This window comes from Lederbergia sp. NSJ-179, assembly GCF_022867885.1.
In the GTDB taxonomy this organism is placed as follows: Bacteria; Bacillota; Bacilli; order Bacillales; family Bacillaceae_C; genus Lederbergia.
In genome coordinates this window covers 1-44834 of record NZ_JALIFP010000035.1, presented here as the reverse complement: position 1 = coordinate 44834, position 44834 = coordinate 1, and the positions used below count along the sequence as shown (strand labels likewise).

The window sequence follows — 44834 nt, the reverse complement described above, 5'->3', positions numbered from 1 at the left end:
TTCTGGTTTTTTCTTTGTCCTCCTGCCCTAGGGCAGGAGGACAAAGAATCTAACCATCCAAGTTTAAAAGTGTAAAATATTATTTATCGGAAACTGTTAAATCTAGTTTATCAGTCACACTTGAATACTTTGGTTCCCTTTATGAGATAAATAAGGTTTTTATGAGACATGAGATACCTCAGGAAATTATTGACACTCTAAAATTAGAAGCGACAGATAGAGGTGTTGATGGAGTTTATATTAGAAATGATGGTAGATTAGTCGCTTATCAAGTAAAATTTCGAACAAACAGAGAGCAACCTACCTATCGTGAACTAGCCACTTTTTGGACTGAGTCAGAATATGCCGATTATAGATTGATTATCAGTAATGCAAATTCCTTACCAGTTGAAAATGAAAGACGAAAAAAGCAAATGGCTGTGTTAGGAAATGACTTAGATAATCTTGATAGCAGTTTCTTTGAGGCCTTGTGTAACAATTTTAAGGGGCTACAAGTCTCTAGGAAACCAGTTCCTAAACCATTTCCTTACCAAAGAAAAATTATCGATGATGTTATATCTAGTTTTAAAGAAAATGACAGAGGTAAGGTTATAGCAGCATGTGGAATTGGTAAAACACTAGTATCAAAGTGGATTCATGATGAAATGGATTCAAATTATACCCTTTTTACAGCTCCATCCCTTTCTTTAATTAAGCAAACAATTGAAGAATGGACCACAAAAACGGAACAGCCTATCACATTTTTGGCAGTTTGTAGTGATGAATCTGTAGTATCAAACTTACATGAGGATACAAACGAATTAGGAATAAATGAGGTTAACTTCCCTGTAACAACAGAACCAGAAGTTATTAAGGACTTTTTAACAAAAGAGTCTCAATATCCAAAAGTTATCTTTAGTACCTATCATTCAGTTGATGCTATAATGAATGCCCTAATTAAGCTTGAACATGAATTTTCATTTGACTTGGCTTTGTATGATGAAGCTCATAGAACCGCTGGAACTAAGGATTCACGAATGTTTGTATATGCTTTGGAAGATAAATACATTCCAGTGAAAAAGAGATTATTCTTAACAGCTACAGAAAGAAATATCACTCAAAGGGTCAAAAATTTCGCTCAAGAATCTGGTATTGAAATTTTCTCTATGGATGATAAGTTGAAGTATGGTCCAACATTTTCAGAATTAAATTTTGGAACAGCAATTGATAATAAGATTATTGCCGACTATAAAGTAGTAGTATGTGCAATGGATGAAGATGAATTATTAGAGTTAGCAAAAGAAAACTCCTATGTACAAGTAGATGTAGGTGATGATACCACTTCAACCACAATGGATAATTTATTAAAGCAAGTAATTCTTGCTAAAGCAGTAGAAGAATTAGGTATAAAAAAAATTGTAAGTTACCACAGTAGAGTGGATATTGCATCAAAATTTGTAAGTGGTTCTAAGAACCAACTATCATTAAGAGATGTATTTTCACAAGTAGCACCATCGATAAAAGACTCTTCTTTATATCTAAGTCATGTTAATGGGGGCATGTCCGCCGGAAAAAGAAAACATATTCTATCTGACTTTGAGAAAAGTGACTTCGGTGTAATCTCAAATGCTAAGTGTTTAACTGAAGGAATCGATATCCCAGCAATAGATGCTGTATACTTTGCAGATTCTAAAGACTCAACTGTTGATATTATTCAAGCAGTTGGAAGGGCTTTGCGTAAAAAGAAAGACGAGGAAAAAACCTCTTATATACTCTTACCTGTTATTCTACCTTCAAAAGAACAGTCATTTAGTGGACTAAAGTCGGATACCTTTGATACTTTACACAGTGTAATTCAAGCACTTCGTGACCAAGACCATACACTGGCCCAAATTATTGATGAAGTAAATTATAATATGGCTGCATCAGGATACAGTCCTAAAAAGGGTAGATTAAATAAAAACTTGCAACAAAAGTTAATGATATTTGCACCAAGTAAAATTCAAATTGAGAACTTTGAAACATCATTACAGTTTAGAATTGGCGAAATCAATAAGAAAGATTCGAACGACACAGCAAAGGTAGTTTTTACAGGTGCTAAAGGAGAAAGAAAAGGGAGTATTAAACGTGTATTTACTTCCATGGGAGACTACAACATGGATGCATACAAAAACAGCCTAGTTATCCCTACACTAAATAAATTCTCTTCTGTGGAGGAGCAGCTTTCTAGTAGTGATATTAAAATCAATAACAATAATGTTTCACACACCTATCGCTTAGGAGCTATCGAAAAAAATGCTAAAGTTTTTTCAATGACCGATATTGGTGAAGCAATAAAAAAGGATAACAACACTTTCGAATCAATCTTTAAAGGACAACTATTGAGATACCATATTTTTAACAAAGAAAACAATGATTTCCTATTTCCATACAGAGCATGGTTTAAAGTAATAAAAGAAACAAATCGGATTAGAAAACTTGATTTTATCTATGGACTTTATCCATTAAAATCGACGGAAAGCTCTGTAATCGACAATGCCATCGACCAAATTATTTCCCTTCAAAACACATACTCTGCTGTAGAAATACTCAGTGATGATAACAAAGAAAAAGTTCTAGAAATCCTAAATGAAAAATTTGACATAGACATAGATTACAAGGATGTCTGGACTTCAAGGGGTACTTCATATAATCAGTTTAATTACTTTGTAAAACATCTCCTTTCATTTGAAAACATCTTTCAAATGAATCCATCAGAGAAACATGTTATTGAGGTAAAACCAGGGGCAAAAACGAATATTGAAACCTTGTTAGAGGAATCATGTGAATTGGAAGAATTAGCATTCAAAACTAAAGACGTTGACCTCTTAAGAAAAAAATATACTACACTTTGAATTCGTTATCCGAATAATCATAAAAAGGAACCTTTGCTTCAGAGCAGAGGTTCCTTTTATATATTTTTTATTGTTTTACTTTTTCTCTAATACCACTATACTTTCTCTTAAAGATTCTGCCAAATACGGATATTTTTGAAGTTGTTGTCCTGAAGTTTTTGCTTTTCTACAAATTATAACCTCTTTAACCTTAAATCCCACTTGTTCACCTAGATAGGCTAAAAATAAGTCAGTTGGGACAATTTTTCCAAGATATGAACTTTGGTCAACTACTATGCAACATTTATGGCCGGATTCTAATACTTTACTGCACTTTTCGAGCACCTTTCCCATATCGTGAAAGTATCCTCTTATCATTTGAGGTACCTTTCTAGTCCTACCGTCTTTTTTCCCTGTATAAGCTTCCTTTAAAGGGATTGCTTCTTCAATTTCAATTGCCATTAAATCAATAATCTCATCAACCTCAATTGGTTCCTTAGCCGCAGAAACAAAAGACCTGATTGCTAGTCTTCGTAATTCACTTAAACCTTTTACACCTAATCTTGGAATAAAGTCTCCCATACGAAGTTCCATCTTGTAAGATTCAAAGTAATCAAATGAATTAGCATAGGGAGGCGAAAATACAATTAATCCTGGCTTTTTATTTATTTCTTTTGAAAACTCCCTAACGTATTTATCTAGTTGTGTTGCAGACCCAAAGTAACCTCTTCCTATATTAGCCAATGAATACTCGCCGATATCACCCCAAAGTAACTTCATTTTTTCATAGTAATAATGAATAACTGAAGTTACTTTGGAAAGTGATTTTTTCAAACCATTTCCATCCCTTTTTCGGTCCGAACTGTCCTCAACTATCGATAAAAAACCAGAGAAGAAAAGTTCTTTCACACTAGGATTAGATATATTATTAACAAATTCTTTTATTGCTAGAAGGGCTCTAAAGTTATCTTCTCTAAAGTATTGCTGTATATCCTCGTAATCAGTAAGTTCTCCCTCAATTAATTTAATAGATGGTATTTCTTCAATTAATAATTTAATCTCTTCAATATCTGCCTTTGAATAGCTATTCGTCTTTGCATTTGTTACCGCAACGGACATTGGGTTAACATCAACCCCCATACTATCAAAATTATTAACTGCAGCCTCCACTAAGGTCGTACCAGCGCCACAGAAAGGGTCAACTATAAATTCTTTTTCTGTATCAACTGTGAATCTATTTATCATCTCTCTTACTAATGTGTGCGAATAGCCCTCTCTATACTTAAACCAACCATGCAGAGGAATAAAATTATTTTGAGAAAAGTTAACTAATTGATTAAAAAATATGACTTCATCTTTTATAATATATTTCTCTTCGAGATATTTTATAAAGTTACTTAACTTCTCATTGTTATAAATTGCGTTCTCATTTAAAACTTTTGCTAATGATGTCATTATTCCTTTTCCTCTCTTAAACGCCACTTATTATCTTCAAATATCAGTTCCGCTTTAAGAATTCTATCTATAAAATCATTAGACTGCTCTTCAATTTGAGCAAACCAACTATCATCAGCATTAATATCAATTACAATTAAATCTGATAGAACACTAATTAAGTCATAAAACAGTTCTTGGTAGAGTTCCGTTGTCGTAAAACTATATTTTCCCCTAAATAATTCTTTAACTTTAGCGTTTATTGTTGTTTTTATATATTCCATTGGCTCACTATTTCTTAAAGATTCATTAATTTCATGCTCACCTTTTACAAATGAGTAAATAAAGTCACCATGAACATTACCTGAATATTTCAGATGAGAAGTGTTCTTATAAGACTGAACAAAGTCTTGGAATATAACTCCATTCCTTGCTATAACAAAACCTGCACGTATAGTTGCCTTTAGCAATGCTACCCACACTTTTAAGTTTTTATTATTGAAGGTAAATACTAAATATCCATCGTCTTTTAAAACCCTGTTACATTCATTAAAAACTTGATAAAGAATCTCTTCATAATGATGAACATCTTTAAAATCATTTAAAGCTTTTTTTCGATTCATAATAGCTTCTTCTTTATTAAAGATAAAGTTATCTAACTGCTTATAAGATTTAAGCCAAACATTCCAATACGAACTCAATTCTCCATATTGAACATTGCTACCATATGGAGGGTCCGTTATTACTGCAGATATACTTTTATCGGGAATAGGCAATTTAGAAGAACTTTGATTTAGAACCATATATGAACTGCTATCCTCTACTAGTTCCTTAAAGTTTTGAGCTAAAATTGGCTTATCATTCATTTTATCTACAGTGAACTCTAAACCTTTCACTACAGCATTCATTCTACTTTCTAAAGCCTTAATAACATTTGCTTCAATGTACTGGTTAGGTAACCAATAAGCATGCTTGTCCATTGAAGTAGGATTACCATTTTCCCAATTGTCTGTAACTCTTGACATATTGTTTGTATATCTCAAAGAAGAACTAAAAGCGAAATATAGACAGTCTAATAAATCCTTAGATACTTCGCTTTTTAATGAAAGAATCTCATTATATATAAGAACATTTATTATATAATTTCTTTCAGTAAATAAGTCACTAAATTTACTAACTCCCTTTTCAAACAGTTTATCTTCATGAGTTCTATCCCAATCTTCAGGTATATTCCCATCTGGCTTAACTAACTGAGAGGTTAAATAATGGGAATAGTCCTTTTTTCTTATATTTTCAATTTCTCTATTAGTAAGTACATGTACAAAACTATTTGAGTTTTTCTTATTACTAATTTTTAATCTAATTGGAGTACTTGAAAGTGGTTTACAATCTGTTCTCTTAACTCCAAGCTTAGTACCTGTATTAGTAGAGCAATCTTTGTTTGAACAGTTATAAAAACCATTCTTATACTTTCCATCTTCCTTCATAACTTTATTTTCTTCTCTTAAAACAATTGAACTTTCACAAACTGGACATGAAACAATATATGCCCATTCAACCCATTCAATATCATATTTCGAATCGTCAAATTCAAATTCATAAAAATGGTTATATTTCTCTTTAGCTTTAACGAGAAATTGCTCAAAAAGTTGTTTTAAATCGTCTATGGGAACATGTTTAACTTGCATTTCTGTAATAAATGCTGCTAATGGGTTAAGGTCAACTCCAATAACCTTTCTATTTAAAGCCAAGCTTTCAAATACAGTTACTCCTCCACCACAGAATACATCAAGTACAATATCACCTTCTGATGTATAATGCTGAATTAAGTTTTGAAAAACATTATATGGTCTTCTAGCAAAATACTTATGCATTTTATATGGTGCTGTATGTGACCTTGCTTTTACTGACATTGATATTGGTTCAATCAAAAATAACACCTCATTCAAAATATAGAAACGTATGTTCCGACTTTAGATAATTATAACATACACTTTACTAATCTTGCGATATAGTCTATAGTAATTCTTGAGAAACTTCTTCCATAAAGAAAACCAAGTAGATTCATTAACAAAGTCCCACCTGGTTCTTCAAGAGATTTATTATTTTTTTACCCTCTGTTTTACTTCTTCCATTTTATCATAAAAATCCTTTTCTATATCACGTTCAAAAAAGTTTGCTAATTTACACAAATAAGCAATACAATCAGAGATTTCCTTACCTAAATCATCAGAAATTTCCCTCTTTGCATACCTAAATGCCTCAACTTCATCAAAACCTTTAATCTTTTTCTCATTTGTTATAGTGAAAAGCTCCCTTAAAAGCTCAGCAATTTCGGCCACTTCAGTAGAAAGCAACATATGATTCATTAGAATTGATTCTTTACTTCTTTCGTAGCTATCTTCCTTTATATGATAATTAAGTTCCTTTTGATATTTTTTAGTGAATTCCTGTAATTCTCTCAATTTCCTACTCCCTCCAACTTTAACTGCTAAATTTGATTTTTAATAGATTAACTAACCCATGAGTAATGTAATTTTACAAATACAAAACAAATATATTCATATATTTTATTCGAAAGGATGATTTACATATGGCTAATTATTATTGTGCAGATGTTATCGTAAACGAATGTTATATTACTATTCACTTTTATATCCTTGATGGTAAGCAGTTTAGGTATGTAAACAGCAGCAAATGTAATAATTTTAATGAAGTATTCGATTTCCTTTTTACAAAGGGTATATCTGGGTATTTCAAGGAACTTATTATATATCTTGAAGAGCCTTTAAAAGAAATTGAGACAAACCAATTCTTAAAAAGGGCTGTTAAGGGATTAAACTGGTTATTAATAAACTCAGAGGTAAACGCTGGTATATTAAAAAAGAAGTTTAAAAAACCAGCATTTATAAAAACGGATTACTAAGTTTCCTATTTATTATGCATCATTAAGGAGCATAGATTTATGTATGCAACCTATGCTCCACAATTATTATTGTACCTCTTTAAGTTCCCTTTTTATAATATCATAAGATACATCCTCTAATTGAAAAACCTCATTTACTTATGATACGGCTCCCCCCTCATAATCCGAAACCCCCGATACACCTGCTCCAGCAACACCAATCTCATCAATTGATGGGGAAAGGTCATTTTGGAAAACGACAAAGCGAAATTACTTCGTTTCTGAACTTCTTGACTCAAACCAAGAGAACCCCCAATAATAAAGGCGATTTTGCTTTTGCCGTAGGTGGCGAGTTCGTCCATTTTTTGGGCGAGTTGTTCGGAGGTAAGCATAGCGCCGTTTATTTCTAAGGTAATGACGTGGGTGTCTTGGGATATGTGAGTGAGGATACGCTCTCCTTCTTTGCGTTTGACCATTTCCATGTCAGCTTCACTTAAGTTTTCAGGTGCTTTTTCATCGGCGACTTCGATGATGTCTACTTTGGCGTAGGTACTTAAGCGCTTTAGATATTCTTGGATGCCTTGTTTCAAGTATTTTTCTTTTAGTTTTCCGACGGTGATGATCGTGATTTTCATTTTGTTCGTTCCTTTGCTTTTCGATAAGGGCTTATTGTTTTATCCGCCTTCTCTTCCCACAAGTGTAGCAAAAAAGGGACTTGCTTCCTACTGCCTTTGTTAGCTAGCATGGCCTATCCCTTTATTCTATACTTTCGCTATCGTTGCAAAAGCAGATTATTTTTGGCAGGAAGGGGCTATCGATACCATGTCGAGGAGTCACTATGGATTGCGATCCCTATGCTCCCCCAAGCATCAGAAAGATTGTCTTTTGCCGCTGCCATTACAGCTTTACTATTAATTCCTCGAATCGTGTCTACAATATCGTCTTTTTCAGGTTCAACACCAATTTCCCCTACCACATCTGCATTAAAAATAGTCCCCGCCGATCCTGTGTCTAATAAGACTTTATCAAGTTCTCTCTTTTTCCCACGAAACTCTACCTTAAGATGAACAAATGGAAGACCATACTGAATATCGATTTTCATCTTAAACCTCTAATCCCTACATATCTCTCACGTGCAACTAAGTTAGGGCGCGATGTATGAAAAAAGCAATATTCTCGATAAGGTTTTTCTTTTCGTAATTCATCGTAACGGCGCATAGCCTCACTAGACTTTTCAAATCGATCAATAACAACTATTTCTTCAATATATCTTTTCCCTTCTTTTGAGTGCGCTTTAATGACTTCTAATACAACCCATTCATTTGGAAATCGTTTCTGTACTTCTCGCCAACGCATCTCATCCCTCCGTCCAAGTGTGTTTGTCTACATTATACCACAGAAATTGAAAGCACTTTTTATAAAAGGACCAGGGAGTGGAACAATGTGCCTACCAACCAGGGAAAGAGCTGCTTGGGAACACAGTACATAGCGAAGTGGAAAAAGGAGGAGAGACTGTCAATACCTTGTCGAGGAATAACTATGGTGGTATATAGCATGGCCAGAGAGCGTTAGCCCCGCTGTCTTTTTATATCAGCGGGTTATTGTGGCAGTCTCTGAGGAGTTATTTTGAATGGTATCAGAATTTTGCATCGATTCTTTAATTCGGCTCCATATGAACATGAACATCGTAAACACCGTACTTTTCGATCATGACATTTTCTACACGGCTCGCTATATCGTGGGCCTCATGAATAGTTAAATTTTCATTCACCAGAATTGCAACATCGATGACTTCATTATTTCCATAATTTCTTCCCTTGATTTCCTGTATTCCCTTCACTCCATCAACCATAGCGATTACGTCATGATAAAGTTGGATTTTTTCTTCATCAAATCCATCGGAAAGCTCATGAGACGCTCCTTTAAAGATATCCCAAGCTGTTTTACATATTAATAGTCCCACAATGATGGCTGTTACTGTATCAAGCCACGGCATATTGAATTGAGAACCGAAGATGCCAATCGAGATCCCTATACTCACCCAAGCATCGGAAAGATTATCCTTGGCTGCTGCCATAACCGCTTTGCTATTAATTTTATTCGCTAATTTTTTGTTGTAACGATAAATAAAATACATAGCTAGTGCTGAAAAAACACCTACAAATCCTGCCAACATATCTGGAGCGACTTTTTCCTCCTGAAACATGGAAGTGATCGCATCCCGCAATACTTGTATACCAACGGCTAACATGATAAAAGAAGCAATCATGGAGGATATGGATTCACTTTTCCAATGGCCATATCGATGATCTTGATCAGGTGGCCTTCGCGATAATTTAAGTCCAATGAGAACGGCAATAGAGGCAATAATATCAGTTGTATTGTTTAGACCATCTGCTTTTAAAGCAGTGGAGCCACTCATATAGCCAAAAATCATTTTTAAGATGGAAAGACAGATATAAGCCATAATGCTAATCATGGCGCCTCGTTCTCCTAATTTAAGATTTTTGTACTTTTGCTCATCCATCTTCGTCCCTCCCTCCTCACCAATCGCTTGTATCCATCATACTGAATGAAATAGGAGTGGGTCTATAGAAATCTTTTTATCTGGCTCTATGTTAGTGAGTGATAGGCAAGTAAGTTGCATCATGGAAAAATCCCTACTCACAATCAAGCCGCCAAAAAGACTGAATCACACTCAGTTCCTTTGTCGACAATTCAAGTAGCTCCCATTCAATGCCCCTTTTTCATCTATCCACAACCTGAATAAGGTTACCCACAGGACAACGATCCATCTATTACACACAGCTTACGAACAACTTACTCACAACAGTTATCCACATATTCACAGTTTCTATCCACATTTTGTATGAAGAATATTAGTTTCCTACAAGATATATGGATCGGTTTTGGCAATATTCACAGGGTGTTGATAAGTTCTCTTCCTTTTTTATCTTCTCTAAAGTCGGTGCGATTTCACACTCATCAACTACTATATCCAAGGCTAGATCCACATGCTCTTCACAACAATAAATCATCACAAATCCTCACCCCCATTGACTTTATAGATAATGACTCCTACTCTTTTCTTGTTTAAAATCTTGTACTTTGATCGGTTATTTTTCCGCCTATATCTTCTGTTTTTTGCTAATGCCATCCCTAAAGTTATCCACAACCAATGGTAACATAACTAAGAAAAGCGCAAGCGCCCGTTTAGCGACGTACAAACTTCAGTTGAAAGATGAACAGCTAAAAGCGCGCCGTCCTGGCGCAACGCTGTTCTGACCAACATCCTGTTGGCCTGAGATAAAGGAAACACGATGAACCCGAAGGGTGAATCGATGTTGACTTACGCAAGCAGGCACCGAAAGTTTGCTAGTCGCTGGGCGCTGGAGCTAGATCCAACATTAGCCAAAATTTATACTTTCCTATCCTGTAAGAAAAGCGCAAGCGCCTTGTTCAGCCCCGACAAGCAAATGTTCCTGAACCTAAGAAGGGCGATCTTTCCCTTCATAGGTTCAGGGTTATTTGACCTCGAGGGGCTAGGCGCTGGAGCTAGATCCAAACATTAGCCAATTTTTATACTTACCTTTTAAAAAAACAGGGAAACGCCATTCCGCCTCCCTGCTTTCAGTTATCCACATTTACATTCTTGATTCATCTGTTAGTTTGAGGGTCGCTTCGTTCAGCTTACCGCCTCGATAATACTTCACCTTCATGGAATCGCCAACACTTTTTTCAGTATATAAGTGTTTTCTTAATTGAAGAATATCGTCCACTTTTTCTCCATCTAATTCAACAATCACATCTAGCTCCTTTAAACCTGCTTTTTGTGCTGGAGAATTTGGAACAACTGATTCAATTATGACTCCTTCTTGGACATCTTTTGGTAATTTTAATGTTTGCTCTTGATGATAAGCAGGTATCTCAGTGACATTTCGTAATGTCACTCCCATAGAAGGACGTCTCACTTCTCCAAATTTCTCTAAATCTTCAATGACTGGAACAACATAATTAATGGGAATGGAGAAGCCAATCCCTTCTACCGCTTGTGTGGCGATTTTCATTGAATTAATTCCAATCACCTGGCCACCAATATTCACGAGTGCCCCACCGCTATTCCCGGGGTTAATCGCAGCATCTGTTTGAATCACCTCTGCTTGCCAATCGGGTTTTCCATCATTATTAATATCAACCGGCACTGTTCGGTTCACACCTGAGATGATCCCCTGTGTAACAGATCCGGAAAATTGTAAGCCTAATGGATTTCCGATGGCGATCACCGGCTCACCAATTTTTAAAGCATCGGAATCCCCAAATTCAGAGATCATGTCATCGGAAATGTCTTTCGCATCAATTTCTACCACAGCAAGGTCTGTCCATACATCGCTTCCCCTTAATTCAGCCGGTACCTTTGTTCCGTCTGATAAGGTAACTTCTAGTTGGGACGCTCCTTGTACAACGTGGTGATTCGTCACAATATTGACGATGTCCCCAGCTTTTTTATACATCACTCCAGACCCTACCCCTGCTTCTTGACTTTCAGCATCGGACCAAAAACTTGATGTCTGGATATTCGTAATGCCCACCACAGCTTTAGCTGTTTTATCAACGGCGGCCGTGACATCTGTTGTCACATCAAGCGAAACATTTTTCGATGGTGGTTGATTCTTGATACCTTGATTCGTTTCCACCTGACTATGATCAGTATAGTTACTTACATTAGGATAGATCAAGACAACAAGGAGGGCACCAATGATCCCACCGATTAAACCAATCAAAAAACTTGATCCTTTCCCCCTTTTTTTATTACGGTTTGTGCTGTGATCATCGTAATAACCCACAAACACCATTCCTTTCCATCATCTCTTTACTATAGTTTGGCTTTCCTTCTTTATATTATAATCCAGAAATAAAATTTCCGAAAAAGAATCGCTTCGCCATCAGATTTTAGGATGGAATTACTGATCTTTCGGCCTGATTTGCTGAACTTGAATGGAATTACTGATCTTTCGGCCTGATTTGCTGAACTTGAATGGAATTGCTGGTCTTCCGGCTTGATTTGCTGAACTTCTGGATGGAATTGCTGATCTTCCGACTTGGTTTGCTGAACTTTCCACCGAATTGCTGAACTTCCCGACCTAATTGCTGTCACCCATATTCGGAATACAACAAGTCAATAAGGATATGGATGAAACAACACAGAATAGAGAATACTAATGGCACAATCATACCATATGTACATTTCACTATTACTCCATATTCAATGCCTACATCCTTAAACCGCCGTTAAAATCGTCGGTGTATAAGGATCTGTATCAAATAATTGAAATTGGCTGCCTACAGGCAATCCTTTTGTTTCTAATGTTTGTTGGACACTCATTCGCGCTAAATCTTTCATATTATTATCTAAGCTTAAATGGGCTAGAAAGATCCCTTTCGTTTTATCCCCGATACAATCACACATCGCAAGAGCGGCATCTTCATTGGAGACATGTCCAATATCGCTCAAAATTCGTCGTTTAATATTCCATGGGTATTTGCCCATTCTTAACATCTGTATATCATGATTGCTTTCGAATATATACATATCCGCATTGGCGATGGTCCCTTTCATGCGATCACTGACATAGCCTGTATCCGTAATTAATACTAGTTTTTTATCCCCTAAATGAAAACTATAAAACATCGGCTCCACCGCATCATGTGACACCCCGAAAGATTCTACCTGTAAGGAGCCGAAGCACTTCACCGTTTCCATTTCAAAAGTAAACTTTTGCTCTGTGGAGATCTTTCCTAATTGTCGTTCCATTGCTTGCCATGTCCGCTCATTCGCATAAATAGGCAATTGATATTTACGGGCCATGATCCCTACACCTTTGATATGGTCTACATGCTCATGTGTGACAAGAATCGCGTCTAACTTTGCAGGGTCTCGCCCAATTTGCTGAAATAATTTATCCATTTGTTTGCCACTTAATCCTGCATCCACAAGAATAGAATGGTCTTCTGTTTCAACATAAGTGGCATTCCCCGTACTCCCACTGGCGAGTACACTAAACTGCATTGACATTCCCTTCACTCCAATATCGTTTTCTCCTTATCCGGTTTCCCTTGAATAACCGTTCCCTCATAAGCGTTCACAAGCATATCCATCCGAACGCCGTCTTTTTTTACGAGGATATGCCAGGTTGGCGTTAATACCTGTGTAGCTTCCATATTAACGAGTGTATAATAGCCGAAATTAACGTCTTTAATTGTACAATTGGATAAAGCCCCTTTATGATAAAGAGCCTCTATCGCTTGAATCGGAGGAAGAACCTTTTCTTCTTCACCAGTCGACTTAATGGGATCTAACATCGTTTGATCATAAGATGCAATTTCCCCTTCTGAATTGAGATGAAAAACTAAATGAGCACTTTGGTTCATGAACAAGAATTTCTTATCCACCTGCTGATAATACGTGATTATCCCCTCCTCTTCATTATAATCCCAAAATGCGTATTGATCTCCATGTAAAATATTGTTTTCCACAAACTTGTCTAAGTCAGAATGATCATCGGATTTTTCAACTAAAAATGGCTCTTTTAATTGACTATGAATGATCTTTCCACCCTCAAGCTGGATATGTTGATCTTTTAAGTCTAATAGATCCTCTTTCGTAAAAGTCATCGTGTTTGCGCTTAAGTAATGATCTTTCACTGGTTCCTTGGGTAGTTCCCCATATTTAATCCCATCTGCCTTTAAGTTTTCTTCTATACTTGTATTCCCATTTGTGAATTCATATTGCTCTTTTTTGACCTGTAATTGAGTAAGAAGGAAGATATCTAGAATGAGAAAAGCGATAATAAAGATAGTTTTAATTTTACCCCAATCCATCTATATTCCCTCCCAACTCTTCCATATCAAAACGCATCCATGTCCCAGCATATAAATAGTACCAAGAGGGTTCTAATGTAACCACGCTTTCCGTGGTAGAATCTTTTGAAAGGCGATAACCGAGTACCAAATCCTGTAGAAGCTTTGGATTCATATTTTTATCTAAAAGCAAATGTCTCAGCACTGTATCCCCAGGCGGAAGCTCTTCCTTTGTTTGAGATGATACTGAGATCGCTAGGCTGAAATAAGGTCTTTTATATTCAGAAATTTCCTCTGTTCCCCAATTTTGTTTCACTTCTGTCATACCATTTTCATTGAACACGGGGTAATTATGAACAAACAAACGAAAAACCAGTTTTTTTTCATATACGGACATTTCGGTATAGCGATAATCATCTGTCCACCCATCATGTTCGTTGACAAAATCAATACCGCGCTTTAAAATGTCCGACTGACTTTGTTCCACATGAACCTCAGAATCTTGCCTAGGATTGACATATTTTAACACATTTGTGAGATAATCCACATTCATCATGCTTCTATCATCTGTATACTGCTCCCCATTTCCATTTGGGAAAAAGTCACGTTCGACTTTATCTGGGTCCCGGAAAAGAGCATTTTTAAATTTTCTAGGATCAGTGGTTTCTGTATAAAATTTATACTTCGTCATTTCTTTCTTATTTTCAGGTATGTAGAGTTCCCGTTGATCGGGCAATTCCAGTGCCTGATAGACCTCATACTGATCTAAATTCCGTTTGGTTGATACAAACAAGCCCTCAAGTCTGTCTGGGTTAATATGGCTCTCGTACACTCTATTGTTTTCTGTTGAAATAAAATAGACAGAGGATCCGTCCTTCGAAACTTCAGGTGACAGAATCACAATCTGGTCAAAGGATGCATTAGGGGAAGGGTCCTCCACTTGAACAATCCCTTTATATATTTCAAAAGGCACTTTATCTGGGTAATCAATGACAATCCGATTATCGGAATGCTGCAACTCCTGAACTTTTTCAGGTTGTAAAGTCTGACCGATTCCAATATCATAAAAATCCCATGTGCTGATTTCTGTTAAGATGGATTGAATGATTTCTTTCTCTTGGCTACCATAATGAACACCATCCGCATGATACAAAATACGATTGGGCTTAATCAGTTCGGTTACATCCTTTCGAACTGCAATCGAAATATCATGGACATTTTTCTGATTCATGGGTTCATATTTAGGCTGATAGGTCCAAAAGCTCCATGTCAGTATGATACTTAAACCGACAAGTAGAAACAGTACTATTGATTTTAAGGTTTCATATTTCACAACCAATCATCCTCTTGTCCAGGGTTATATGGCAATGTAAAGATAATGGTCGTCCCTTTTCCTTCTTGGCTTTTCGCCCATATATCCCCGCCATGAACACCGATAATTTCCTTGGCAATCGCAAGACCAAGCCCTGTACCACCGAGCTGCCTTGTCCGCGCACGATCAACCCGATAAAAACGTTCAAAGACCTTCTCTATATTTTCCTTTGGAATTCCAATGCCTTGGTCACTAATGCTCACTTCAATATGATCATCAAGCAATTTTACCCGAAAGGTCACTGTTCCTCCTTCAGGTGAATATTTCAGCGCATTGGAAATGATATTGTCAATGACCTGTGTGAGCTTATCTTCATCAAGCTCAACAAACACGGCTTCTTTCGGTAGGAGACGTCTGAAGTGAACATTTCTCTCTTTTGTCATTTCAAAACGATCAATGATTTGATTAAGAAAAGGGACAAAATTGACCCAGCCCGGTGTGATCGTATAATTCCGGCTATCCATTTTTGATAAATCCAAAAGATCATTTACAAGTCGAATCATCCGTTCCGTCTCATTTTGCGCCACCCCCAGAAAGCGTGGACCTAATTGCTCATCCTTAATCGCACCCTCAGATAAGGCCTCTAAATAACTTCTCATCGTTGTTAGAGGTGTTCGTAACTCATGAGAAACATTCGAAACAAATTCCCTTCGCTCACGGTCCAATTTCTCCTGTTCTGTCACATCATGCAGGACAACAATCAATCCATTTATAAACCCAGTCTCTCGCTGAATCACAGACGTATTTGCTCGTAAAATAAGATGAGATTCCTTCGTACTGTAATCTAAAATAATCGATTCTTGCTCAGCAAGCAAATCTTCAAAACTATAATCCTCCTGAAGTTCTAAAATGTTAGTAATCGGTTGAGAGAGAACTGTTTCACGTGAAACATTCAACATTTCCGCTGCCCGCTCATTAATTAAAATCGTTCTTCCCTTTCGATCTGTCGCAATCACTCCATCTGTCATAAAAGAGAGGACAGAAGAAAGCTTTCTTCGCTCTCCCTCTGTTGTGACATGGGCTTCCTGCAATCTTTTTGTTAAATGATTAAAGGATTGGGCAAGCTGTCCAATCTCATCTTTCCCATAGACACGAACTTTCCGCGAAAAATTTCCTTTTGCCATAGCCGAAGCTTGTTTTTTCATATCTGAGATAGGTCTTGTAATCATTCTTGCCAATAAGATCCCAAGAAGAGCTGTAACAAGCATGGCGATTAAGGTACCCGTAATAAAAATATTGTTAATTTCATCTAATTGTTCAAAAACGGTCTCAATTTTGGCCACCAAAAAGATCGCCCCAACCACTTCGCCATTGTTAGTAATGGGGGAAGTTAAGACCCAAAACCGTCCTTCTGACTTTTTATCAAATTGAATTTTATCCAGATCTTCCCCATTCTCAATCGTTCTTTTCACCATAATATCAGGCGTTTTTTGTCCGACAATACCTTGGTTATCAGGCTCTGATGTCCCCATAACTACACTGCGATTATTGATAATCCGTACTTCAGAAATATCGGGCGCTGTAAAATCGAAAAGCAATCTTCTAATTTCTTCTTCAAGAGGGGGGACATCCTCTCCTGTACGATCCTTATTAAGTTCTTCTTTAATATTATATTCTAATAAGGGAATGCGCCCTTTAATTCCATTTTGGAAATTTTCTATCCATTGCTCCTCTAATTTTCCCACGAAATAAACACCGATAACTTGAATAGCGATTAAAATTAATAGCACATAAATAAGGACAAATTTCATCTGAATCGAACGAAAAAAGCCTACTTTCCGCATGAAAATTACTCCTGTTCAGGAGTGCGCAAATAATAACCGACTCCTCTTCTTGTTACAATCCACATCGGATGGCTTGGATTGTCTTCTACCTTTTCACGCAATCTCCTCACCGTTACATCCACTGTACGAACATCTCCAAAGTAATCATAACCCCAGACCGTTTGCAGAAGATGCTCTCGAGTCATGACTTGCCCAATATGTTTAGCTAAATAATGAATTAATTCAAATTCACGATGGGTCAGCTCAATCGTCTCCCCATTTTTTGTGACAACATAGGCATCTGGATGAATCGTCAAAGCTCCTACCGTAATTTCATTACTGGCTTCATCCTCAGCATTCTGGGCAATTTGTGTATGGCGACGTAAATTCGCTTTAACGCGTGCAATTAATTCTCTTGTACTGAAAGGCTTTGTGACATAATCGTCCGCCCCTAACTCAAGTCCTAATACTTTATCAATTTCTGAGTCTTTCGCTGTTAACATAATGATCGGCATATCATATTTCTTGCGCACTTCTCTACACACTTCCATCCCGTCACGATTCGGAAGCATGATATCCAGAAGAATCATATCTGGCTTCATTTCTTCGACAAGCTGTAATGCTTCCTCCCCATCATAGGCACATTGAACGGTAAATCCTTCTTTTTTTAAATTAAACTGCAGAATGTCTGCAATTGGCTTTTCATCATCAACAACAAGAATCTTTTTATCCATAGCCGCTAATCTCCCTTTCATAATCTCAGTAATGAAATACAGACCCAAAAGAAAATCATCTGTTTCTGGGGGCAAAGTTTATTCTAATTAAGACAACGTCCTATCTCATAACAATATATAGACATTATATAAGTCAAAGTTGCTTTAGCACTATCTATACTCTATAGAAAATAGTTCCATACTTTTGTGTTGTATTCTAGATATCTCATTTATTTTACCATACGAAAAGAGACAGGTCCAAAGGAGTTCGTCACTCTTAAGGCTCTGTCCCATTGTACTTTATGGTAAAAGTTCCGCTGCTTACCAAATTACAATCTATAAATAACCATTTTTCCTTCTTGCTTCATCTCCGTCTCGCCTTTTGGCATTGTATCATTTTCAATCGTTCTCGCTCTATCACAATATGAAGCAAAGGCTTGGTCAATAGGGTATTTAGTTTTTGAAACATAAAAAAAGCATTGCGAGAGGCTACGTCGTCGCAATACTCCTTGAGGAAAAATGTAATGAATGTTCATTATATTAACATGAACTTTTGAGCTTGGCAACAGCTTTCGACAAAATAACAGTAAAATGAACATTATTACAGTTCTTTAGACTTAGATTTATCTATATCTATTGATGGAGTACGATTCTTTTTCACACATATTGACGAGGCACAAAGGACGAACATGTTCCTAACGAAAATAAATGTAACTCATGCATGGCTCTTGTACAGGCGGTGTAAAATAAATTTCTTTCCGTTTCTCTTCCATATTGCTGTTCGGAGGCATTATAAAGAATGACCGCATCAAATTCGATTCCCTTTGCAAGATAGGAGGGCAAAATAACCGTCCCTTTTTCGTAGGAATTCGCATCTTTTTTTATCATCCGTACTTCCATTTTATCCTTTAACAACTCATAAGCCTTCTCACTTTCCGCGGCGGTCTTACAAATAATCGCTATCGTTTCATGCCCTTTTCCTTTCAGTTTTTCAACACAATCCATGATGCCACTTTGCAAAGATTCAAGATCTTCTACCACCGTCACACTCGGCCTTTCTCCATCTCGATGAAAGGGTTCTATGAATTCACCACCAGAAATCATTTCCCTTGTGAATTCCACAATCGGTTTTGTAGATCGATAACTTTTCGTGAGAGTTATTTTTTCTTCCCCTTCGAGATCAGCATTTAATAAGGTTGGTGCATGGATGGAATGCGCATAAATTGCTTGATTCATGTCTCCCAATATCGTCATTTTGCTATTCGGAAATTGCTGTTGCAAAAATTCAAATTGAAAGGGGGAGTAATCCTGTGCCTCGTCAATGAATAAATGGCGAATCATCGTATTCGCCTTTCTCCCCTCTAATTGATCCTGTAAATATATATAAGGGGTTGCATCTTCGTAAGGAATCGTTCGTTTCTCTAACTGATGCATGGTATCTTGGCAAATGAGCCGCCAATCTTCCGGCCAAGCAAATTCTTCTGACTCAAGAAGCTCCCGGTATAATGCTTCGACATTTAAAAATTTCAACTGTTTGAGTATTCGCCGAATCGGTTTTAGGTGTTTGCTCACGATCCTTTTCGCCAAAAACCGCTCTTCTTGTTCCACACCATCAAAAGATTCTTCATCCTGCGTCTCTTTCTTTTGCACTTGGCGAAATGCTTCCAAATAATCCTCCTTATCCATTAGCTCGGCTTCTTCTAACACCCAATCCTTCTCTCGTTCTTCTCGAGCGAAAGTGGAAAGATCTTTTATTAAATGCTCCGCTGTTAACTTTAAGCGATTCGGAATCGAAATGTTCGTGTCAAAAGAATAGAATAAATCATGAATGCTTTGCGCTGAAAAAAGAACTTCTCCTCGAAAATAAATCGGCTTACATATAAGGCCCTGAATCGATAAGTTTGCAACGAATTGATCGATGATTTTTTTATAGGCTACACTGGATTTAAACCGTATGCCTTTCATTCGTCTCTCATATTCCGGTTCATTCATGGCTGTTAATGTATATTCCATTTGCGAATAAGGATCCTCCACTGTAAACTTTTTCCCGAATCGTGAAAAGAGGTATTGCTGATAGGTTGTTTGCACCATATTCTCTTCTCCTAATTCGGGAAGCACCGTTGCCACGTAACTATTAAATAATGGGTTGGGAGAAAAAAGCATTATATTTTCAGATGTTAAACTATTTCGGTAGCGATATAGTAAATAGGCCACTCGCTGTAATGCGGCAGAAGTTTTTCCACTTCCTGCTACTCCTTGTACAACTAAATATTTGCTTTTTTCATTACGGATAATATGATTTTGTTCACGTTGAATTGTCGCCACAATACTCTTCATCTGTGTATTGGCTGTTCCACCTAACACTTCTTGCAACAATTGATCGCCAATGGTGACACCTGTATCGAACATCCCCTTTAGCTTACTTCCCTTAATGATATACTGTCTTTTTAACTCCATCTTCCCTTCTATTTTACCGGATGGCGTGAGATAGGATGCTTCACCAGGAGAATGATCATAATAGAGACTCGAAATGGGGGCACGCCAATCATAAATCAAAAACTCCTCATCCTGTTGATCCATTAAAGAGGCAATCCCAATATAAATACGTTCCGTCTCTTGCTCACCCGTCTCCCTGAAATCAATCCGACCAAAATATGGCGATTGATTTAAACGAATCAATTGCTGTACTTTTTTATAGAATTGCCCATGGTTTCTCTCCTGTTCGGCTAAAAGCTCTGCCTGCTGTTTAATACTCATAAACGTCTCCAAAACGTCATCGGGATGATCTAAATTAATGGTGACATCCTTCCAAAAGTCACGACGTTGTTCGATAATTCCTTCCTTTAAGCCCCCCATACTTACTTTGAGATTTTCAATTTTTTCCTTAATCACCTGCTGAATCCATTCAATTCGTGATTGTTCCTTCTTCCATTCCTCATTCATTCGTCCCCACCACTCCTTTTAAAAAAATATGCTTGACACCAAAGTTTATTTGTAGTACAATATATATTGGGTATATATATGAAAATAGATATATTTTGACACATTCTTTAATATAACATATTTTCCGCGACATCTCAACGGTAAAATAGGTTTTTTTCATTTATTCTTTTTTATCTGGGATGGTTAGTGGTTCAGGTTTGGGACAATGGCTATTTTTTTAAAAAAGATCAAAGTTTCATTTGGCACTCTCGACAATAATAAAAAGGGATGACCCAGTTTCTGCGATCTGGGTCATCCCTTTTAAATTGGTAGTGAACCATCTATGGACCATCCTCCATACCTACTCTGCCCCTATTAAAAATGCCTCTTACTCTTTTATTCAACATTAACCTTTAACCGCTCCGGCAGTCATACCCGCAACAATCTTCTTATTAAAGAAGATAAATAGAATGAGCGGAGGTATGGAGATTAATAATACGTCGGCAAAAAGTAAATGATAGGAAGTTCCATAAATGCCCGTAAAATTATAAAGCGTTAACTGAACAGTCGCATTTTCTGCACCAGGAAAAAAATACAACATATTTTCGAAATCATTATAGATTTGTATCGATGATAAAACGATTACTGTTGAAGTTACCGGTTTTAATAAAGGAAATATAACCCGAAAAAATAAATTGATTGGACCACATCCATCGATGAAGGCAGCTTCATCAAGTTCGCGTGGTATAGTTGCTGCAAATGCCATATATAATAAGCAGGCAAAGGAGAAATGCAAAGCTGATTCTAGCAATACGATCCCATGTAAGGTTTTAAAAATACCTAGGGATTGGAGAACAAAAATCGTCGGTACAATAGCTGGCGGAATCATGAGTCCTATCAGGATAACGTAGTTTAATTTTTTCGAAAGCCCTTTCCTTCGTTGCAAAATAAAACCAGTCATAGAGCATACAAATATCAAAATGATGATGGATGATATTGTAATAAAGGTGCTGTTAAAAAATGCCCGTAAGACAATTCCATCATTCATTGTGAGTACCTCTTTATAGTTTTCAATAATATGAAAAGTATCGGGTATGGATAAGCTCAAAGTTGCTGCTCCTTCACTACTTTTAAATGAATTTATGATGACAAAGTAAAAAGGAACACCAAAAAAGATGGCGGCAAACAAAACGGCCAAAATTTCTGTCGACAATAAACCTATTTTTTCCTTCCTAAATATTGACTTTTTGGAAATCGCTGCTTCTGTACCCTCAGTTACCGTAAGATCGTTAGTTCTCTTATAATTCTCGCTCATAGGTCCACCTCTTTACGATTGAGAAATTTAAAAATCGGAAATGCAATGAACCCAACAAAAAGGAATAAAAGTACATTTCCAGCAGTTGCCAGGCCGAAAAAGCCGCTGGCGTATTGCTTATAAACAATGGAAGCAAGTAAGTCCGTACTAAATCCTGGGCCTCCCCCTGTCATTGCCCAGATTAAATCAAAATTACGAAGCCCCCCAATCAGAGCTAAAATGATAACTGTATTCATAGCGGGGCGAGACAATGGCATAGTAAGATAAAAAAGGGATTGGAATGAATTGCCTCCATCGATTTCTAAGGCTTCATAATAATGTTTAGGGATGGCCGTAATACCTGCAATAAAGATTACTGTTGCGATTCCTACCCCTTTCCATATATCTGTAAAGGCAACAGAAAAAAGGGCAATATTTGGATCGCCTAGCCAATTAGGGCCTGAAATGCCGATCTTCTCAAAGGCAGCATTGATGATTCCAACAGTTGGGTGCATCATTGATTTAAATGTTACACCAACTGCAATTGTACTAAGAAGGGCTGGAAAGAATACAATGGATCGAAGGAAATCTTTGTTTCTTATTTTCGAACAAAGAAAGACAGCTAGTAAGAAACCAATAATCGTCTTCCCTACCATCGTAGTAAATGCAAACACAAGTGTATTCCGAAAACCAATCCGTAGGGAGGGTTCTTGAAAAAATTGAATAAAGTTATCTAATCCAATAAACTCCCAATCTTCTAAAGTCCACCAAGTCAAACTATAAAACAAGGACATCGCCGTTGGCCATAGAAATAGCACTCCATAGATCATTCCCGCTGGTATAAGAAAGTAATAAGGATAAAGTTTTTTTGTTATTCCATCCATTTAGTACCCTCTCCTAAAAAATTAGTATGAACGCCATCTCTTACCATTCGAGACCAAGCTGTTTAGCTTGCTTTTCAACATCTTTATCATAAGATTTGGCAGCTTCTGAGGCCTTCATTGTCCCACTACCTACAGAAGTACATAATTGTGCTAAATTAGGGCCTTTAATGGGAGATACGAACTCAAGAGCAGGCGTAACATTCCCAGCATCAAAGTATTTCGCCATATCTTTCACCGCTTCATAAGAATCTTCTGGGATTTCTATATCTTCTAACACATAAGGGCCAACACTTTTTTGTTTAGTTTCATAAAGTTCAATTCCTTTTTTTGAAATATAAAACTCCATCCATTTTTTAGCTGTCTCAACATTTTGTGATTCCTTACTAATCAAAATCGTATCAGGCATCCAGACAGTCAATCCATTTATTTCAGGGTTATCACTAGGTTGTGGAAATACCCCAATATCATTGATTTTATCTGGATATTTTTCAGCTATGATGGGCAGCATTTGGGCTAGCATGGGGTAATGCACACCGTCTCCTTCTGCAAGCAATTGCATGCCTTGGTCGTATGTTGCAACCGTATAATCTTCATTCATATATTTTTTTTTGCCAATTTCTTCAATTCTTTCAAACCCTCTTCGTGCAGCAGGAGTTGTCGCATACTTCGCCTTTCCTGCCGTATACTCCTCAGCAAAATTAGGAATTTCAGCCTGTAAATTATAAAAATCAGCCAGTATAGGCAGTTGTGATGTCCAAAGCTCACCATACGTACCAATAACAGCAGTCTTTCCAGCAGCTTTGATGATGTCATTATTTTCCATTAACTCATCCCATGTTTTGGGGATCTGAAGTCCTAATTCTTCGTATACTTTTTTGTTATAAAACCACGCACCTACTTGGCTAGATTGAACAGGTATGCCAAAAGCTTTATTGTTGTCGCTCACTACCTCTATATATGAATCTACTATTTTTTCCATAAATGTTTCATCTGATAGATCGATAAAATGCTTCTCGGGATTAAGCGCCTTTAACAGAGAGCCAGAATTATAGACAATGAGATCAGGCATTCCCCCTGTAGCCAAACGAGTTTTTACAATATTCACTCCTTCTGGCCCACCTGGGCGTAATTCGACATTTGTTTTGATATTTAATTCTTGTTCGATCGCCTCAATAACGGCTCGAAAGCCTGAATTGTCAGCCGTATCCGAAATTAGGATGTTTAAAGTAACATCACCGTTATTCCCGCTTCCAGAAGTTGAAGTGGTTTGATTGTTGTTTTTGTCTGAGCTACATGATAGAAGTAAAAAGGGAATGAACAAAAAACTTGTTATCAATATCGCTTTCCTAACTTTGATTCTACTCATATCCGTCTCCACCCTTTTTGCAAATTCGCCTTCTTTTCTTCTTAACCAATTAGGCCAATCCTAAATATATCTATATTTTACAACTTGGCGTATCATGAATCATGGTCAATCAAGCCTTTTCTCTGGCCTATTCGGTCAATTATTTAGATTGTTCGATTGACATAGTTAATCACCGTTTAATAATTGCTCCTTTATCAATTGTTATCCACAAAAGGGCCTATCAAGAAAAGCGCAAGCGCCCGTTTAGCGACGTACAAACTTTTTAGGGGCCTGACGAGATAAAGGAAACACGATGAACCCGAAGGGTGAATCGATGTTGACTTATCGTAGGAAGGCACCGAAAGTTTGCTAGTCGCTGGGCGCTGGAGCTAGATCCAACATTAGCCAAAATTTATACTTTCCTATCCTGTAAGAAAAGCGCAAGCGCCTTGTTCAGCCCCGACAAGCAAATGTTCTGAGCCAATAAAAGTCCGGTTTTGACTTTTATTGGCTCAGGTTATTTGACCTCGAGGGGCTAGGCGCTGGAGCTAGATCCAAACATTAGCCAATTTTTATACTTTCTTACCTATTTAAAAAGGCATCTTGCCCTCTTAGGGAAGATGCCTTTTTTCTATTAAGCTCCGGATGGTACAGCCGTATCATCAAAGCGCCGTTCTAAATTTACAAATTTATTATATTCTTTTACAAAAGCTAATTGAACCGTACCGACCGGGCCATTCCGCTGTTTGGCGATAATGATTTCAATAATATTCTTGTTTTCTGATTCATGATCATAATAATCATCCCGATATAGAAAGGCAACAATATCCGCATCTTGCTCAATACTTCCTGATTCCCTGATGTCAGACATCATTGGGCGCTTATCTTGACGCTGCTCTACTCCACGCGATAACTGCGATAGAGCAATCACAGGAACCTCTAGTTCACGCGCAAGAGCTTTTAAAGAACGGGAAATTTCCGAGACTTCTTGTTGCCGGTTTTCCTTTGAACGCCCACTACCTTGAATTAATTGTAAGTAATCAATTAAAATCATGCCAAGTCCATGTTCTTGTTTCAAACGACGACATTTTGAGCGAATCTCTCCAATTTTAATCCCAGGTGTATCATCAATGTAAATCCCTGAATTCGAAAGACTTCCCATCGCCATCGTTAATTTTCCCCAGTCTTCATTTGTGAGGGAACCTGTCCGTAAATTTTGCGCATCAATATTTCCTTCTGCACAAAGCATCCGCATCACAAGCTGTTCCGCGCCCATTTCTAGACTAAAAATCGCTACATTTTCCTCTGTTTTCGTTCCAACATTTTGGGCAATATTTAAGGCAAAAGCTGTCTTCCCAACAGATGGACGTGCCGCTACAATGATTAAATCATTTCGTTGGAAACCAGCCGTCATGCGGTCAAGCTCTGCAAACCCAGTTGGAATTCCTGTTATATCTCCTTTTCTATTATGAAGTAGTTCAATATTATCATACGTACGAACAAGTACATCTTTTATATCTTGAAAGTCACCTGCATTTTTTCTTTGGGCAACTTCCATAATTTGCTTTTCAGCCTCATCAAGAACGGCTTCTACTTCATCTTCTCGTGAATAACCATCTTTTACAATATTCGTTGCCGTTCGAATGAGGCGTCGTAGCAAAGACTTCTCTTCAACAATTCGTGCATAATAGCCCATATTAGCAGCGGTTGGAACAGATACAGCTAATTCACTTAAATAAGAAATACCCCCAACATCTTCAAGGGTTTTAGTAGCCGCAAGTTCCTCTGAAACCGTGACCAAATCAACGGCCTTTCCCATTTCAGTTAATTTCATCATACAATCAAAAATTTTTTGATGACCGCTCCGATAAAAATCTTCTGGCAAAAGAATTTCTGTTGCAAGCATCATGGAAGAAGGTTCTAGGAAAATGGCTCCCAGAACAGCCTGTTCAGCTTCAATGTTTTGCGGTGGTGTCCGATCTAAAAACAACTCACTCACTTCAGTTTCTCTCCCCTAGCTTAATATCAATCCATTTTTTAACCTAACTATCATTATACTATTTTTCATGAAAAGAATCTCGTCCACTTTCCATATTCCTTTCGAGAAATCCTTTTCATTTATGTTCGTTTCACCAATAACGATAATAAAAAAACCGTCCCAATTCTGCTCCTTATCAGAACGTTTGAGACGGTTTTCATATGATATGAGTCCGATATATTTTTTATTTTTCCTCGGAAACATGGACATTCAATGTAGCAGTGACATCCTGATGAAGCTTAACTGGGACTTTTGTAACACCAAGTGAACGAATGGCATCATCTAATAAAATTTTCCTTTTATCCACTTTGATCTGATGTGTTTTTTTCAATTCAGCAGCAATTTGTTTGCTTGTAATCGAGCCAAATAAACGACCACCTTCACCCGACTTCGCTTGTAGCTCGACAGTCAGTTGTTCCATTTCTTCTTTGAGTTTTTTTGCTTCTTCTAACTCTTGCTTAGCTGCTTGCTGTTCTTTCTTCTTTTGATTGTCTAGTGACTTTATATTGCCTGATGTTGCTTCAATGGCTAATCCATTCTTGATCAGGAAATTATGGGCATACCCATCTGCCACATTTTTCACATCGCCTTTTTTCCCTTTCCCTTTTACATCTTTTAGAAAAATTACCTTCATGATTCCTGACTCCCTTCTATATATTCATCAATGACCTGTTTTAATTTTAATTCTGCTTCTACAACCTCATATCCTTCAAGTTGCACAGCGGCATTAGATAAATGTCCCCCTCCACCCAAGGCTTCCATAATGATTTGCACATTGATTTCACCTAAGGATCTTGCACTAATGCCTACAAGATTATCTGACCGTTTTGAAATCACAAAGGAGGCTTTTACTTCATCCATCGTTAATAAAATATCAGCCGCCTGGGCAATCATTACTGGATTATACACCTCATTCTCATCTGCACTCGCTATGGCTATCCCATCTCGATATAATTCGGTTGTTTCGATAAGCTTTGAGCGTTGAATATAAGTCTGAATATCCTCTTTCAAGAAGCTTTGCACCATCACCGTATCAGCACCTTGTGTCCGTAAATAGGAAGCCGCATCAAAGGTTCGTGAACCTGTTCGAAGTGTAAAGCTTTTTGTATCGACGATAATGCCGGATAATAAGGCCGTTGCTTCTAAAGCATTTAATTTTTTATCCTTTGGCTGATATTCTAGTAATTCGGTTACTAATTCAGCCGTTGAAGAGGCATAAGGTTCCATATAAACCAATAACGGCTTTTTGATAAAATCTTCACTTCGACGATGATGATCCATGACCACAATTCTTTCAGTTTTTCCTAATAATTTTTCCTCAATCACTAGCGCTGGCTTATGGGTATCCACCACAACCAATAAAGTCTGGTCTGTGATTAATTCCATTGCTTCATCGGGGGTAATCAATTTGGAATAAAGTTCCGGATAGGCCTGCATTTCTTCAATAAGTCTTTGTACAGAAATATCGATGTGATCAAAATCTATGACGATATAACCATCAATTTGATTCAATTCTGCTGTTTTCCGAATCCCAATCGAGGCCCCAATGGCGTCCATGTCAGGAAATTTATGCCCCATCACGATCACTTGATCACTTTCGACCATTAACTCTCTTAACGCATGAGAGATCACGCGTGCCCGCACTCGTGTACGTTTCTCCGTTGGATTGGTTTTTCCACCATAAAATTTAAGCTTCCCATTTGGTAACTTAATGGCTACTTGGTCTCCACCTCGACCTAATGCCAGATCTAGACTGGACTGTGCTAGCTCCCCTAACTCAGGAAGTGAGAAGTCACCAATACCAATCCCAATGCTTAAAGTAAGCGACACATTTTCTTTCCCGGTCGATTCCCTGACTGTATCTAAAATAGAAAATTTTTCTGCTTCTAACTTTCTAAAAATCTTTTCATTCAATAAAATCACAAATCTGTCAGATGATGTTCTTTTTAAAAAGATGCCATGCTCTAAAGCCCAAGCATTTAATAAGGATGTAATTAAATTACTTAAACCACTCCGAGCCTGATCATCCATTCCTTGTGTCGCGTCATCATAATTATCCATGACAATAATGCCGATCACATCCTTATTATCAGCATATTGTCTTGCTAAAGCCATTTGTTCCGTTACATCAAAGAAATAAATCAACTTTTCTTCCTGTTTGATGATCACCCGAAATTTTTGATGACCAATCGTTACAATATCTGTCTCAATGCCCTGCTTTATTAATGGGATAAGCTGCTCCCCCGTTTCATAGAGAGAACGACCGATTAGTGAATTTTCATTAAAACAGGATGCCATATAAGAATTGGACCACTCAATATAATAATCGTCGTTGAAAAGCAAGATTCCAATTGGCATTTCCAGCAGGGCTTCTTCTCCGACCTTCTTTACACGATAAGAAAGAGTTTTGACATACTCTTCTCTCACCTTCACCAACCTATTTTCCAAATAAACAGCAACCAAAAACAGGGCTAAGAGCATAAAAGCACCCACTAGCGCAACCCATATATTTGTCAAGCCTATATAGACAAGCAAAACGGCTGATACGGCCATGATCCCATATAATGGATATAGCATTTTGCGCTCTTTTAAATAAGAAGGCATCCCTTCAGCTCCTTTAAAAAACTTGTTCTTACACTTTATTATTTATGCGCTGTCTCAAACTAAAGCCTATATCAATTATACCTAACACACTTATAATTGAAAGTAAAAATGGTAACATGATCGTTAATATAACCACGAAAATCGGTATGATTTTTACCCATTTTTTCATATGAGCAAAATAAAAAACAAAGGATAATCCTTGGATCACTAATAAGATTTGCAACAGAAAAGTTGCATTCAAAATGACCATTTGAAAAAATGAACTACTATCCTCTGTGATAAAGAAGGAAAATAACAGAACAACTAAGTACACCCAGACAATGGCCTTTGGAAAATTCACATGGCGAAACGCTTTAAATTTTGGTACAGTAACACCCAATCGCCGCACTATAGGGAAATTAACAGCCATTAAAATAAGAACAGTGACAAAAGCCGCACCGGCTAATATCGTTGGAGCCATAGAGCCTATTAAGTTCCCCATATTAATTAATTGTTCTTGTATTTCCATAGATGGTGTCTGCCCAAGTGAAGCCAAAGCATCCATATATTGATCAACGGTGTCCTTGAACATTTGTTGATATTCATCAATAAAATTCAAATGAAAGATCATTGCGGCCACAATTAACAATAATAATAAACCAAACAAAAAGGCGATACTGGAAGCGATATATATATTTCCCTTGCTTTCACGTTTTTGTATGCCATAGCCCATCACTAAACCCGTTACACCATATAAAAATGCGATGGTCATGCCAATGTAGGAACCGATAAAAAACGAAACGATGAATGTGATCACAAAAAATGGTATCAAATATTTCATTGGATGCCTGGCACTAAATAACACAAACGGTAGAATAAAAACAAATTGAATGATAATAGATGTGAATGGCACAAAAACAGCCACCCCAAGCATAATAAAGAATATCGCTAACAACATAGCCCCTTCTTTTAAAACACGGGCATTTCCCACTCTGTCACCCCTCTTAATTCATATACCCCTCTATTTTACCGATGATTAATCCAACGTTCAACTTTGCAACCACTTATTGAACTAGATATTCCAATAACACAATAAAAGTAATTTTACGTTCAAGTTTATAAATTAGACAATACTACTATGGAAATAATAAACAGAGCAGAAGGTTTAAAATAGTAGCTCTTTTTTTGTTTTTTCTATGCTTTTTGCGGTGGGATGAAGCAGTTTCTGCATCTTGGCTCGTAGGATTCGGTATCCCCAATCAAGACAACGGGAGAACCTTTTTTAGCCGGCTTTCCATTGACCAGGCGTTGAGTGTGCGTACCTTTGTCGCTCCCACAAATAGAGCAAAAGGAATATAATCGAGAATAGGTTCATCCGACATCGCTAAAAGCCCTAAGATATATCCAAATTCCTTTCCTCGATAATCCATGTTCAGTCCCGCTACAATGACGTACTTTCCTCGATACGCCAGTTCTCCAACCAGCTCCATAATGTTTTTGGAGTAGAATTGAGCTTCATCGATTTAGTTCCCTATAATATGTTCATGATTGTGTATATGTTTATGTTCTAATTCGTGATTGAAATAACTAAATTTATTTTCGGTTCAATTTATTTACTTTTCATTTTGAATTTGCACTTTTAGATTAGAAATATGAATAAACCAGATTCAATTATTTTAAAACAATGATGAATTGTTTTTCCTCAAGCTGAATCATCTGACTTAATTCATTTAGACTTGAAAAAGTTAAATACTTTCCGAACTGACATGTTGAAAGGTTAATTTTTGTGTCTAGCTGTTCATTTTTATCATCTTGTTCCTCCCCATCCCAACAAGAATAAATCTCCATATACTGCCCTTCCGCTAAACGATCATTGATATATTGGAAAAGTGCATAGATACCTCTTCGATGACAAGCATCTTGTGTATTGTAGAAGTAACCTTCAAATTCGTAAATATAAGGATTAGAAAACTTAGTTTTAAGAACTTGTTTCAAATCAGGATCTAGTTCAAAAATAAAAACACCATAAAAATCTTCTTGTTTTTCATAATGAATCACATATTGTTCATCTGTGTTTGATTGTTTTTTCTTATCTCGTTTTCTATTTCTTTCTGCATTCAAATCTGAAAGTTTTATTTTAACTGGCTTCATTCCAAATTCTCCAACTGGTATCTCATGTGGAGCAGCGATGAAATGCCTTAGAGACATTAGCTTATCTCCTTTCTTATATATCATTAATTCTATTAGTAATTACTGATTTTAATAAGGTACTTGAGTTAAGTTTACTTCAAGTTTTTTAATCCAGGAATATTGTGGCTTACCAAAAATAATTATTTAGTTTAAAATAATTCAATTCACTAAAGACATCTTTATAGTCAATATGGGTAATTCCATTATTAGTCTAACAATTCCAATTTAACATAAAGTGGTAAAACGAAAAATTACTCCATAATCTGGACCGATTCATTAAGATGATTCCCTTTCTTGTTACAAAAATCGGGCCCGTTAATGAAAAACCGTTTTAAAGAAGTTACATCATCGAATATGAATAAAAAACTTCCTCTTTGTTGAATATCTTACCAAACCCTTGGAAAGCTAAAGATAAAATAAAGAAAGGTGTATGGCATATGAAATTTATTAAAATGTTTAAATTTTATCAATACTTTTATTCCCTTTAAGTAGTGTAGCTTTATCATTTGACCAATTACCAACATCAAAAATGTCAAAAGATTGGGAAGTAGTTATTGATAAACCTAAAAATAATGAACTTAAACCAAAACCTAATGTCTACAATTTATAGAATATAGTCTCTTTCTGTCACTATTCTTTTTTAACTTTCTTCTAAATCCACCTGCCATACATTCCACACAATGCAACTTAAACTTGACTATATCACGTTGTCTACAAAATTACACAAATTGAAAAACATTAAAATAAATAACTTTTTCATCCAGCAAAAAAAGAACCCTCAATTAAATGAGAGTTCTTTAAGACCGAACTAATTATTCACCTGTAACAAAAGGAAGCAATGCCATTTGACGAGCGCGTTTAATAGCAATCGTCAATTTACGTTGATACTTAGCATTTGTTCCAGTTACACGACGGGGGAGAATTTTCCCACGTTCAGAAACAAATTTTTTAAGAAGATCGACATCTTTATAGTCAATATGGGTAATTCCATTAGCTGTAAAATAACAAACCTTCCGGCGTTTACGTCCACCTCTACGTCCACCTGCCATGAAGATACCTCCTTTTTATGTGTATTTTATTCATCTAAGCCGCTTTCTCTCAATCAAGATTGAGAATCAAGTATTTCATCTAGTTCAGAAAGATTTTTCATTAAAAGGGCAGATCATCATCTGAAATATCGATAGGTTCTCCATCATTTGAGAACGGGTCATCATTGGTTCGAGTAAAATTCTGGTTGTTACGCTGATTCTGATTGGAACCATAGGAAGAATTGGGGTTCCCCTGATCTCCCCCAAACTGGTTGCTACCAAAATCCCCTCTTCGTTCTGATGTTGAACTTTTCGGTTCAAGAAATTGAACATTGTCTGCCACAACTTCGGTGATATAAACTCTTTTCCCATCTTGTCCTTCAAAATTACGAGTTTGAATTCGTCCATCAACACCAGCTAAACTACCTTTTTTCAAAAAATTAGCTGTGTTTTCAGCTTGGCGACGCCAAGTTACGCACTGAATAAAATCAGCTTCTCGCTCACCTTGTTGATTTGTAAAAGTACGGTTACAAGCTAGAGTAAATGTTGCAACAGCTACACCGTTGGGCGTATAGCGCAAATCCGGGTCTTTTGTTAAACGGCCTACTAAGACAACTCGGTTCATCATCAGAATCAACCTCTTCCCGATTTACTTCTTTTTCAAAATGTTCCACGTGAAACATCATTTATTTTTCATCTTTTACAACGATATGACGAATAATATCATCATTGATTTTAGCAAGACGATCGAATTCCTGAACAGCTTCAGGCGTTGCATTCGTATGGATTAAGTGGTACAGCCCTTCACGGAAGTCCTCAATCTCATATGCAAGACGACGTTTGCCCCAATCTTTTGATTCGATGATTTCCGCACCATTTGAAGTAAGAATACCATCAAAACGCTCAATAACCGCTTTTTTTGCTTCCTCTTCAATATTCGGACGGATAATGTACATGATTTCGTACTTTTTCATCGTTTAGTCACCTCCCTATGGTCTATGCGGCTCTTATATCAATAGATAAAGAGCAAGGAGCAATTTACATTACTCACAAGTAACTATTCTAACATAGTTAAGGACAAGATGCAATTTTTCTAAAAAAAAAAGAAATCCGAATCAGAACATACTGTTGCTCATAATTCGGATCTCTATCATTATTTTCCATTAGAGCTTATTTCGTTATCTTTATCTTTTTGAAATAGCTTTTCTTCTATTGAATTATAAATGCTTATAATCCAATTGAAAAGTGGCTCTAAAAAGCGACTTAATGACATGACGATGGTGGTCACAATCAACGCAATGACCGCACCAGCTAATACATCTGTAGGATAATGAACCCCTATATATAAGCGAGAAAGAGCCATGAAAATAGCCATAAATAACAAAATGCTTCCCCACTTCTTCTGTTTCCAGAACAACGCAATGGCTAGTGAAAAGGCTCCAGTTGAATGATTACTTGGAAACGAAGGGTCTGAGCTTGATTTGTCACTGAGAAAATTGACATCATGGGTCACAAATGGCCGTGGTCTGAAATACATCCATTCTATAATCTTATTAATGCCGAGTGCGAAAATGGTAATGGTAAATGCAAATAAGACAATTTTTCGGTTTTTATTTTTATTCTCAGATCGAACAAACCAGAAAAAGATGAAGACTAGTCCGAAAAGAATCGGCCCAAATTTGGAAAAATAGATCACAAACTGATCCAATACATGACTTTGGCCAGCAAACTGATTAATCATTTTAAATATCTGATAATCTAAATTCATTCTCTACTCCTTCTCCGTCAATAATGAAAATTTCTTTTTTGATTTTCCATTATATCATAAACAAGCGAAGACGTGGATAAATTACAAAAAACTCGGTGAAGTTTCATCCTCACCGAGTTTTTTTCCTATTCTTCTTCATCTTCATTTTCATAGGCCTCTAGAGAAGGGTTATATAACCGATCTACATCCGGCTCTTCTGCAAACTCTGTTGCAAAGTCAGAGTTCCTATAAGCGGGGTCCTGATCTGTCCCAACATCTTGATCAAAGAAATAGGAAAGACTTACAAGACCAGCAAGTCCCACCAAAGCGTAAACAAGTCTTGAAAGACCAGCGTTTTGTCCACCAAAGATAGCAGCCACTAAATCAAATTGGAACAAACCAATCAATCCCCAATTAATCGCCCCTATGATCACCAAGGCTAATGCAATCCGCCTTAAAGTCTTCATTCCAGCACCTCTTTTTTCCATATTGAACCAAAAAGTCTGATTCAGACTTATTTTTTGTAAAAAGAGATGATTCTATACATATAAGGGGACAAGAAAAGCGAAGAGGGGCGACGACAATTGCCATGCCGATGGACTCGCTTCCTGCGAACCCCTAGCGGCCAGGTATTGGATGCCCCTTATACATTAAACCGGAAATGAATCACATCTCCGTCTTTTACCAGATAATCTTTTCCTTCAAGTCTGACCTTTCCCGCTTCTCGGGCGGCTGTCATCGAACCTCCTGCTAATAAATCTTCATATGAAACGGTTTCTGCCCGAATAAAACCTCTTTCAAAATCGGTATGAATAATGCCAGCACATTGAGGAGCTTTCATTCCTTTCTTGAACGTCCATGCCCTAACCTCTTGTACCCCTGCCGTGAAATAAGTCGCTAGTCCTAACAGGCTATAAGTCGCACGAATCAATTTGTCAAGGCCTGATTCATCAATGCCCAATTCTTCAAGAAACATCGACTTTTCATCATCATCTAGTTCAGCCATTTCTTCTTCAATTTTTGCACAGATCACAATCACTTCTGCACGATCCCCTTCAGCAAACGCCTTTACCTTTTGGACATATTCATTATTGTCTGGATCTTGAATATCTTCTTCATTCACATTAGAAACATAAAGAACAGGCTTACTCGTTAGTAAATGAAGTCCTTTGACAATTTTCAATTGATCCTCTGTAAATTCTACTGATCGCGCTGGTTTTTCCGCTTCGAAAGCTTCTTTTAACTTCGATAAAACAGTAAATTCAGTGATTGCGTCTTTATCTTTCTGTTTCGCCAGCTTTTCTACCCGTCCAATTCGTTTATCGACGGTTTCTAAATCTGCGAGAATTAATTCAAGATTAATCGTTTCAATATCATCGATCGGATCAACCTTTCCAGATACATGGGTAATATCCTCGCTTGCAAAACAACGCACAACATGACAGATAGCATCCACCTGGCGAATATGGGAAAGAAATTTGTTTCCAAGCCCTTCCCCTTTGCTTGCACCTTTTACAATTCCGGCTATGTCGGTAAACTCAAATGCAGTTGGCACTGTTTTTTTTGGTTTAACAAGCGCCGTTAACTTTTGTAAACGTATATCTGGTACCTCAACAATTCCGACATTTGGATCAATCGTACAAAATGGATAATTGGCAGCTTCTGCACCTGCCTTTGTAATCGCATTAAATAAAGTAGACTTTCCTACGTTTGGCAAACCTACAATCCCTGCTGTAAGGGCCATATTCGTCACTCCTCTTTCCACTCAATCAATTCTATCTCAACCACGAAGTTATTACCATTCAATCCATTTTTTAATTATAGTAACTCTCATTTCAAAAAACAATTTTATCGATGTAAAAGCATGAGGTCATTCCTCATGCTTTTCTAAAATCTTTTTCATTTTTCTTGTAAACTCACGTCGGGGCAACATGACACTATGACCACAGCCTTCACATTTTATCCGAATGTCCATCCCCATTCGAATGATTTTCCAACGGTTTGTCCCACATGGATGGGGCTTTTTCATTTCCACTACATCATGAAGATTGAATTCTTTCTTTTCCATTTCTTTCCCCCTGATGACCATTTATTAAAAATATGGGCTTATAAATACATTTATTTTAACAAAAATAGTCCGGTATTCATAGCTTGTTGTGAATTTTCGCTTTCCAATGTATAGAAAGAATATCTCTTCCGTATAATGATACAGATGAGCGAAAGGAGATACTACAGACATGAAGCAAGAGCCATTTTTCCGGATACCCAAACAAAAGGAAGTTCAAATCCATCATACCGACCCGATTTCAATGAAAACCATTGCGGATGGAATTTTGGAATTTCTCCCCTTATATAAACGATCTCCTATTATCATTGTATGTATTGGAACAGATCGATCGACAGGTGATTCATTAGGTCCTTTAACAGGAAGTTTTCTTCAAGAGGCTGACTTCACCCATTTCCATGTATATGGAACCTTAGAAGAGCCCGTTCATGCTGTGAATTTAAAGGAAAAACTGCAGGAAATTCAAGAAAAATATACGCTCCCCTTTATTATCGGCATTGACGCTTGTTTAGGGAGAATGAAAAATATCGGGATGATCAAAGTTGGCTCAGGACCAGTCAAACCAGGAGCTGGCGTTAAAAAGGATCTCCCTACTGTTGGTCATATGCATATAACTGGGATTGTAAATGTGAGTGGTTATATGGAATTCTTTGTTTTACAAAATACAAGACTTAATCTTGTAATGAAAATGGCAAAACATCTAGCTTCGGCTATTATTCAAAGCGATCAATTATATGCAAAACAGAAAAATACCATTTCAGATAAATGGGATTTTACGGAGGAAAACTACCTATAGGTGGATGTTCAAAAGACGTACTTTTCCTCCCGCTATAATGGACACAAAATTTCAATTTTGTTCCAGCAAATGCAATATTCTTTCTAAATCCTCACTAGATAAAAATTCAATTTCAATTTTTCCTTTTTTCTTCGTTCGTTTAATGGTAACTGTAGTACCGAATTTTTCACGTAAGTTTTTCTCACTTTCTACAATAAAAACATCCTTTTTGGGCGTTTCCTTTTTTGTTTCACGTGGAACATTCTGGTTAATTTGCTGAACTAATTGTTCAAGCTGCCTGACATTTAGTCCTTCTTTGACTGTCTTTTGGGCGACCGCTTCTATTTCATCTTTTCTTTTAAGCCCTAATAATGTACGGCCATGCCCCATGGAAAGCTTGCCTTCAACAATATAGTTCTGAATCTCCTCTGGTAAACTAAGCAGGCGAATATGATTCGCAATATAAGGTCGACTTTTGCCCAATCTTTTTGCTAAATCTTCCTGTGTAAAATGAAGTTTTTCCATTAATGTTTGATAGGCTTTTGCCTCTTCAATCGGAGTTAAATCTTCTCTTTGCAAATTTTCAAGTACAGCAAGCTCCATCATTTGCTGATCTGTAAATTCCTTTACAACAGCTGGGATTGTCTTTAATTTTGCCGCCTTCGAAGCCCGATAGCGGCGTTCTCCCACAACAATTTCATACCCTTTAATATTCTTTCGAACAATGATTGGCTGTAATACACCATGTTGCATGATCGATTCTTTTAATTCTGTAAGACCCTCTTCTGAAAATACCTTTCGGGGTTGGTAAGGATTGGGCATAATTTCTTTTAACTCTATTTCTCTTACTGTTTCTTCTTCATTGATCTCTACATTTGCAAATAAAGCATTAATCCCTTTCCCGAGACCTTTAGCCATTCTCAGCCACTTCCTTTGCAAGATCTAAATAAACTTCTGCTCCACGCGATTTTGGATCATAGAGAATAATCGGCTCCCCATGACTCGGTGCCTCACTTAAGCGAATATTACGCGGAATAATGGTTTGATACACCTTATTTTGAAAATATTTTTTTACTTCCTGGATCACTTGAAGTCCAAGATTTGTCCGTGCATCCAACATGGTTAATAAAACCCCTTCTATCATTAACTCGTTGTTTAAATGTTTTTGCACTAAACGTATCGTATTCAATAATTGACTAAGTCCTTCTAAGGCGTAATATTCACATTGTACGGGAATGATGACCGAATCAGAAGCTGTTAAAGCATTTAGTGTTAGAAGACCAAGTGATGGAGGACAATCAATTAAAATATAATCATATTCATCCTTTATTTGATCAACAGCTCTTTTTAAGCGAACTTCTCTAGAGATAGTGGGTACTAATTCGACCTCTGCTCCTGCTAATTGAATCGTTGAAGGTACCGCAAATAAATGTTCAACGGCTGTTTGCTTAATAACCGTTCTCATTTCCACATCATCCACTAGGACATCATAGACACATTGCTGCACATCCCCTTTATCAATTCCACTTCCACTGGTTGCATTCCCCTGTGGGTCTATATCTATAAGTAAAACCTTTTTTCCTATATAGGCTAAACAAGCACCAAGATTAACAGAGGTGGTCGTTTTTCCGACTCCTCCTTTTTGGTTGGCTATGGAAATAATCTTCCCCAACGATTTCACCTACCTTTTTCGTTCAAAATCACAATCATGTATTCTATTTTAACAAATAATTCTAGTAAAAACTGTTTGCAGGAAAAAAAGTTTTTAAAACGTAAAAAATCCACATGGCTATAAGAACACATGGCTATAAGAACTAAAAAAAGAGAAACTACGAAGTTTCTCTTTTTTCTCGAATGAACTGGCAGTAAAACTCCACTGAATAATGTTTCATTTTATCCTCTAGCGCTTGCACTTTTGTTCTTCCGTTCTTAGCGAGGGCCTTTTTTCGGTATCTTAATGGTAATTTGATAGTATTCCTCAAAATCCTCTTCTTCTGAGTCTAGATTAATCCCACTATCTGTGACCATGGAAAGCGACTGACGGATTGTATTAACTGCAATCCTCATGTCTTTACTAATCGCTTTTCTCCTTTTTTTAGGCTGTTCCTTTTTCGTCAGCATCTTCACAACTTGCTCTTCTGTTTGCTTAACATTTAGGTTTTTTTCGATCACCATGTTCATGACTTGGACCTGCTTTTCCACATCTTTTAAAGGAATTAACGCCCGTGCATGCCGTTCCGTGATTTTCTTTTGCATAAGGCCCTCTTGGATTTCGGGTGGGAGTTTAAGCAAACGTAATTTATTCGCTACTGTTGATTGCCCTTTCCCGAGACGTTGGGCTAATGCTTCCTGTGTCAAATTATGAATATCTAATAATTTTCCATAAGCCATTGCTTCTTCAATCGGGGTCAATTCTTCCCGCTGAAGATTTTCGATCAAAGCGACAGAGGCTGTTTCCGTATCACTTAAATTTTTAATTATGGCTGGTACTTCCAACCACCCAAGGGATTGGACCGCTCGATAGCGTCGCTCACCAGCGATTATTTCAAATTGATCATCTTCTATCTCCCTCACCACAATGGGTTGGATAATCCCATGGGTTCGAATCGTTCTAGCCAATTCTTCTATTTTTTCCTCATTGAAGATTGTTCTTGGCTGAAACCGATTAGGGACGATGTTTTTAACGGGGATATTCCTTACCTCTTCTGTTTCTTCTATCTCTTCGTCTATCTCTTTATCTATTGGTAATTCTTTATCCCCCATACCAAATAAACGAGAAAAAGGATGCTTCATCCTTCGACACCACCTTATAGAAACTCCCTTACAGCTGATCCCCCAATATCTGCAAAAATTCGAAGCAGACTGTATGGGTATATTTCTAAGCAGCTTAGAAGGGTGTTATAAACGCATTAATAAAGGATCAAAGGCTAATTTCGCAACATCCTGTTGCAACGCCTTTGTGACCAACATCCTGTTGGCCCGATCAAAGGCTAATTTCGCAACTTCCTGTTGCAACGCCTTTGTGACCTGCTTCCTGCAGGCCTCACATAAATGCCACTATATCATATTATTCTATCTTTTTTTGTCATTTCCTGCCATATATCCCTTATTCAAGAGGCATTTTATTTGGAGTTCCAGGTTTTCTTGGATATTTTTTCGGTGTGTTTTTTACTTTCTCAATCACGATGATGTTCCGGTCACTCTTTTCAATCGGTAATTCAAATGAATATACAGATCGTGTTTGACCCCCTAGTTGTTTGATTGCCTTCTCCGCTACAAAAAGCTCCTCTTCCGCATTCGCCGCTTTCATGGCAATGAAACGCCCGCCTTGTTTGACAAGAGGCAAACATAATTCACTGAGGACAGACATTCTTGCCACTGCTCGTGCCATGACAATGTTAAACTGGGCGCGGAATTTTGCATTTTGCGCAAAGGTTTCAGCACGATCATGATAAAAATATGTATTTTCTAAATTTAATTCCGATGAAAGATGCTCTAAAAAGCGAATTCGTTTTTGTAATGAGTCAACAATCGTAATTTTCAATTCTGGGAAACAAATTTTTAAGGGAATACTGGGAAAACCCGCTCCTGCCCCAACATCGCATAGGTTAATCGGTCCTTTGAAATCAATATAGAAAGCGGCGCTGATCGAATCATAAAAATGCTTTAAATACACTTCTTCCCGATCGGTGATCGCGGTTAAATTCATTTTATCATTCCACTCAACCAATATTTCAAAGTATTGTTCAAATTGATGAAGTTGAAGGGAATCTAACTGGATTCCCTTCAGCTCCAACATGCTGATAAATTGCTCCACATTCATCGTTATTCATTCCTTCTCTATCTTGCTACGGCACTTCCAGTATCCGCTAGCTTGGCAATTTTACCTTGTTCAATATAAACGAGTAAGATCGAAATATCAGCAGGATTTACTCCCGAAATTCGGGAGGCTTGTGCAATGGATAAAGGCCGAACTTTCATTAGCTTTTGCCGCGCTTCTGTTGCAATCCCGTTGATCGCCTCATAGTCAATATGGTCTGGGATCTTTTTGTTCTCTAGTTTTTTCAGTTTTTCCACTTGTTGAAGAGATTTCTCAATATATCCTTCATATTTAAGTTGAATTTCAACCTGCTCAATGACATCTTTTGGCAGCTCTTGTTCTGATGGCATTAATTCAATCACTTTTTGATAAGACATTTCTGGCCGTTTGATTAAATCGGCAGCTCGAATTCCATCTTTTAATGGACTTCCCCCTGCCTCCTGAATCACAGCTTGGGTTTTTTCATTCGGTTTAATAATCGTTGAACGGAATCGTTTGATCTCTGCTTCAATGGCTGTTTTTTTAATAATAAATTTCTCATAGCGTTCGTCTGGAATAAGTCCAATTTGATGTCCTAATTCCGTTAAACGTAAATCAGCGTTATCGTGGCGGAGGAGCAGGCGATATTCCGCTCTTGATGTTAATAAGCGATAGGGTTCATTTGTTCCTTTCGTCACTAAATCATCAATTAATACACCAATATAGGCATCAGAACGACTTAAAATCACCTCATCTTTTCCAAGCACTCGACTAGCTGCATTAATACCGGCCATTATTCCCTGAGCGGCCGCTTCCTCATATCCAGAGGTTCCATTGATTTGACCCGCCGTATAGAGATTTTTAATTTTCTTTGTTTCTAATGTTGGCCAAAGTTGTGTTGGAACAAGGGCATCATATTCAATCGCATAACCGGGTCGCATCATTTTTGCATTTTCTAATCCAGGAACGGTTGTGATTAATTCATGCTGTACTTCCTCAGGTAAACTTGTCGATAATCCTTGCACATACACTTCATTCGTATGTCTTCCTTCTGGCTCAAGGAAAATTTGATGTCTTGGTTTATCGTTAAAGCGGACAACCTTATCCTCAATTGACGGACAATAGCGGGCGCCCGTTCCTTTAACCATTCCCGAAAACATCGGAGAACGATGCAAGTTTTCATCAATGAGCTGATGGGTTTGCAAGTTGGTATAAGTTAACCAGCATGGGAGCTGATCTGTAATAAATTTCGTTGTTTCATAGCTAAAAGCACGTGGCTCTTTATCACCAGGTTGGATCTCTGTTTTACTATAATCAATCGTTTTGCTATTAATACGCGGAGGGGTTCCAGTTTTAAACCGTTCCATTTCAAAACCAAGCGTTTCAAGATACTCGGCTAATTTAATCGATGGCTTTTGATTATTAGGACCACTTGAATATTTCAATTCCCCTAATATAATTTCTCCACGTAGGAAAGTACCTGTTGTAATTACAACCGCTTTTCCACGGAAAATGGCGCCTGTATTGGTGATAATTCCCTTACATTCTCCTTCTTCAATTACTAATTCATCCACCATTGCTTGGAGTAAGGTAAGATTGGGTTCACTTTCCAATGTGTTTTTCATTTCTTGTTGGTAAAGGGGTTTATCGGCTTGTGCCCGTAAAGCTTGAACCGCTGGGCCCTTTCCTGTATTCAGCATTCTCATTTGGATATACGTTTTATCAATATTTTTGGCCATTTCTCCGCCAAGTGCATCGATTTCTCGGACCACGACCCCTTTAGCTGGTCCTCCAATAGAAGGGTTGCAGGGCATGAATGCGATCATATCAAGATTCAGTGTCAGCATGAGTGTTTTCGCACCCATTCTGGCAGCCGCCAGACCCGCTTCACATCCGGCATGGCCCGCTCCGATTACAATGACGTCATATTGGCCTGCCTCATATTGTTGCATAAAATTTAAACCTCCTTGATTCAATATTTATATAAAAGGGACTCTGATCTACAGCGTATCTTGTTTTAAACCTAAAGCCGCCTTCCGCTTTTCTTTGTCCAGCTTCAGGCGGCAGGGGCTCGAGGTCAAATAACCTGAAACCGCCGAAGGGAAATACGCCCTTCTTCGGTTTCAGAACATTTGCTTGTCGCCCCTAAGCAGCCGCCTTCCGCTTTTCTTTGTCCAGCTCCAGCGCCTAGCGACTAGCAAATTTACGTCTTCTTCCTACGATAAGTCAACATCGATTCACCCTTTGGGTTCATCGTGTTTCCTTTATCTCGTCAGAAGCCTTTAAATTTGTACGTCGCTGAACAGGCGCTTCCGCTTTTCTCATTTCCCTAAACAAAATTGGGAAAAAAGTTGATTTAGCAAGCTTTCTTGGACGGTGTCACCGATGATTTCCCCAAGTAGTTCCCATGTTCGGGTAAGGTCAATTTGAATGATATCGATCGGTGTTCCCATCTCAATTCCCATTAGAACATCTTCAATCGCTTGTAAAGCTTGGTTTAAAAGGGCGATATGACGGCTATTTGATACATAGGTTATGTCGCCAGCTTCTACTTGGCCTTGGAAAAACATTTCAGCAATTGCTTGTTCTAAATCATCAATTCCTTCTTCCTCTAACAAGGAAGTTGTCACAATGGGATAATCTTCCGCCATCACCTTTACCTCATTCATATCCATTTTTTGAGGTAAGTCTGTCTTATTGGCAATGACAATCACATCCATCCCCTTAACCGCCTGAAATAATTGCTGATCTTCAATCGTAAACTCATCTGCTGAATTTAAAACCAATAAGATTAAATCCGCCTTTTTCAACACTTGACGAGATCTTTCTACACCCATTCTTTCCACGATATCTTCTGTTTCTCGAATACCAGCAGTATCCACTAGTCTTAAAGGGACACCACGAATATTGACATATTCCTCAATCACATCTCTCGTCGTACCTGGAATGTCTGTCACAATCGCTTTGTTTTCCTGAACTAGGCTATTAAGCAAAGAGGATTTTCCAACATTTGGCCTGCCAATAATAACAGTCGACAATCCCTCTCGCAAAATTTTTCCCTGATGTGATGTTTGCAATACTTTTTGCAGCTCATTGCGAATATAAGTGGCCTTTTCGAACAGCAAACGATGGGTCATTTCCTCCACATCATCATATTCTGGATAATCAATATTCACCTCAACATGGGCCACAACTTCCAATATCTCCTGGCGCAACTTAGAAATTAATTGAGATAAACGCCCTTCCATTTGACCTAATGCTACATTCATAGCTCGATCCGTTTTTGCCCTAATTAAGTCCATCACAGCCTCTGCTTGTGATAAATCAATTCGTCCATTTAAGAAAGCACGTTTTGTAAACTCACCGGGCTCCGCCAGTCTTGCTCCTACATTCAACACAAGCTGTAACACACGATGAACAGAAACGAGTCCACCATGACAATTGATTTCTACTACATCTTCCCTCGTAAACGTCTTTGGAGCTTTCATTACACTAACCATTACTTCCTCTACCAATTCTCCTGACTTTGGTTCGATCAGTGTGCCATAATGGATGGTATGGGTGGGAACGTCTATTAGTCTTTTCTTCCCTGCTCCACGGAAAATTTGATCTGCTATGGAGATAGCTTCCTCTCCACTCAAGCGAACGATTGCAATAGCTCCCTCTCCCATCGGCGTGGAAATTGCCGCTATTGTATCAAATTCCATCTTTATCACCTCTTTTCTACATAATCTTTATTTATAAAACGCATCCTGACTTGCGCATCATCTCTATATAAACTTAAATATCCCCAAATAACTAGAATAACAAATTTTCATTATCCACAAAAGCCTTTTTTATCATTTGGAAAAACTATCCACAACAAAAACCTCATAATCATTATTTTAACTTATCCACATGTGAATAACAATAACCCGAATTTCTAAATCGGCTGCTCCTGACTCTTCATTCTTTTTTTCTAAGATGTCTCTCAAAGCCATGGAGTTTTTTCCACATAAGAAAAGCGCAAGCGCCTTGGTCAGCCCCGACAAGCAAATGTTCTGAGACAAGAAAAGTCCGGTTTTGACTTTTATTGTCTCAGGTTATTTGACCTCGAGGGGCTAGGCGCTGGAGCTAGATCCAAACATTAGCCAATTTTTCTTACCTTTTAAGAAAAACCGGGCAAACCCCGCCCGGTCCTTTTCTATCCACCCAGACTAGAGGAAATCCGATAATTTATATTCCTGTCCATGTAGGCCTTTATAATACTCTGGATACATTTCTCCAC

General features: G+C 37.5%; 39 protein-coding genes and 1 pseudogene. 3 read left to right on the top strand and 37 right to left on the bottom strand.

The features are described from left to right. The first annotated feature begins 146 nt into the window (after positions 1-146). The gene (locus MUB24_RS18735; protein ID WP_313898477.1) at positions 147-2873 is read left to right on the top strand and encodes a DEAD/DEAH box helicase family protein; all 2727 of its coding nucleotides are present in this window, start codon (positions 147-149) and stop codon (positions 2871-2873) included. Positions 2874-2948: 75 nt separating this feature from the next. Here the strand turns inward: MUB24_RS18735 and MUB24_RS18730 are convergent, their stop codons facing one another. From MUB24_RS18730 to MUB24_RS18720, 3 genes are all read right to left on the bottom strand, one after another. Beyond that, on the bottom strand, positions 2949-4307 hold the full coding sequence (locus tag MUB24_RS18730; RefSeq protein ID WP_244706789.1) for a TRM11 family methyltransferase: 1359 nt from the start codon (positions 4305-4307) through the stop codon (positions 2949-2951). Continuing rightward, a complete protein-coding gene (locus tag MUB24_RS18725) occupies positions 4307-6217 on the bottom strand; it encodes a DNA methyltransferase (RefSeq protein ID WP_244706787.1) in 1911 nt (636 codons plus the stop codon). The genes MUB24_RS18730 and MUB24_RS18725 overlap by 1 nt, the downstream gene beginning before the upstream one ends. Before the next feature lie 171 nt (positions 6218-6388). Further along, positions 6389-6751, bottom strand: coding sequence for a nucleoside triphosphate pyrophosphohydrolase family protein (locus tag MUB24_RS18720; RefSeq protein WP_244706785.1), 363 nt, complete (start codon positions 6749-6751; stop codon positions 6389-6391). A gap of 128 nt (positions 6752-6879) precedes the next feature. On the opposite strand from MUB24_RS18720, the gene MUB24_RS18715 reads away from it, so the two are divergent. Further along, positions 6880-7212 carry a hypothetical protein gene (locus MUB24_RS18715; RefSeq protein WP_244706783.1) on the top strand — a complete coding sequence of 111 codons (333 nt, stop codon included), beginning with the start codon at positions 6880-6882 and terminating at the stop codon, positions 7210-7212. A gap of 134 nt (positions 7213-7346) precedes the next feature. On the opposite strand, the gene rlmH is transcribed toward MUB24_RS18715, so the two are convergent. From rlmH to MUB24_RS18575, 28 genes and pseudogenes are all read right to left on the bottom strand, one after another. After that, a complete protein-coding gene (gene rlmH, locus MUB24_RS18710; RefSeq protein WP_244706780.1) occupies positions 7347-7826 on the bottom strand; it encodes a 23S rRNA (pseudouridine(1915)-N(3))-methyltransferase RlmH in 480 nt (159 codons plus the stop codon). A gap of 176 nt (positions 7827-8002) precedes the next feature. Then, positions 8003-8293: a hypothetical protein gene (locus tag MUB24_RS18705; protein WP_244706779.1), complete on the bottom strand. Its 291-nt coding sequence runs from the start codon at positions 8291-8293 to the stop codon at positions 8003-8005. Continuing rightward, positions 8290-8547, bottom strand: coding sequence for a hypothetical protein (locus tag MUB24_RS18700; protein ID WP_244706777.1), 258 nt, complete (start codon positions 8545-8547; stop codon positions 8290-8292). The genes MUB24_RS18705 and MUB24_RS18700 overlap by 4 nt, the downstream gene beginning before the upstream one ends. Positions 8548-8848: 301 nt before the next feature. Further along, a complete protein-coding gene (locus tag MUB24_RS18695; protein ID WP_244706775.1) occupies positions 8849-9718 on the bottom strand; it encodes a cation diffusion facilitator family transporter in 870 nt (289 codons plus the stop codon). A 352-nt stretch (positions 9719-10070) separates the two neighbouring features. Next, positions 10071-10229 (bottom strand): CxxH/CxxC protein, encoded by a 159-nt coding sequence (locus MUB24_RS18690; protein ID WP_244706773.1) that lies wholly within the window; start codon positions 10227-10229, stop codon positions 10071-10073. Positions 10230-10835: 606 nt separating this feature from the next. Continuing rightward, positions 10836-12035 (bottom strand): S1C family serine protease, encoded by a 1200-nt coding sequence (locus tag MUB24_RS18685; RefSeq protein ID WP_313898476.1) that lies wholly within the window; start codon positions 12033-12035, stop codon positions 10836-10838. A gap of 434 nt (positions 12036-12469) precedes the next feature. Continuing rightward, complete coding sequence (locus MUB24_RS18680) at positions 12470-13264, bottom strand: MBL fold metallo-hydrolase (RefSeq protein ID WP_244706769.1); 795 nt, start codon at positions 13262-13264, stop codon at positions 12470-12472. A 5-nt stretch (positions 13265-13269) separates the two neighbouring features. After that, on the bottom strand, positions 13270-14070 hold the full coding sequence (locus tag MUB24_RS18675) for a two-component system regulatory protein YycI (protein WP_244706767.1): 801 nt from the start codon (positions 14068-14070) through the stop codon (positions 13270-13272). Continuing rightward, positions 14057-15382, bottom strand: a complete 1326-nt coding sequence (locus MUB24_RS18670) for a YycH family regulatory protein (RefSeq protein ID WP_244706765.1) — start codon at positions 15380-15382, stop codon at positions 14057-14059. The genes MUB24_RS18675 and MUB24_RS18670 overlap by 14 nt, the downstream gene beginning before the upstream one ends. Further along, positions 15379-17205: a cell wall metabolism sensor histidine kinase WalK gene (gene walK, locus MUB24_RS18665; RefSeq protein WP_244706763.1), complete on the bottom strand. Its 1827-nt coding sequence runs from the start codon at positions 17203-17205 to the stop codon at positions 15379-15381. The genes MUB24_RS18670 and walK overlap by 4 nt, the downstream gene beginning before the upstream one ends. A gap of 5 nt (positions 17206-17210) precedes the next feature. Further along, positions 17211-17918, bottom strand: a complete 708-nt coding sequence (yycF, locus tag MUB24_RS18660) for a response regulator YycF (RefSeq protein WP_244706761.1) — start codon at positions 17916-17918, stop codon at positions 17211-17213. Positions 17919-18554: 636 nt separating this feature from the next. Further along, on the bottom strand, positions 18555-20840 hold the full coding sequence (gene helD / locus MUB24_RS18655; protein ID WP_244706759.1) for an RNA polymerase recycling motor HelD: 2286 nt from the start codon (positions 20838-20840) through the stop codon (positions 18555-18557). A gap of 385 nt (positions 20841-21225) precedes the next feature. Then, positions 21226-22134: a carbohydrate ABC transporter permease gene (locus tag MUB24_RS18650; protein WP_244706757.1), complete on the bottom strand. Its 909-nt coding sequence runs from the start codon at positions 22132-22134 to the stop codon at positions 21226-21228. Further along, positions 22131-22997 carry a carbohydrate ABC transporter permease gene (locus tag MUB24_RS18645; protein WP_244706756.1) on the bottom strand — a complete coding sequence of 289 codons (867 nt, stop codon included), beginning with the start codon at positions 22995-22997 and terminating at the stop codon, positions 22131-22133. The genes MUB24_RS18650 and MUB24_RS18645 overlap by 4 nt, the downstream gene beginning before the upstream one ends. Positions 22998-23037: 40 nt before the next feature. Further along, a complete protein-coding gene (locus MUB24_RS18640) occupies positions 23038-24363 on the bottom strand; it encodes an ABC transporter substrate-binding protein (RefSeq protein WP_244706754.1) in 1326 nt (441 codons plus the stop codon). Between the two features lie 613 nt (positions 24364-24976). Continuing rightward, positions 24977-26341, bottom strand: coding sequence for a replicative DNA helicase (dnaB, locus tag MUB24_RS18635; protein ID WP_244706752.1), 1365 nt, complete (start codon positions 26339-26341; stop codon positions 24977-24979). A gap of 223 nt (positions 26342-26564) precedes the next feature. Continuing rightward, positions 26565-27014: a 50S ribosomal protein L9 gene (gene rplI, locus MUB24_RS18630; protein ID WP_244706750.1), complete on the bottom strand. Its 450-nt coding sequence runs from the start codon at positions 27012-27014 to the stop codon at positions 26565-26567. Further along, positions 27011-28984: a DHH family phosphoesterase gene (locus MUB24_RS18625; protein ID WP_244706748.1), complete on the bottom strand. Its 1974-nt coding sequence runs from the start codon at positions 28982-28984 to the stop codon at positions 27011-27013. Before MUB24_RS18625 ends, rplI begins: the two co-directional genes overlap by 4 nt. A gap of 28 nt (positions 28985-29012) precedes the next feature. After that, on the bottom strand, positions 29013-29954 hold the full coding sequence (locus tag MUB24_RS18620) for a YybS family protein (protein ID WP_244706746.1): 942 nt from the start codon (positions 29952-29954) through the stop codon (positions 29013-29015). A 203-nt stretch (positions 29955-30157) separates the two neighbouring features. After that, a pseudogene (locus tag MUB24_RS18615) lies at positions 30158-30483 on the bottom strand (thymidine kinase); the annotation flags it as partial. 151 nt (positions 30484-30634) lie between these two features. Further along, complete coding sequence (locus MUB24_RS18610; RefSeq protein WP_244706744.1) at positions 30635-31171, bottom strand: hypothetical protein; 537 nt, start codon at positions 31169-31171, stop codon at positions 30635-30637. Between the two features lie 794 nt (positions 31172-31965). Beyond that, entirely contained in the window at positions 31966-32202 is a 237-nt protein-coding gene (gene rpsR, locus MUB24_RS18605; RefSeq protein WP_244706742.1) for a 30S ribosomal protein S18, read from the bottom strand. Positions 32203-32302: 100 nt separating this feature from the next. Next, positions 32303-32809, bottom strand: coding sequence for a single-stranded DNA-binding protein (gene ssb, locus MUB24_RS18600; RefSeq protein ID WP_244706740.1), 507 nt, complete (start codon positions 32807-32809; stop codon positions 32303-32305). Between the two features lie 58 nt (positions 32810-32867). Beyond that, positions 32868-33155 carry a 30S ribosomal protein S6 gene (gene rpsF, locus MUB24_RS18595; RefSeq protein ID WP_244706739.1) on the bottom strand — a complete coding sequence of 96 codons (288 nt, stop codon included), beginning with the start codon at positions 33153-33155 and terminating at the stop codon, positions 32868-32870. A 179-nt stretch (positions 33156-33334) separates the two neighbouring features. Continuing rightward, the gene (locus tag MUB24_RS18590; protein ID WP_244706736.1) at positions 33335-33949 is read right to left on the bottom strand and encodes an undecaprenyl-diphosphatase; all 615 of its coding nucleotides are present in this window, start codon (positions 33947-33949) and stop codon (positions 33335-33337) included. Between the two features lie 125 nt (positions 33950-34074). Then, positions 34075-34395 (bottom strand): DUF378 domain-containing protein, encoded by a 321-nt coding sequence (locus MUB24_RS18585; RefSeq protein WP_244706734.1) that lies wholly within the window; start codon positions 34393-34395, stop codon positions 34075-34077. A 176-nt stretch (positions 34396-34571) separates the two neighbouring features. Further along, positions 34572-35672 carry a redox-regulated ATPase YchF gene (ychF, locus tag MUB24_RS18580; protein WP_244706732.1) on the bottom strand — a complete coding sequence of 367 codons (1101 nt, stop codon included), beginning with the start codon at positions 35670-35672 and terminating at the stop codon, positions 34572-34574. Between the two features lie 126 nt (positions 35673-35798). Next, positions 35799-35996: a DUF951 domain-containing protein gene (locus tag MUB24_RS18575; protein WP_244706730.1), complete on the bottom strand. Its 198-nt coding sequence runs from the start codon at positions 35994-35996 to the stop codon at positions 35799-35801. 241 nt (positions 35997-36237) lie between these two features. On the opposite strand from MUB24_RS18575, the gene yyaC reads away from it, so the two are divergent. Next, on the top strand, positions 36238-36789 hold the full coding sequence (gene yyaC, locus MUB24_RS18570) for a spore protease YyaC (RefSeq protein WP_244706792.1): 552 nt from the start codon (positions 36238-36240) through the stop codon (positions 36787-36789). Between the two features lie 51 nt (positions 36790-36840). Here the strand turns inward: yyaC and MUB24_RS18565 are convergent, their stop codons facing one another. The 6 genes from MUB24_RS18565 to mnmE form a co-directional block, all read right to left on the bottom strand. After that, a complete protein-coding gene (locus MUB24_RS18565; protein WP_244706728.1) occupies positions 36841-37686 on the bottom strand; it encodes a ParB/RepB/Spo0J family partition protein in 846 nt (281 codons plus the stop codon). Further along, positions 37679-38440, bottom strand: coding sequence for a ParA family protein (locus MUB24_RS18560; RefSeq protein ID WP_244706726.1), 762 nt, complete (start codon positions 38438-38440; stop codon positions 37679-37681). The genes MUB24_RS18565 and MUB24_RS18560 overlap by 8 nt, the downstream gene beginning before the upstream one ends. A 257-nt stretch (positions 38441-38697) precedes the next feature. After that, the gene (noc, locus tag MUB24_RS18555; protein WP_244706725.1) at positions 38698-39561 is read right to left on the bottom strand and encodes a nucleoid occlusion protein; all 864 of its coding nucleotides are present in this window, start codon (positions 39559-39561) and stop codon (positions 38698-38700) included. Positions 39562-39874: 313 nt separating this feature from the next. Beyond that, positions 39875-40591, bottom strand: coding sequence for a 16S rRNA (guanine(527)-N(7))-methyltransferase RsmG (rsmG, locus tag MUB24_RS18550; RefSeq protein WP_244706723.1), 717 nt, complete (start codon positions 40589-40591; stop codon positions 39875-39877). A 17-nt stretch (positions 40592-40608) separates the two neighbouring features. Then, positions 40609-42519 carry a tRNA uridine-5-carboxymethylaminomethyl(34) synthesis enzyme MnmG gene (mnmG, locus tag MUB24_RS18545; protein ID WP_244706721.1) on the bottom strand — a complete coding sequence of 637 codons (1911 nt, stop codon included), beginning with the start codon at positions 42517-42519 and terminating at the stop codon, positions 40609-40611. Between the two features lie 369 nt (positions 42520-42888). Next, complete coding sequence (gene mnmE / locus MUB24_RS18540) at positions 42889-44274, bottom strand: tRNA uridine-5-carboxymethylaminomethyl(34) synthesis GTPase MnmE (protein ID WP_244706719.1); 1386 nt, start codon at positions 44272-44274, stop codon at positions 42889-42891. Positions 44275-44834 lie beyond the last annotated feature (560 nt).

Excerpts from the sequence above, each read along its gene's own strand:
- MUB24_RS18730 (WP_244706789.1), bottom strand. The coding sequence starts at position 4,307 with ATGACATCATTAGCAAAAGTTTTAAATGAGAACGCAATTTATAACAAT.
- MUB24_RS18715 (WP_244706783.1), top strand. The coding sequence starts at position 6,880 with ATGGCTAATTATTATTGTGCAGATGTTATCGTAAACGAATGTTATATT.
- rlmH (WP_244706780.1), bottom strand. The coding sequence starts at position 7,826 with ATGAAAATCACGATCATCACCGTCGGAAAACTAAAAGAAAAATACTTG.
- MUB24_RS18705 (WP_244706779.1), bottom strand. The coding sequence starts at position 8,293 with ATGAAAATCGATATTCAGTATGGTCTTCCATTTGTTCATCTTAAGGTA.
- MUB24_RS18700 (WP_244706777.1), bottom strand. The coding sequence starts at position 8,547 with ATGCGTTGGCGAGAAGTACAGAAACGATTTCCAAATGAATGGGTTGTA.
- MUB24_RS18695 (WP_244706775.1), bottom strand. The coding sequence starts at position 9,718 with ATGGATGAGCAAAAGTACAAAAATCTTAAATTAGGAGAACGAGGCGCC.
- MUB24_RS18690 (WP_244706773.1), bottom strand. The coding sequence starts at position 10,229 with ATGATTTATTGTTGTGAAGAGCATGTGGATCTAGCCTTGGATATAGTA.
- MUB24_RS18680 (WP_244706769.1), bottom strand. The coding sequence starts at position 13,264 with ATGTCAATGCAGTTTAGTGTACTCGCCAGTGGGAGTACGGGGAATGCC.
- MUB24_RS18675 (WP_244706767.1), bottom strand. The coding sequence starts at position 14,070 with ATGGATTGGGGTAAAATTAAAACTATCTTTATTATCGCTTTTCTCATT.
- walK (WP_244706763.1), bottom strand. The coding sequence starts at position 17,205 with ATGCGGAAAGTAGGCTTTTTTCGTTCGATTCAGATGAAATTTGTCCTT.
- yycF (WP_244706761.1), bottom strand. The coding sequence starts at position 17,918 with ATGGATAAAAAGATTCTTGTTGTTGATGATGAAAAGCCAATTGCAGAC.
- helD (WP_244706759.1), bottom strand. The coding sequence starts at position 20,840 with ATGAATGAGGAATGGAAGAAGGAACAATCACGAATTGAATGGATTCAG.
- MUB24_RS18650 (WP_244706757.1), bottom strand. The coding sequence starts at position 22,134 with ATGAGCGAGAATTATAAGAGAACTAACGATCTTACGGTAACTGAGGGT.
- MUB24_RS18645 (WP_244706756.1), bottom strand. The coding sequence starts at position 22,997 with ATGGATGGAATAACAAAAAAACTTTATCCTTATTACTTTCTTATACCA.
- MUB24_RS18640 (WP_244706754.1), bottom strand. The coding sequence starts at position 24,363 with ATGAGTAGAATCAAAGTTAGGAAAGCGATATTGATAACAAGTTTTTTG.
- rplI (WP_244706750.1), bottom strand. The coding sequence starts at position 27,014 with ATGAAGGTAATTTTTCTAAAAGATGTAAAAGGGAAAGGGAAAAAAGGC.
- MUB24_RS18625 (WP_244706748.1), bottom strand. The coding sequence starts at position 28,984 with ATGCCTTCTTATTTAAAAGAGCGCAAAATGCTATATCCATTATATGGG.
- MUB24_RS18610 (WP_244706744.1), bottom strand. The coding sequence starts at position 31,171 with ATGTCTCTAAGGCATTTCATCGCTGCTCCACATGAGATACCAGTTGGA.
- rpsR (WP_244706742.1), bottom strand. The coding sequence starts at position 32,202 with ATGGCAGGTGGACGTAGAGGTGGACGTAAACGCCGGAAGGTTTGTTAT.
- ssb (WP_244706740.1), bottom strand. The coding sequence starts at position 32,809 with ATGATGAACCGAGTTGTCTTAGTAGGCCGTTTAACAAAAGACCCGGAT.
- rpsF (WP_244706739.1), bottom strand. The coding sequence starts at position 33,155 with ATGAAAAAGTACGAAATCATGTACATTATCCGTCCGAATATTGAAGAG.
- MUB24_RS18590 (WP_244706736.1), bottom strand. The coding sequence starts at position 33,949 with ATGAATTTAGATTATCAGATATTTAAAATGATTAATCAGTTTGCTGGC.
- MUB24_RS18585 (WP_244706734.1), bottom strand. The coding sequence starts at position 34,395 with ATGAAGACTTTAAGGCGGATTGCATTAGCCTTGGTGATCATAGGGGCG.
- ychF (WP_244706732.1), bottom strand. The coding sequence starts at position 35,672 with ATGGCCCTTACAGCAGGGATTGTAGGTTTGCCAAACGTAGGAAAGTCT.
- MUB24_RS18575 (WP_244706730.1), bottom strand. The coding sequence starts at position 35,996 with ATGGAAAAGAAAGAATTCAATCTTCATGATGTAGTGGAAATGAAAAAG.
- yyaC (WP_244706792.1), top strand. The coding sequence starts at position 36,238 with ATGAAAACCATTGCGGATGGAATTTTGGAATTTCTCCCCTTATATAAA.
- MUB24_RS18565 (WP_244706728.1), bottom strand. The coding sequence starts at position 37,686 with ATGGCTAAAGGTCTCGGGAAAGGGATTAATGCTTTATTTGCAAATGTA.
- noc (WP_244706725.1), bottom strand. The coding sequence starts at position 39,561 with ATGAAGCATCCTTTTTCTCGTTTATTTGGTATGGGGGATAAAGAATTA.
- rsmG (WP_244706723.1), bottom strand. The coding sequence starts at position 40,591 with ATGAATGTGGAGCAATTTATCAGCATGTTGGAGCTGAAGGGAATCCAG.
- mnmG (WP_244706721.1), bottom strand. The coding sequence starts at position 42,519 with ATGCAACAATATGAGGCAGGCCAATATGACGTCATTGTAATCGGAGCG.
- mnmE (WP_244706719.1), bottom strand. The coding sequence starts at position 44,274 with ATGGAATTTGATACAATAGCGGCAATTTCCACGCCGATGGGAGAGGGA.